The sequence below is a fragment of the Citricoccus sp. genome, from assembly GCF_032154715.1.
GTDB lineage: Bacteria > Actinomycetota > Actinomycetes > Actinomycetales > Micrococcaceae > Citricoccus.
The window spans coordinates 1-52,880 of sequence record NZ_JALDXU010000010.1 but is presented as its reverse complement, the minus strand read 5'-3'; the positions used below and the strand labels follow the sequence as shown (position 1 = coordinate 52,880).

Below are 52,880 nucleotides of genomic sequence, written 5' to 3'. Positions count from 1 at the left end.
GACATCTGCAGCGTCTCGAGCGCGTCCTCGAGCAACCGGGACCACCCGCCGTCGGGCAGCGCCGGTGGCAGCAGGTCATCCACCAGGCCGGCGAACAGGCCGGCGGTCCGTGCGGAGAACATCCGGGACAGGTCCGGCCCGAGGTGCACGAGCGCGGCGATGGCCAGGACTGCCGTGACCAGCACCGTCCCGCCGGTGCGCCAGCGTCCGCCAGCACGCCGGAGGCCCGCACCCCACCGGTCCACCACGGCTCCGAGCAGGACCAGGGTGAAGATCAGCGTCCAGACCTCGCTGTGACGGGATCCCGAGAAGCTCATGACCAGTTCGAAGCCGAGGCCACCGGCACCCACCATGCCGAGGATCACGGCGGACCGGACGGCGCACTCGAACCGGTAGAAGGCATAGGAGGCCAGGTCCGGCAGGACGACCGGCGCCACGGCATAGAGCAGCGCGGTCCCGCGCCGGGCACCGGATGCCCGCAGCGCCTCGAAGGGGCCGCGGTCGGACTCGTCGATGATCTCGGCGTAGACCTTGGCCGTGATGGCCCCGAACGGTATCGCGATCGCCAGTACTCCCACCAGCGGATCCCGGCCCAGCACGCTGAGCAGCAGCAAGGCCCAGACGGCCTCGTGGATGCCCCGCGGCAGTGCCAGGCCGAGCCGGGTGACCAGCCATCCGGCTCGGCGGGTTGCGCCTCGGGCCCGTGACCGGCCGCGGGAAGGCGAGCCGGCCGCCCACCAGGTCTCCGAGATGAGGACGCCAGCCACCAGGCCCCCGGCCACGGCCAGCAGCGTCCCCAGGATCGCGAAGGAGAGGGTGGTCAGGGTCGCCTCGCCGATCCGGACCAGGAAGTCCGCCGAGAGGTCCGGGGCGAGCGCCGCGGCGAAGAACTCGGCGAACATCGGCCAGCCCCGGGTGTTGACCAGGGGGCCGTCCTCGGCCAACCAACTGCCCACAGACCAGATCAGGACGAGCACCCAGGCGGCGGCCCACCTCCGCCCTCCGCCGCGCCGTCGCCACCGGGCAGGCCGATGGGAGCGCTGGCCGGGTCGCCCGCCGGGATGCCGACCGGACTGACGGCCGGGGCGCCGACCGGGGGCCTCCAGCCGGATCAAGGCCGTCAGTCCGCTGGGGCTCACCGGTCGGGTTCCAGTGCGTAGAGGCTCTCCCGGGCTTGCGCATCCACCTCGGCTGCCGGGAGATCGAGGACCACGCGGCCCTGGCGCAATCCCACCACCCGGTCGCAGTGCCGCACGGCGAGGTCGAAGTCGTGCAGGCTCACCAGCAGGGTCCGGTGCGGCCGGTCGCGGCTGAGCACCCCGCAGAGCAGTCCCATCACCTCGTCGGCGCGGGCCGGGTCCAGGCTGGAGACCGGTTCGTCGGCGAGGACGAGGTCCGGGTCCTGCACCAGAACCCGGGCCAGCGCCACCCGTTGCTGCTGGCCGCCGGAGAGCCGGTCGGTGCGCTCGTGCAGGTGGCCGGCGATGCCGACCCGGTCCAGGGCCTCGCGGGCCTGGTCCACCTGCAGTGGGCGGACCAGGGAGCGCAGGGCCCGCCACCGGCCCCAGCTGCCCAGGCGGCCGGCGTTGACGTTGTGCACCACCCGCAGCGGTCCCACGAGGTTGAGCTGCTGGTGCACGGAGCCGATCCTGCTCCGCAACGCCCTCAACCCACGGGCGGAGGCCCGGCCGGGGTCCGTGCCCAGGACCTGGACCTGACCGGAGGTGGGGGTGACGGTGCCATTGCACAGTCCCAGCAGGGTGGACTTTCCCGCTCCGCTGGGCCCCACCAGGGCCACCCGTTCGCCGGGCTGGATCCGGAGGGTGATCTTGTCCAGGGCAGAACGGCCCCCGTAGGACACGGTGAGGTTCTGCAGAGTCACGGCGGCGGCGGGTTCCGTGCTCGGGTCAGGCATGCGTCATCGGATCAAACCGAGCGTGCGGCCGATCTCCTCGATCCGGTCATGGTCAGACGTGTCCGCCGGGATGATCGCCTCCGCGCCGTAGGCCTCGAGAAGTGCCACCTCTTCCGGGTCGGAGCCGTCGAGGTCCATGAGGGCCTGCCGCAGGTCCTCGGTGAAGCCGTCTCCGAGTCGATCGTCCACGCCCGGGGAGCCGATCCAGTGGTAGTCGGCGTATTCCGGGGTGGTGAAGATCTCCTGGACGGCCTCGGTGTCCACCGTTCCGGCCTCGATCCGGGAGCGCCACACCTGTTCGTTGAGGGCGCCGGCCTCGTAGCTGCCGGACTCCACCAGGTCGATCGTCAGGTCGTGGGAGCCGGAGAATCCGGGTTCGCTGTCGAGATCGGCTGCCGGGTCCACGCCGGCCTGGTCCAGGAAGTAGGACGGCATGAGGCGCCCGGACGTGGAGGACTCGCTGCCGAAGGTGAACCGCGTGTCCGCCAGCTCCGCCAAGCCGGCCACGTCCTCGACCGGTGCGAGGCCGGCGTCGCGATGGGCGATGAAGACGCTGCGGAAGCGCTCGTCGATGTCCCGCTGGGCCAGCACTTCTGCCCCCTCGGTGCGCAACCGTGCCTGGACGCCGGTCAGGCCCCCGTAGAAGACCAGGTCGAGGTCCCCGGTGCCGAAGAGGCTGACGGAGGCGGCGTAGTCATTGACGGGGACGTACTCCACCTCCACGCCCAGCTCCTCGGCGAGATAGGCGGCCATGGCCTCCTCACGCTCGGCGAGGTCGGAGGGGTCCATGTCCGGGATGGCGCTGATGCGCAACGGGCCCGCCTGCTGTTCTTCGGCGGCCCCGGGCCCGTCGGTGCCGGAGGATTCGGTTGGCCCGCCGCAACCGGAGGTGGTCAGTGCCACGGCGAGGCCGAGGCCCGCGACTGACCAGGGGAGACGGCGGTGAGGGGTGCGCATGGTGGCATCCTAGCCAATGGGCCTCGCCGGAATCGGCGCTGGTCGCGGTGACCCGACCCACGGCCCCGGCTGGGTTCCACGGGTAGGGTCGGAGGTGTCCCGTCCTCCTCCGGTGCGGGCCGCCGCGCCAGTGCCGGTGCCGCCCGCCCCCGGAGCCAGCCGAACCAAGGAGCACCATGTCCTCTGACGCGTCGATCGTCGGCAAGAACCTCATGCAGCCCGCCCCCACGCAGCTTCCGGAGGAACCGGAGGTCCTGGCGCGGATCGAGGCGGGCGACCTGCCGGAGGACATCGCCACCCGGTTCCCCAAGTCCTCCCTCGCCTGGGCCCTGATGGCCGAGGACGCCTGGGCCGAGGGGCGCACCATCGACGCCTATGCGTTCGCGAGGGTGGGCTACCACCGTGGCCTGGATTCGCTGCGGGGCGCGGGCTGGCGGGGTGCCGGTCCGGTGCCCTACGCCCACGAGCCGAACCGCGGTTTCCTCCGCTCGCTCTACCTGCTCGGGCAGGCCGCGGCCGCCATCGGGGAGGGCGAAGAGGTCCACCGCATCGAGGCCTTCCTGGTGGACGCCGATCCCACGGCCTCAGAGCAGATCTCCCGGGGCTGAGCCATGATGTCGACTCCCGCCGTCGGTGCCGGCGGCAGCAACGGCCCCGCAGGGGCTGACGCCGTTCTCGTGGGCACCTTCAACACCCCGGGCGCAGATACTCCCGTGCTCGCCAACGCCGGCGGACTCGTGCACACCGCCGGCTGGCCGGACGCCCCGGACGCGGTGGCCGGCGCTGGTCCGGACGCTCCGTCCTGGCTGGTCCGCGGCCGCCCGGGAACGCCGTCTGCGGGCAGGCTGTATGCCGCACTGCACCTGCCCGAGGGGGAGATCGCCGTCCTGTCCCCGTCCGCTGCGCGCGCGGAGGCAACTGCGGAGGTGAACGCCCTAGGCGCCGCCGGTTCCGGCAACGACGTCGGGTGGGTGACCACCCAGCGTGTGCCCACCGGTGGCGCGAACACCTGCCACGCGGACCTCAACCCCGCCGGCACCTGGCTGGCCGCGGCCTCCTACGATTCGGGCACCCTGACGGTGGCCCCCGTCCTCGAGGACGGCCTGGTGGGCCAGCCCGTGGCGGTCCAGGCGCCGGACGGGTCCGGGCCGTTGGCCTCCCGCCAGGAGGCCCCGCACCTGCACTTCGTGCTCTTCCTGGACGACGACCGCCTGCTCGTCACGGACCTGGGCGCCGACCGCATTCTCGAGTACTCCCTCCAGGACATCGTCCGGAACGGGGCGGGGGCTGGCCCCGGTAACACTCCGGACGTGGTCGAGAGTGACTGCACACCGTCCTGGACCCATCTCCTGCCGGCCGGAACCGGTCCCCGTCATCTCGCACTGCTGCCCCCGTTGCCGGAGGCCGGGATCGAGGGGCGGCACCTGGCCGTGGTCGGCGAACTGGACTCACGGCTGCACGTGCTGGACCTGGACGCCACGGCCGAGGGATTCCGTGAGGTCGCCATCGTGCCCACCCACGCCCAGGACCTGGACCCGGGATCCGCCCAGGACAACCTGCCCTCGCACCTGGTGCTCTCCCCGGACGGTGCGCTCATCTACGTGGCCAACCGCGGGCGCGACACCATCGGTGTGATCCGCCGTGCTGGCACCCCCGAACTCGTCGCCGAAGTGGCGTGCGGCGGGAACTGGCCCCGCCACATCGCGCTCGGCCATCCCGGCGGGGCACCCACGCTGCTGGTCGCGCTGGAACGGGGCGACGCCGTCGTCGGGCTCCCACTCGATGCCGACGGCATTCCCGGAGAGGCACAAACCCGGGTCGCCGTGCAGCGACCCGGGTTCGTGCTGCCCGGTTCCTGACGTCCCGGGAGACGCTTTGCGGGCAGAAGTTGGTGGTACGACGCGTACCGCCAACTTCTGCCCGCAAAACTGTCTCTGGGCGTCCCCTCGTGGGGACTAGGACGGGCGGGGGAGGAAGCTCTGCCCGTCCAGATAGGCCTTGCGCCAGCGGCGCACCACGACCTCACGGAACAGGTTGCCCTGCGAGAACGGGTCGCGGGCGATGAAGGCCTCTGCGTCCTCCCGGGTCTCGAGGTCCACCAGGTAGACGCCGCCGTCGGCCTGAGCGCCGTCGTCCGAGAGCTTGGCGCCGCAGGCCAGGAGCAGTTCCGCATTCTCTGACAGGAACTCCAGGTGTTCGGCGTAGCGGTCCTGGCGGACGTGGGCCCGTTCGGGGGCATCGTAGGTTTCGATCAGGAATGGCATGGTGAGTCGAGTCCTTTCGTCCGGTTCTGCCGGTCAGACGGCCAGGAAGCCCCAGAGCAGCACGGCGGCACCGAAGATGACGCCCAGGAACACCAGGATCAGCACCATGTACCCCATCACGTCCCGCAGCTTGAGCCCGGAGATGGCCAGGACCGGCAGGATCCAGAACGGCTGGACCATGTTGGTCCACTGGTCGCCGATCTGCACAGCGACCGCGGTGGCGGCGTTGTTGGCGCCCATCGCCTGGGCGGCCTCCATCATCACCGGGCCCTGAACGGCCCACTGGCCACCGCCGGAGGGGGCGAGCAGGTTGATGATGCCGCCGGAGATGAAGGACCAGAACGGCAGGGTCTCGGCGGTGGAGAAGGTCCCGAACCAGTCGGCGAAGGACACCACGAGGCCGGAGCCCACCAGGATGCCCATGATGCCGGCATAGAACGGGTACTGGATGATGATGCCGGAGACGATCTTGACGCCGTCGTTCACGGCCGCCAGGAAGGCGGAGGGGCGGGCGAACAGAATGATGCCGAGGAACAGGAACATGAAGTTCACCGCATCCAGGTTCAGGGTGCCGCCCTGGAAGAAGTAGTTGAACGCGTAGACGAGGGCGATCAGACCGATGCCGATGCCGATGATCGGGCTGTTGTTCAACTTCGCCGCGAGAGTGGTGCGCTGGTCGAGTTCCTTGATGGGAGCGTCGACGGCGCGGGAGGTGCGGTCCATCTCCTTGATCTTGGCCGGATCCTTCGGGTGGAGTGCCATGTTGAACAGCGGCAGGAACAGGAGCACTGCGAGGTTGGTCAGCAGCAGGTAGGGCGAGAAGATCGTGTCCGCCAGCGGGATGATGCCGACCTGCTCCTGCAGGAAGTGGCCTTCCGTGGCGATCAGCAGCGGCACGGAACCGGACAGGCCGATGCCGTAGACGGCGAAGCCGGAGTAGCCGGCGGCGATCGCCAGCGGGTAGTGCAGGCCCTTCACGTTCATCGCCAGCTTCTGGGCGATGATGCCGCCCATGACGAGGCCGAAGCCCCAGTTCAGCCAGCTGCCGACGCCGCCGACGAGCGTGGCGACGATGATGGCCGTGCGCGGGGAGGAGATCCGGATGGTCAGGGCGTCCAGCAGGCGATCGACCAGCGGGGTCTTGGCCAGGATGTAGCCGGCCAGCAGCACCACGGTCATCTGCATGGTGAAGGCCAGCAGGTCCCAGAACCCGCCACCCCAGTACTCGACGACCTCCAGGGGGGAGGAGCCCTGGGCCAGGATGGCCAAGACCATGGTGAGTCCGGTCAGCATGATCGCGATGACCAGCGGGTCCGGCAGGTACTTGTCCATCAGGTTGGTGAAGAACCCGGCGGTCCGGTCCAGGACGTTGCCCTTCTGGGGCCGTTGCGGACGTTCAGTGGTTGCGGTCATGGTCACTCTTTCGGAGACGATGGGGGGATATTCGGTGCGGAAAGTGCGGAATGGTCAAGGGTTTGCAGCAGGTCGATGAGCCGCTCGTCGCGCCACGCCACCCGGTCCTCCCAGCGCTCCAGGGGGAGCAGGGCACGGCGCTGGCGTTCCACCTCGGCCACGAGCTCGGGGGTCCAGGGATCGTGCTGGCCGCGTTCGGCGCCCATGCGTGCATAGGCCGGGCCCATCTTCTCCGCGTGGGAGGCGACGCCGCCGCGGGTGTTGAGGTCCGAGGTCTCGAAAGGCCCCATGAAGCACCAGCGGCGGCCGAGGCCGTCCCGCATGACCGTGTCGATGTCCTCGACGGTGGCGATCCCGTCCCGCACCAGCGCGTAGGCCTCGCGCAGCACGGCTCCCTGCAGGCGGTTGAAAAGGAAGCCCTCCACCTCCTGGGCCACGGTCACGGGGGACATCCCGGCTCCGGCGTACAGCCGGTGGGCGGTGGCGACGACGGCCGGCCGGGTGAGCGGGGACGGCACCAGCTCGATGACGGGCAGCAGGAACGGCGGATTGCCGGGGTGGGCCACGAGGGTCCGGTCCGCGGAAGGGAGGCCTTCTGAGGTCTGTGACGCAGGGATCGCCGAGGAGGAGCTGGCCAGGACGGACTCCGGGCCGGTGGCGGCGCCGAGTTCGGCGAAGATCGAGCGCTTGACCTCGAGCCGTTCGGGCGCGCATTCCTGGACGAGGGCAGCCCCGGCGACGGCGGCGGGCATCTCAGACTCGACGGTGACGCGGGAGGCGATGGAGTCGACCGGCTCGGTCAACAGGCCGGCCTCGGCCAGGGCGGTGAGCTTCGCGGCCAGTTCCGCGGGCACGGCCTCCCGGCGGCCGGCCTCGGGATCACACACGGTGACCGGATGCCCGGCGCGGGCGAAGACCAGGGCGAAGGCGACGCCGATGGACCCGCCGCCGACGACGGCGATCTTCTCTGGCTGTCCGCTCAGCTCAGACATCGGCACGTCCCACGGTCAGGCCGCCGCAGACGTAGAGGGTCTGACCGGTGACGAAGCCGCTGCGGGTGTCCAGCAGGTAGGACGCGGCGTGGGCCACGTCCTCGGCGGTGCCCATGCGGCGCACGGGCACCGACTCGATGATGGCCCTGGTCTTCGGGGACTCGGCCGGGTTGGCCCGGGTGAACAGGTCCGTCGCGATGGGGCCGGGACCGATTGCGTTGGCGGTGACGCCATGGCGACCCTCCTCCAGGGCCACGACGCGAGTCAGGCCCAGCAGGCCGGCCTTGGTGGCGGCGTAGGCGGCGCGCAGCTCCTTGCCCAGGGCGGCGCGGGAGGACATGTTCACGATCCGGCCGAACCCGGCCTCCCGCATCCCGGGCAGCAGGGCCTGGATGCACTGCAGGGCGCTGCGCAGGTTCAGGGCCACGGCCGCGTCGAACTGGTCCAGGGTCTGGTCCGTGACGGCATTGGGGAACACGGCCCCGACATTGTTCACCAGGCGCGTGATCGGCCCGTCGGCCAGCGCCCGCTCAAGTGCCTGGGCCGTGGAGTCCGGATCGGACAGGTCACCATGGATGGCGTCCTCGCCCTCTCGATCGAGGATGACCGGCTCGTAGCCGTCCTGGCGGCAGCGTTCGGCGATGGCGGCACCGATGCCGTGGGCGCCGCCGGTCACCAGGACGCGTTCACGGCTGACGCGGCCCTCGGGATCCAGGGCACCCATGGCGGAGGCGGGGCGGGAGCTGCTGGCGGTGCCGGCGTGGCCAGCGGTGGTGTTCTCGTTCATGCGGACCTCAAATGGTGGCGATCGGGTTGAGCGGAGAGCCGGAGGCGCCCGGCAGGTTCAGGGGTGGTGCCGTGAGCAGGAAGGCCGTGCGGCTGCAGGCCCGCAGGGCGGCGGCGAGGTCGGTGAGGTACCAGAGCTCCCCGAGCGGGACGCCCAGCTTGAACAGGCAATGCTCATGCAGGGGCAGGATGGAGGCCGGTGCCGGCGCGGGGGTGGCCGGGTAGAGCTCGACGGCATAGTTGTCCGCGGCGATGGCGGCGATGCCGGTGGTGGTGATCCACTCCAGCAGCGCCGGGTCGCGGCCATCGAGGACGGCGCCGTAGTGGTGCAGCACGTCCGGATCGGGATCACCGGCCATCTCGAGCACCCGGGCGGCGAAACCGGTGTGGAAGGTGACGATGTCCCCGGCACGGATCTCGATGCCATCGGCGTCCAGGATGGTGCGGATCTGCTCGAAGCCGATGACCTGGTGGTCCGTGCCGAAGTGATGGGCGAGGTCGATCAGCACGGCGCGGCCCTGGACCGGGTGTGAGGCCACGGTGCCGATGCCGACGGGCCCGAGATCCGCCGTCGTGGGCTGGTGGGGTCCCGGGATCCCACAGTCTGCCGGGTCCGTGGTTCCTCGGACCTCGATCCCGGCGCGGAAGCCGTTGTAGTAGACCGGCTCCGGAACGCCATCGCCGTCGGCATCGAACATCGAGCCCACGTGGGCGAAGGCGTCCCACTGGGTGGAGTACTGGTTGTGCAGGACCACGAGGTCATCACTGAGCACGTCCGAGGAGCCGGGCGAGAGGGGCTCCATGACGCAGTTTGCGCCGGAACGTCCCTGGCGCAGGGTCGGACGCACCACGGGCGGCAGGCGGTTGGCGTTCAGGGCGTGGCCACCGGGGAGGGTCAAAGGCAGCCCGAGGGTGAAGGCCCGTCCCTCGTGGACCTCGGCCAGGCCTTCGGCGACCTTGGCGGGCGTGAGCAGGTTGATGCGGCCCAGGGCGTCATCCGGCCCGAAATAACCCCACGTGGAGGGTTCGGGCCGGTGACGCCAGCGCGGGGACTGCGGCTCGTCCATGTGCGTCCCTTTCGATGAACGGTGCGAGGCGGGTGGTCGTTGGCCGGCGGCCGTGAATTGCCCCACGGTGACCCGTGATGTCACCCACAGGTGTCTATGGTCCCCGCGACTCTCACTTCTGTCCAAGATGGATTCGGGATGGTTTGATGCAGGAACATAATGAGTGAGCCTGACCAGGACAGCGAGGAGGTGACTGCATGGACGTCAAGATGCTCCAGGCGTTCGTGATGCTGGCCGAGGAGCTGCATTTCACCCGCGCGGCCGAGCGGCTCGGGGTGGCTCAGCCTCTCATCAGCCAGTGGATTCAAAAGCTGGAGAGGGAGCTGGGCGAGCCGGTGGTGGGTCGGACCACCCGGGCCGTCACCCTCACCGCCGCCGGGGAGGCTGCTCTGCCGCATGCCCGGCAGGTGGTGGAGTCGGCCCGGTTGATGACCCGCGCCGTCCACCAAGAGGGTGTCCCCCTGCTCGGATCGGTGACGCTGGGGTATGCGGGGGCCTCCTCACGGCCGTGGCTGCCAGGAATCGCCCGGGCCGTCCGGCGTGACGCACCCGGAGTGGACCTCCGCCTGCGCTCCATGGTCTACGCCGGTGCCGCACCCTCGTTGGTGGCAGCAGGAGACCTGGACATTGCCTTCGGGCGACGGCCCCTGACCTACTCCGGCCTCGAGGACCGGGTCTTCGAGTATGAGCGGGTGCTGGTGGGGGTGTCCTCGGATCATCGGCTGGCCGAACAGGAGCAGATCGACATCCGCGAGCTGGCCTCCGAGCCGTGGGTCATGTTCCCGGCACAGCAGGGTTCCAGTGTTCGGGACATGGGCTTGCGCCTGGCCAACCGCGCCGGTTTCACCCCGCGTCTGGTTCAGGAGGCCCCCGATTCCTACACGATCCTGGGATTGGTGGCCGCCGGCGTCGGGGTCACCCTCACGATCTCCTCCGTGGACCATGTGGAGACCCCCGGACTGGTGCTGCGGCCCTTGGCCGGACCAGCCCGGTACCTGACGGCCACACTGCTCCACCGGAAGAAGTCGAACCGGGCCACCGAGGCCGCCCTGGAGGTGCTCGCCGCGCTGCACCCCGAGCCCGAGCGTCCGGACGGCATCGTCCTGGACTGAACGGCCCGGCGTCGTACCCGAGGGTGGTGCCGCCGGACGTGTCCGGCGGGCCGTCTATAGTGACAACGGCCGAACGCCCGGCGATCTCAGCCCCAGCGCAACCACCGCATGATGCGCCGTACGAAGGAGTGACGATGCTGTTTCTGGCACGGATGGACGTGACCTTCCCCGAGTCGATGACCGAGGAGGCCAAGGCCGACTTCCAGGTCAAGGAGAAGGAGTACTCCGGCACTCTGCAGCGCCAGGGCAGGATGCGGGACATCTGGCGCGTGGTCGGCGAATACGCCAATTACTCCGTCTACGACGTGGCGGACAACGACGAACTGCACACCATCCTCAGCGGCTTCCCCATGTACCCCTACATGGACATCACGGTGACCCCGCTGGCGAAGCACCCGAACGCGATCACGTAAGGCACCGAACCGGCACTAGACTTCTCGATCGTGGCCAAGCTCTACTTCCGCTACGGGGCGATGAACTCCGGCAAGTCGACCGGACTCCTCCAGGCCGCGTTCAACTACGAGGAGCGCGGGCAGCGGGTGCTGCTGGCGAAGCCGCAGGTGGACTCGAAGGGTGAGGACCAGATCGTCTCCCGGCTGGGTGTCACCCGGGAGGCCGACTTCCTGATCCCGCCCGGAGCCGACCTGATGGCGCTGTTCAGCCAGGAGGCCCGGGGGGATGACCCTACCGCCCTGCTCACCCACGTAGACGCCGAGGTTAAGCCCGTCGCGTGCCTCCTCGTGGACGAGGCCCAGTTCCTCGAGCCCGCCCAGGTGGACGACCTGCTGCGGATCGCCGTGCTCGAGGGCGTGCCCGTGATGGCCTACGGCATCCGCACGGACTTCCGCACGGCCTCCTTCCCCGGTTCGGCCCGGCTCATGGAGGTGGCGCACTCCCTCGAGGAGCTCAAGACCATCTGCCGGTGCGGGCGCAAGGCCATCTTCAACACCCGCAAGGTGGTGGACACGGTGGCGGGGCCCGACGCCGGCCCGGCCACCGGTGCGCGTGAGTCCCGGCGCGAACGCTTCGTCTTCGAGGGCGATCAGGTGGCGATCGACGGCGTGGAGGTCACCTACGAGTCCCTCTGCGGGGTCTGCTACCTTCAGGAGTCCGGCGGACGGCTCGGCGCGGGGTGACGACGCTGCTCCGCGGCCCCGCGTGGCCCCGCGAGCGGAGGCCGCTGAGGCTGCTGATGGTCTACAGGGAGACGATCAGCAGGGTCCCGGCGAACACGAGCCCGGAGGCGATGAGCACCACGGTGGTGTAGCCGAGGATGTCCCGCATCTTCAGCCCGGCGATCGCCAGCAGGGGGATGGCCCAGAACGGCTGGATCATGTTTGTCCACTGGTCGCCGTAGGACACGGCCATGATGGTGATCGCGGGGTCCACACCGAGATCGGCGCCGGCGCCGAGCATGATGGGGCCCTGCACCGCGAACTGGCCCCCACCGGAGGGAACGAAGAAGTTCACCAGGCCGGCGGCCAGGAAGGCGAGCAGGCCGAAGGTCACCGGGTTGGAGATGGACACGACGGCGTCCGAGAACACTTCGATCAGACCAGATTCCGTCATCATGCCCAGGATGCCCGCGTAGAGCGGGAACTGCAGCAGGATCTCGCCCACGTTGGAGGCGGCGTTCTTGGTCAGGTGGATCAGCTCGAAGGGATTGCGCACCAGCAGCAGGATCAGGGCGAGGAAGGACCAGTTCACGGTGTCCAGGGTCAGTGTGCCGCCCTGGGCGAAGTGCAGCACCAGGTAGGCCACCAGCATCAGGCCCAGCAGCAGGGTCGGCAGCCGGCTGGCGTCCACGCGGTCGGCCGGGGTCACGACCTCCTCCTGGCCGTCGCGGGACTGCTCGCGGGCGTCCTGGGTCAGCTCCACGACCCGGTCACCGCGGCGCGGGGCGACCAGGAACAGGGCCAGGGCCACCACGAGGATCGTCACCACGGCGGCGATCATGTTCCAGGAGGAGAACACGGTCTCGCTGATCGGCACCGGCTGCCCGCCCAGGGATTCCATGAGGAAGGACCCCTCGGTGGCGGCGGTCAGGGGACCGGAGGCCGAGTAGCCCATGTGCCAGACCACGAATCCGGCGAACCCGGCGGCCACCAGCATGGGGAAGTGCAGCTTCAGGCCACGCTCGCGCCCCTGGTAGGCGACCTCCCGGGCCAGTAGGCCGCCGACCACCAGGCCCAGCCCCCAGGTGATGAGGCTGGCCACGGCGGCCACGACGAAGACGAACACGTAGGCCGCGAGTTCCGTGCGGGGGACCGAGCCCAGGAAGGCCAGCGCGCGGCGGACCGGTCCGGTGTTGGCCAGGATGTGCCCGAGCAGCAGGATCAGCGCCATCTGGGTGATGAAGTCGAGCAGTCCGGCCAGGCCGTCGCCCCAGTAGACCACGAGGTCGCCGGGGCCGGTGCCGGTCAGGATCAGCGCCAGGATCGCGACGATGAAGGTCAGGACGATCGAGAAGACCAGGGCGGACGGGATGAACCGTTCCACCACGTGGTTGACGGGTCGCATGGCGCGGGAGAGCGGGGTGCCCTCCTTGCGGGGTGGCGTTTCAGTGGTTCCCGGGGTGCTGGGCATGCCGATGGCTCCTGAAGGTGCGGGGCCCGCGCGATCCGGTGCGATGGTGGCGCTGGGAGGCCCCTGGGCGAAGGTGACGTGCACCACCATAGACAGGCGTGACAGGGGTGTGGCGGAACCCGGCGGCGTTTCACCCTTAACACCGGGGGCGTGCAGGGGTGAGGATCGGACCATGTTGACCATCGCGGCCCTCGAAGACGACATCGTGGTCCACCTGCCTGCCCCGAGGGTGTGGGAACTGCTCACGGATTGGGCCGCCGCGCCGGCGTGGCTCCCCGAGGTCGATCAGATGCACGTCAACGGGCCGACGGGCCCAGGCCAGGAGCTCTCCTATGCGACCGGCGGCCACCGGCGCCAGTACACGCTGGCCACCTATGAACCCGGGCACGGGCTGACCATGGTCTCCGGTGCCGACGATGCGGACGTGCGCGTGGAATACGGTTACCTCCTGCTGCCCGACGCCGGCTTCTCCCGGGTGCATCTGCGCATCGCCGAGCGCGCCGCGGAGGAGTTGCGCGAGGAGGCGCTCGGCCTGGCCGCCGCGCTCGCCGACGCGGATGCCGGACAGCTCGAGTCGCTGCGTGACTACGCGGAGAAGGCGCCTTGAGTGCTCGGCCCCACCGAGCCGTCAGCTCAGCTGGGGCGCTCGACCGAAGTGGGCGGCCTGGATGAGGTCTTCCACCAAGGCCAGCAAGAACGAGCTCTCGACCGGCCAGAGCAGTACCCGGTCCTGCCCCGTGACCGGATCGGGGACCAGGCCCACCCGGTACGTGCCGCGCTGAGGGGTGGTGAGCACCGTCGTCTCGGGGAAGCCGTCGGCGCCGTCCGCGTCAGCCTCGATCCGCCACACCCACCACGGCTGGTCCCACAGGGCCGTCAGGGCGGGGTCCGCTCCGGCGGGCGGTGACGTCGGCCCCGCCAGCCGCGCGTCGTAGGCCGCGGGTTCGATCAGAGCCGGGGTCGGCAGGAGGTTCCAGGCGGGGGAGGGTCCCGCCCACGCGAGCAGCCGAGCGGAGAGTTCGGAGAGTGGGACCATGCCCACGTGCAGGTGCTCGGGTCCGGGGGCCTCCCAGGGCCCGCCGAGGACCCGTTCGCCGAAGCCCGGCTGCGAGACCATGAGGGCCACATCGGAGAGGCCGAACACCTGGACGAGGTGGTCGCCGCTCCCGGCGGTACCCGTCAGGCGTAGGCGGAACGCCGACTCCAGCAAGGTGGCGGAGAGGAGGTCTCCGACCTCGGTCAGGCGGCCGTCCTCCACCAGCCCAGTGTCCTCGAGTTCCGCCACCGAACGGTCGCGTTCCAGCCTCCCGAGGCGTCCGTGGCCGGCGGCCCCGAGTTCCTGGAGCCGCTCGACCGCCGCCGGGGTCAGCCAGTCGCCTCCACGGTCCATGCCGTCAGGGCGTTGCCACGGCGTGAGGTCCTCGACGGGGAGGTCGAAGGCGGCCGAGGCGGTGGCGTCATACCCGGGTTCAGCCGTGACCGGTGCCGAGGGCGGGGCCATACCGGCCGGCGCGGGCTCCACGCTGCGGGCCATCGTCTCGAGGTCCGCGGTGAGGAAGAGCCGGTCCTGGACCGCGCAGGTGGTCGATATCTGGACCGCCCAGCCGTCCATCAGCACCAGGTGGTCCACGCCGGAGACCAGCCGTCCGTTGTCCGCGCGGTGGAGGTACTCGATGCGGCGGGACTGCAGGGAGGTGTCCGTCTCGATGCCCAGGTGATCCTGCGGCCGGTCCTCGGGACGGCGCTCCCAGCCGCCGACGTCGACGATCCGGCAGTCCCGGAGGGTGGAGGTCAGCCCCGTCAGTGCCTTGACGCTGAACTCACGGACGCTGCCCTCGAAGGGGTTGACCGTGACCACGATCGAGGGACGAAACGTGTCCTCGTCCACCGGCAGGGTGGCGATCAGCTCGATCTCCGGGCGCACCGATTCCGGGACCCAGTGCGGCGCCGGGCGGAACTGCAGGATGCCGAGGTAGCCGAGGGTCGGCGTCGGTGCGGAGGGGGTCATGGGTGCTCTTTCCGATTCGAGATTCGAGGGCAGATCCGTGGTCAACGGCCGTCGGGGACGCGCAACGGGGTGTCGTACTGGCCGCCTCGGTCCACCCAGTCTCGATGCCAGGCCGGGGTGAGGAAGCGAGGCCACCAGAAGTTCAGCACGACCGTGATGACGAGGAACGGGAAGAGCAGCGAGAAGCCGGGTACGCTGCTGGTCCAGCCCGGTCGGAAGTAGTCGATCCAGAGGCTGACCCACAGCATGATCCAGGTGATCCCGATCCACCCGATGTGCAGGGGGAACATGTTGTACCGCGTGGTGGACCAGGTGGACTTCGGCTGCCGGGCCCAGTTGCGGTATCTGCCGGTCCACGCCAGCCAACCCGGGATGAGGCCGGCTAATCCGGGGATCACCGTGATGGCGAGGAAGAACAGGTGTTCCTGCAAGGGGGTCATCCGGCTCCTCGGTTCGGTTCCGTCCACCGTATCCGCTGTGGGACCACGGGACCGAACTCAGTCGAAGGGGTTGAGGGAGGACAGGAACGCCTTGCCGGCGGCGGCACCCTTCTCCAGCACATTGCCGTCCGTGTGCCGGAACTCGTTGATGGCCTGACCCACGCTGTTGCCCACCTTCCCGCCGACGAAGCCACCGATGAAGTTTCCGGCCACGCCGCCGATCGCGGCACCCACGCCGGGGATGGGGATGAGGGCCTGCCCCACGGCGGCCCCGGCAACCTGCCCCACGCGGGCCCCGACGAGGGCGCCAGCCGTCTCGGCACCCGCCACGACCCCCGCATCCACGGCGGCCGTCCGCTGGTGTTCGGCCTCGCTGGCGTCCGGATTGCGCATCAGGGACTCGTTGTAGGAGCTGCCGTACTCGCCGGTGAACGTCAGGGCCGCGCCGCCGACCAGCAGGACCCTCCCGAGCGCGGGGTTCCCGGCGATCCTCTCGACAGTGCGCAGGCGGCTCGTCAGGGCGGTGACCGAGGTCGGAGTCCCGCTGGGAGGCCGCCCGTTCCCGGTGGTGAGCTGCACGCGGAAGGTGCCCCGGCCGCCGTCGACGGTCAGCTTGGTGTTCGTCAGGAAGGGATAGCGGGCCACCAAGGCACCGAGCGGGGTCTTCGGGTCGAGGTCGCGCAGCATGGCACCGGAGGTGTTGTTGCTCAAGCGGTTCCCGCCCGTGGCGGCGTCGTTGAGCCGGTTGAGGTAGCTCTGGGGGACACCGAGCTGTCCCAGGGTGGCCGAGGAGAGCCGGGAGGTCTGCCAGTTCCCGGGCTTGCCCGTCAGGGTCTGGTAGTGCTGGGCGTCGAACTGGAAGTAGAGCTTGCCGTCCCGGGTGCGCAGGCTCAGTGCGCCGGCGCCGCCGGACGCCGCGGTGTTCTGGGAGGCGCCGATGGCCAGCATGGCGTCGGAGAGGTTGGCGTTGACGGTCACACCGGAGGTGGGGTTGAGGCCCTTGAGGGCGTTGGCGCAGGTCTGGACCGCGGTGTCATAGTCCTCGGCCACGGCATTCACGCGGGTCTGGATGCCGGCGCCGGCATCGGCGTAGTCGTCCGGGCGGTCGGCCTCCGGCATCGAGTTGTGCGTGGCGGCGTCGGCTTTGGCGTCCGTGTAGCGGTTCCGAAGCCCCTCGATGTCCTCGGAGAAGTCCTCCAGGGCCGTGGCGGCCTCGTCCGTGAGCGTCTCATAGGCATCCGCGTACGGCTTCATCACGTCCACGAACGCCGTGTACACCCGGTCGCTGTGGGGTGTGATCAAGCGCCCGTCGCTGAGCTGGGTCCAGATCTCGGCCGCATCCGCGTAGTGACCGCTGACCGTGGTCCCCAGGGAGCGGACGCTCCTCGCCGCGGGATCGATCGTCCCGGAAGAGGGCAATCGGGTGGGCAGTTGGCTGGTGTCGACGGCCATGGCTATCCCTCCGCCTGGGGGCCTGCGGCGGGGGCCTCGGGGATGGTGTAGATGTCCGCCTCGGCGTCCGCGGCCATGGTCAGATCGGCGTTCACGATCGCGTTGATGAGCTCGGACGTCGAGGAGCAGATGTTGCTCCCTGAGCCGGCCACGGCCTGGAGGAGGGGATCGGCCACCTGTTGCAGCAGGTCGTCGATCGCGGAGCCGATCTCCAGATGGTCGCACGCCGTGGCTGCGGTTTCGAAGCGGGTGGCCATGGTGGGGGCAAACTCGGCGATCTCATCGATCTCCGACGTGGCCGTGCGCACGGTGGACCGCGCCGGCTCCTCGTCAACGTGCCAGTTCGTCATGAGACCTCCCCGCTCCAGAGTCCTGGGAACCTTGGTGGCTCCGCCGACAGCCTAGGCGGATGGCGGAGGCGGGGCGATGGGGAGAAGTCCCCATGGGCACTGACTGGTAAACTCCGGTTGTAAGGCCCTCGTGTGATGCACCGCACGGCAGAGAACCGTGGGAGCGGTCACCGGGGGCGTTTTCCATGTCGAGGGCCGGACGGGACCGCCGCAAGTACGGTTGCCGCGGCCTGCTCAGGAGAGATGCATTCATGCCAGCAATCGCGATCGTCGGCGCCCAGTGGGGCGACGAGGGCAAGGGTAAGGCCACCGATCTGCTGGGCGGCCGCGTGGACTACGTGGTCAAGCCCAACGGCGGCAACAATGCCGGACACACCGTCGTCGTCGGCGGTGAGAAGTTCGAACTCAAGCTGCTGCCGGCCGGCATCCTGTCTCCGAACGCCGTCCCGGTGATCGGCAACGGCGTGGTGGTCAACCTCGAGGCCCTGTTCGAGGAGATCGATGGGCTCGAGGCCCGCGGTCAGCGCTGCGACCACCTGAAGATCTCGGCCAACGCGCACCTGGTGGCCCCGTATCACCAGACCATGGACAAGGTCACCGAGCGCTTCCTCGGCAAGCGCGCGATCGGCACCACGGGCCGCGGCATCGGCCCCGCCTACATGGACAAGGTTGGCCGCCTGGGCGTGCGCGTCCAGGACGTGTTCGACGAGTCGATCCTGCGCCAGAAGATCGAGGGCGCCCTGCGCCAGAAGAACGAGTTGCTGGTCAAGCTGTACAACCGCCGGGCGATCACCGTGGACGAGATCGCCGAGTACTTCCTGTCCTACGCCGAGCGGCTGCGGCCCATGGTCGTGGACTCCACCATCCTCCTCAACGACGCCCTCGACGACGGCAAGGTCGTCCTGATGGAGGGTGGCCAGGCCACCTACCTGGATGTGGACCACGGCACCTATCCGTTCGTGACGTCCTCCAACCCGACGGCCGGCGGCGCCTCGGTGGGCGCCGGGATCGGCCCGACCCGCTTCACCCGCACGATCGGCATCGTCAAGGCCTATACCACCCGGGTGGGCGCCGGCCCGTTCCCCACCGAACTCTTCGACGAGGACGGCCTGGGCACGCGCCTGCGCACCGTGGGCGGCGAGTTCGGCGTGAACACCGGCCGCCCGCGCCGCACCGGCTGGTACGACGCGGTCATGGCCCGCTACGCCACCCGTATCAACGGTTTCACCGACTACTTCCTCACCAAGCTGGACGTCCTCACCGGTATCGAGCAGATCCCGGTGTGCGTGGCCTATGACGTGGACGGCGTGCGGCATGACGAGATGCCCATGACGCAGACCGCGTTCCACCACGCCCAGCCGATCTTCGAGTACTTCGAGGGCTGGACCGAGGACATCTCCGGTGCCCGGGCCATGGAGGACCTGCCGGCCAACGCCCGCGACTACGTGCTGGCCCTCGAGAAGATGTCCGGCACGCGCATGTCCGCGATCGGCGTCGGTCCGGGCCGCGACCAGGTGGTCCAGGTCCGCGACCTCATCGAGGATTGACCAGCTCCGCCACGAAGCCGTCCGGGCGGACCAGCAGTGCCGTTCCGTCCGGCAGCCCGGCCTCCGGGGCCGCCCGGAACCCGTACACCGGCAGGCCCGACGCCGTCCCGTCCCGCCCCGCGGCCCGGTCCCGGTGGCGGTCGGCCAGGCCCCGCGCCAACGGAACGGCGGCCGGACCGTAGGCATGCACCTGCCACTCGGCCATGGTGAGCGCCTCATGGTTGTCCCCGTGCCCGTCTCCGCCGGGCACGGGACCGGTCTGGCCGGCGTCGGGAACCCAGGGAAGGCGGCGGCCCAGGACCGTGCCGCGGTGCCGCCGCCGTTGACCGGTGCCGTCCGGCTCCGCCCCGGGCATCCGGTAGTGGATCCGGATCTGGGCGAGATAGCCGAACATCCGCCCGCCCAGGGGAAGCCGCGGTACCACTCGCAGGAGGACCGGTGCGACGACGGGGAACACCCGCGTCCGTGCCAGGCGTGCCAGGGGTGACAGGGAGGTGACGGCGCCGAACACCACGTCGGTGGTCCGGACCAGGTTCAGGGCCACCGGGCGGCGCTCGGCCTCATAGCGGCCGAGAACGTCCTCCGGTTCCCGGCCGGCGAGGACGTCGGCGATGGTGCAGACGAGGTTCTGCGCGTCCTGCAGTCCCGTGTTCATCCCCTGCGCCCCCACGGGGGAGTGGATGTGGGCGGCATCCCCCGCCAGGAACACCCTGCCGGCCCGGAAGGTGGCTGCCACGCGGTGATGCACCCGGTAGGTGCTGGACCAGTCGGTGCCGGTGTACCGGACGCCGAATTCCGCGGCCAGCGACTCGCGCGCGCGCGCCTCATCGCGGGCATCGGCGGCGGGGGATCCGCCCAGAGGACCGTCATCGGGGCCGTTTGCCGGGTCGTCGTCCGGACGGGCATCCTGACCGGGGTCCGCCGGGGTCGAGTCCTCGGCGCGCAGGATCCCCAGGAGGCGTGCGCGCCGGCCGCCCCGGCCGTCGTCGCCCAGGGGGAAGGCCAGCATGAAGTGCTCGCGGGAGGCGCGCAGGGTGATGCCGGACTCGGTGCCGGTGACTCCGTGGGCGTCCAGCACGTAGAACTCGAACCGGTTGGTGGCTCCCTCGAAGGCGATGCCCAGGGCGCGCCGGACCGCTGACGAGGCGCCGTCGGCGCCCACCACGAACCGCGCCTGGACCCGGACAGGCCCCTCGGGAGAGTCCAGTCCGACGGTGACGGTTGCGCCGGGTCCTGCCGCCCGGGGGTCGGTGATGAAGGACCGGAACGAGGTGCCCCAGGCGACCGGCCGATGCCGATCCCGGAGGTGGCCGGCCAGCAATTCCTCGTTCGCGCTCTGCTCGAAGATGGTGATCCCCGGAAAGGGCGTCAGCCGCTGGCCCAACCGGTCCAGCCGCAAGGTGCCCAGTGTTCGGTGGCGGAAGCCCGGGCTGACGGAGGCCGCCGGGGTTGCGCCGTCCAGCACGGACTGCGCCAGGCCGAGCTGACGGTAGACCTCGAGGGAGCGGGCCTGCACGGCCAGCGCGCGGGACTCCCGGGTGGGGCCGGTCTTGCCGTCCACCACAAGGGACTGGAGGCCCAGCTTCGCACACCAGGCGCCGGCCATCAGCCCCGTCGGTCCTGCGCCGACCACCAGGACGTCGGTGGAGACCCGGCGTCCGGGACCGTGGTCAGGGGCGGCGGACATGGCCTCAGGTTAGGCTGGGCGGACTGTTTCACACCATGCGAGGAGGACGGTCACATGAGGATCAGCGTCGGACAATTCCGCCCCACGGGTGTGGTCGCCGAGAACGTGGCGACGCTGCGGCGCCTGGCGGAATCAGCGAAGGACGACGGCGCCGAACTGGTGCTGTTCCCCGAGGAGTCCATGTTCACCGTGCGGCACGTGGACGGTCCGCTGGCCGAGGCCGTCGACGCCGGCTGGTCCGCTTTCGTCTCCGAGGTCACCCGGATCGCCGCGGACCTGTCTGTCGCGGTGGTGGCCGGCGGGTACGAGCCTTCGGGCACCGAGCGTCCCTACAACACGGTGGTGGCCGTGGACGCCACGGGCAAGATCCTGGGGACCTACCGCAAGCTGCACCTCTACGACGCCTTCAAGTACAAGGAATCGGACCGCATCACCGCCGGAGACCGGGGCACCCTGATGGTGGAACTGGGCGGCCTGAGGTTCGGCATCATGACGTGCTACGACCTGCGCTTCCCGGAGGTGGCGCGGTCGCTGGCCGTGGCGGGGGCGGACGTCGTGCTGGTTCCGGCCGCCTGGTTCAAGGGCGACTACAAGATCGAGCACTGGCAGCTGCTGCTCAAGGCGCGCGCGGTGGAGAACACCGTGTGGATCGTGGCCGCGGGCACGCGCAGTGACAACACCGTGGGCCACTCGGCCATCATCGACCCGCTGGCCGTACCCGTGGCCTTCCTCGGTGAGGAGGGCGAGGCGGTCGAGACCGCCGACGTCACCCGTGAGCGCATCGATGAGGTGCGCTCGTTCCTGCCCGTGCTGGCCAACCGCCGCACCGACGTGGACCAGTTGGGGTCCGTCGGCTCCTAGGCCGAGCCGGCATTGACAGCAACCTCCCAGCTGATGCCCGGACGATTCTCACGTCAGGTTCCTATGGTGGAACCACCTCATCAAGGTGCGAGTGATGACAGAGGGCCCCGGGCCCGGCAGATGGCGTTCCCCTCACGCCGCCGGACAACCCGGGGCCCTGCCATGTCCGCCGGCCCCTCGGGGCCGGTCCCGTGACCAGCGAACGCACAGGCGCCGTGGGGTTCCTCCCCATCTGGGATGCCTACTCTGGAAGAGCCTCATCAAGGTGCGAGTGATGACAGGGACCCCGGGTCCGGTTCGCCTCACGGCGTCCGGTAGCCCGGGGTCTCGTCATGTGCGGGGTCTTGCGCCTTCTGTACTTAGTGTTACTATTTACCGGTAGATAGCAACACTACATACCGAGGCCCAGGAGGCTCTGTTGAGCAGCCAGATGACGGAGATGCTGAAGGGAACGCTGGAGGGCATCGTGCTGCAGATCCTGTCCGGACAGCCGGCCTATGGCTACGAGATCACGGCTCGGTTGCGGGCGAACGGCTTCACTGACATCGCTGAGGGCACCGTCTATGCCCTGCTCATCCGGATCGAGAAGCGCGGCCTCGTCGATGTGGAGCGGCGCCCGTCGGAAAAGGGCCCGCCGCGCAAGGTGTACTCCCTCAATGCCCTCGGGCAGGACTACCTCAAGGAGTTCTGGAGGACTTGGAGCTTCCTCTCGGAACATCTCGATCAGCTCCGCAACGGAGGTTCACGATGACTGGATGGGTAGAGAAGTTCGTCGGCCATGCCGGTGACAAGCGCCGGTGGAAGCAATACAAAGCGCGAGCCAAGGCCCTGCCGCGCGGATACCGCGAGGCGCAGCAGGCGCTTGAGCGGTACCTGACCACGTATGGGGCGATCACCCAGGGCGGGACCTTTGTGACGATGCTCGAGGACCTCGTGGAACTCCTCGAACAGGCCGCCGCCGAGGGGACGGCGCTCCGGGAGATCGTGGGGGAGGACCCCGTGGCCTTCGCCGAGGACTTCCTGACCAATTACGCCGAGGACCAGTGGATCAGCAAGGAGCGGTCGCGCCTCACCGAGGCCATCGATCGTGCGGCGGGTGCGTCATGACCGGTGCGACGGCGGTCCGCCGGTCGGTTCCGGCACCCGCGATCCACGTACGGGACCTGGAGAAGTCCTACGGGAAGAATCAGGTGCTGCGCGGCGTCGACTTCGACGTGGAGCGGGGGAGTGTCTTCGCCCTCCTGGGGTCTAATGGCGCGGGAAAGACCACAGCCATCCGGATCCTCTCCACGCTGATGCACCCCACGGTCGGGACCGCCACCGTCAACGGTTTCGAGGTCGGTCGGCAGCCGGGTCGGGTGCGCGAGTCGATCAGTCTGACCGGTCAGTTCTCCGCTGTGGACGAGATGCTCACCGGCCGCGAGAACCTGATCCTCGTGGCCCGGCTGCGGCACGTGTCCCACCCCGGAGCACGGGCCGATGACCTGCTGAAACGCTTCTCGTTGACCGACGCCGGAGGGCGACGGGCCGGAGAGTATTCCGGAGGCATGCGCCGGCGGCTCGACATCGCCATGAGCCTGATCGGGAACCCACCGGTGCTCTTCCTGGACGAACCCACCACGGGTCTGGACCCGGAGGCGCGACTCGAGGTGTGGCGGGCCATCCGGGAACTCACGGAGCACGGCACCACGGTCTTGCTCACCACCCAGTACCTCGATGAGGCCGAGCAGCTCGCCGACCGCATCGCCGTCCTCCATCACGGGCGCATCATCGCCAACGGGACCCTGGCCGAGCTCAAGCGGCTCCTTCCGCCAGCGACGGTCGAGTACGTGGAGAAGCAACCCACCCTGGAGCAGATCTTCCTGGCCCTGATCGGCAGTCCGGCCCCGGGCGCCGCCGAGAAACCCGGCGACCGCCGCCCCCGTTCGAGTGAGAATGCCGGTGACCTGTCATGAGCGGACACTTTGTCTCTGATACCGGAGTCCTCCTGGGCCGGTCCCTGCGCCACATCGCCCGCAGCCCGGACACCATCATCACCACGGCGGTCATGCCGATCGCCATGATGCTGCTGTTCGTCTATGTCTTCGGAGGGGCCATCAGCACCGGGGTCGAGTCCTACGTGGACTACCTGCTACCGGGGATTCTGACCATCACCATCGCCATGGGAATCTCCTACACGGCGTACCGGCTCTTCCTGGACCTGCAGGGTGGCATTGTCGAACGCTTTCAGTCGATGCCGATCGCGCGGTCCGCGGTGCTGTGGGCGCACGTCCTCACCTCGGTGGTGGCCACGATCCTGTCCCTGACGATCGTGGTGGGCGTGGCCCTGCTCATGGGTTTCCGATCGGAGGCAGGGGTGCTCGAGTGGCTTGCCGTCGCCGGGATCCTGGTGCTGCTGACGCTGGCCCTGACCTGGGTGGCCGTCATCGCGGGCCTGAGTGCCCGGACCGTGGACGGGGCGAGTGCGTTCTCCTATCCGCTCATCCTGCTGCCCTTCGTCAGCTCGGCCTTCGTGCCGACGGAGTCCATGCCCGGGCCGGTGCGGGCCTTTGCCGAGCACCAGCCCGTGACGTCCATCGTCAACACGGTCCGCCACCTGTTCAGCGGTCAACCCGTGGGGGTGGAGATCTGGATCGCCCTGGCCTGGTGTCTGGGCATCTTGGGACTCGGATACGCCTTCAGCGTGCTGGTCTACCGGCGCCGCGTCGGTTAGATACCCACGGCGGCAGCGCTCCGGGGTAGGTCCCAGGCTTCTCACAGGCTGCGTGGGGTGCGAACACAAGTTCGTTTCCTATGCTGAAAGCACCTCATCATGGTGCGAGTGATGAAGGTGCGAGTGATGACAGGGACCCCGGGTCCGGCAGATGCGATTCCCCTCCGCAGCCGGTAGCCCGGGGTCTCACTCGTACAAGGATGGGGTGCAGCAGACCATGCCACGGAGAAGAGATGATGAAGTTCAAGGACCTGGCTAGCAAGGCCCAATCATTCGCGAACAGCCCGCAGGGCCGGAAGATGATCCATCAGGCCACGAGCGCGCTCCATCGGCGTGGCGGTGGAAAGAGTCCCGGTGCGGGCCGGGCGTCCGGCATCGACCGAGTGATGGATGCCGCGCGCCGGTTCACCGGTGGTTCCGGCGGCCAGTCCGGCGATGGCGGTATGGGCGGGCCCAGCCAGCCACCACGGCCCTGAGCCGGTCCGGCGGGCATCCCTGCCCCTCGAAGAAAACGGTGGCCCAGTCGATGGAGGTCCGCAGTCAACCCCGTCATAGGCCAACGTCTGTTGAGGACCCGCACCGCCCTAGCGGTCCAGTTGCTGGCGCCTCGAGGAGATGACCCCCGTGTTGAAGCCGGCCAGGTTCAGGCCGCCGTGGAAGCGGGCGTGCTCGATCTTCACGCAGCGGTCCATGACCATGTTCATCCCGGCCGATTCTGCTGCGTGGGCGGCATCCTCGTTCCAGATGCCCAGCTGCAGCCAGACGGTCTTCGCGCCGATCGCGCGGGACTCCTCCACGATGCCGGGGGTGTCCTCGGCCTTGCGGAAGACCTCCACCAGGTCCGGCACCACGGGCAGGTCGGCCAGCGAGGCGTAGACCCGGTGGCCGAGGATCTCGGTGCCCTTCTCGGCGAGGATGGGGTTGATGAAGTACAGATCGAAGGTCGTCGAGCTGTTCAGGTAGGTTGCCACGAAGTAGGACGCGCGGGCCGGCTTGTCCGAGGCGCCGACGATGGCGATGGACTTCGCCTCGCGCAGCAGGCGCAGCCGCTCGGGGGCGGACGGGCCGGTCCAGTTGCGGTCAGGCAGTGCGGTGCTCATCTGTCGGTCTCCTTCACGGTTTCGGTCGAGTCGGCCATCGGGGCGTTGCCGGAGGGGTCGAGAGGCACGGCCGTGGCGGCCGGCTCGGAGGGCTCCGTCTCAGTTTCGCCGTCAGCTGGCCCGTTCATGGCGGCCTCGAGGGCCTGGTCCAGATCCCAGAGGATGTCCTCCACGTCCTCGATACCCACGGACAGACGGATCAGATCCTCCGGGACACCGGCGGAGACGAGCTGCTCGGCGCTCAGCTGCTGGTGCGTGGTGGAGGCGGGGTGCAGGACGAGGGTCTTGGCGTCGCCGATGTTGGCCAGGTGACTGGCCAACTGGAGGTGCGAGATGAAGGAGGCGCCGGCGTCGCGCCCGCCCTTGACCCCGAAGCTGAACACGGAGCCCACACCCAGGGGTAGCAACTCCTGGCCGCGCTCGTGATGCGGGTGCGAGGGCAGGCCGGCGAAGTTCACCCAGGAGATCCGGTCGTCCGCCTCGAGCCACTCGGCGACCCGCTGGGCGTTGGCCAGGTGGGCGTCCATGCGCTGGGCGAGGGTCTCCAGCCCGATCATCAGCTGCTGGGCGGAGGCCGGCGGCAGCGCGGGGCCGAAATCGCGCAACTGTTCGGAGCGCAGCTTGGTCAGGAAGCCGTACTCGCCGAAGTTGCCCCACCAGGAGACGCCGCCGTACGAGGGGACGGGCTCGGTCATGGCCGGGAACTTGCCGTTGTCCCACGGGAACAGCCCGGATTCGACGACGACGCCGCCCAGGGTGGTGCCGTGGCCGCCGAGGAACTTGGTGGCGGAGTGGATGACGATGTCCGCGCCGTGCTCGAAGGGACGGATCAGGTACGGCGGGGTCAGGGTGGCGTCCACGATCAGCGGCACCCCGGCGGCGTGGGCCACGCGGGCCAGGCCGGGCAGGTCCACGATGTCCCCGGAGGGATTGGCCACGATCTCCGTGTAGACGGCCTTCGTGTTCGGCTTGATGGCGGCCTCGAAATCCGCCGCCTCCATCGAGTCCACGAAGGTGGTCTCCACACCGAAGCGGCGCAGCGAGACGTCCAACTGGGTGATGGTGCCGCCGTAGAGCTTCGACGAGGCCACGATGTGGTCTCCCACGCCGGCCAGGGCGGCGAAGGTGACGAACTCCGCGGACATGCCGGACGCCGTCGCCACCGCACCGATGCCCCCCTCCAGCGCCGCCATCCGCTCCTCGAAGGCGGCGACCGTGGGGTTGCCGATGCGGGAGTAGATGTTGCCGTACTTCTGCAGGGCGAAGAGGTTCGCGGCGTCCTGGGCGGACTCGAAGACGTAGGAGGTGGTCTGGTGGATCGGCACGGCGCGGGAGCCGTGCACGGCATCAGGGACGGCGCCGGCATGCAGCGCGCGGGTACGGAAGCCGAACTGGTGTTCTGCCACGAAGATCCTTCCAGCGGGTACGGGGGCGGGGTGCGGTGCGCCAGGGCGGTGACTGGCGCAACGGTCCCGTTGCGTTCATTGTTCCCGACGCCGGCCCTTTCCCCTTAACTGGGGGTCGAAAGATGACCTGGGGCCGACCTTGACATTGACAGTGGTGTGAACGTTGCAGACTGGACCCTACGGAGGCGGCAGGCGTCGACGCGGACCAAGGAGAATCGCATGACTCGCATGGGCATCATCGGCAGTGGCTCGATCGGAGCAGGGCTCGCCCGGCTGGCCATCGCGGCCGGTCACGACATCATGATCGCGAACTCCCGTGGACCGGAGACGCTCACGGCACTCGTGACCGATCTCGGCTCGGGAGCGCAGGCCGGGACCGTGGAGGAGGCTGCCCGGTACGGCGACCTCACTATCCTCGCAATTCCGTTGTCGGCCTATGGGTCCCTTCCCGCCGAGGCGCTGACCGGCCGCACCGTGCTCTCGACGGGCAACTACTACCCCGGCCGCGACGGTCGGATCACCGTGCTCGACTCGCTGGATCTCGCGACGGCCGAGTACGAGGCGACGCTTCTCCCTGGCGCGGAGATCGTGAAGGCGTTCAACAACATCGTCGCTCACCACATCCCCTCGCTCGCTCGCCCGGCAGGGGCGCGGGACCGTTCGGGTATGGCCGTCTTCGGCGACTCCGACGAAGCCAAGGTGCTCGTCTCGGAGGTCGTCGGCAGCCTCGGGTTCGATCCGATCGATGCCGGTTCGCTGGCGGACTCCTGGCGGGCCGAGCCGGAGTCGGGCGCATATACGTTGATCTACGCCGCCGATCCGGAGTCGTTCTTCTCGAACTTCTCCGCGGACACCGGCGCCCCGGTCCCCGCGGCCCGCCTCCGCGAGCTGATCGATTCCTCCACCCGCCCGGCGGTGGCCGAGCGGCAGTTCTGAAGGAGTGTCCATGAAGATCGGTGAGCTGGCGAAGAGGACCGGGGTGCCCACGCGCATGCTGAGGTTCTACGAGGAGCAAGGCCTCATCACGCCGCGACGCCTCGAGAACGGCTACCGGGAGTACGAGGACTACCTTGTCCACCGGGTTCGCAAGATCCGCGGACTGCTCGACTCGGGGATCCCGACTCGGATCATCGGCGACATGCTCCCCTGCTTGAACAACACCGAGGCCACCGTGGTGGCGGACCCCGATCCAAAGCTGCGGGAGATGCTCGTCGAGCAACGGGACAAGATGGCGGAGCGTATCTCGTTCCTGGAGCAGAACCGGGACGCTCTGACCCGCTACATCGAAGCCATGGACCGCGCCGTCCTGGCGTCCACGGCGTCCTGAAGGCCGCCACCGTCGAGAGTGCCCGAGTCATGCAGCACCACACTGTGTTCCAGCGGGACGCGCCCGATGTCGAGGCTGCGCAACGGAGAATCCCGGTCAGCCGTTCCGAACGCGATGCCAAAGAGCAGCTTCTGCTCGCGAGGCACCCCGAGCGTCCTGCGAACGGCGTCGGCGTACATGCCATGGACCGCCTGGGGGATTCCCTGGTATCCGTGTCCGTGCAGTGACAGCAGGAAGTTCTGCGCGTACATACCCACATCGCTGGCCGCCCGCACTCCATCGCCCAGCTGCGGTACGAACAGCATCGCTACGTGCGGGGCGCCGTAGAAGCGCAGGTTGTCACGCACGACTTCGTTGCGACCTTCGTGATCGTCCCGTGCGATGCCCCGGACCCCATACGTTGCGGCGGCGAGGTGTTGTGAGCGCTGCAGATGCACGCCGTCGCCATAGGTATCGGTGAAATCGGGAGACCGCCTGCCGGCATCGTGTGCCTCCAGCAATGCCGAACTCAACGCGTCCCGCGCTGCTCCCGAGACGACGTGCGTGGTCCACGGCTGCGTGTTGCTGTGTGAGGGCGCCCAGCGAGCGTCCTCCAGGACCTCGCGGATCACCTCGCCCGGCACGGGGTCAGGCAGGAAAGTGCGCGGCGAGCGACGTGAACGGATGGCCTCGGTGATGGTGGACATGCAGGTGGACCTCTCGGACAGCGCGACAGTGGGCGCTCCGGGGAGGAGCAAGACCATCGTTCAACATTCACACTGATGTAAAGGTCAAATCGGCAGGAGGAGATCTTCGGCATGCGGGTCAGGTCGCCTGGTGACCATCTGTCGAGTGTCGACCCCTCATCTCCATGCAGGTGGCACGAAGGGCGAGAGGAATGTTGCCGATTCTCAGTGCAGTGATGTCAACGCTTGTTGTCCGGCCCGCCGACCACTGTCGTAGGACTCGTGGATGGTCTCCGTCACCAATCCCGCCCAGAACACGCGGCCCTCGAGCGGATCGTCGATCCCTTCCGGAAGTGGCAACGGACCGGGGTAAGCGCCGCGGGCAAAGGGATCGGCGGCCCAATTGTGGGTTTCCATGGCGATCGGGCTGAGCACGGTCTCGCCGAGCATGGAGCCGAGAGCCTCTAGTGCTGTGGCTTGCTGGTGCTGACGGTCCAGCGCGAGCAGGTGACGCGCGTGGTCGCCTGTCGCCCAGGCGACAACCACTTCACCACGGTATCCAGAGGTACCGGCGGATGCATTCCAGAAGCAGGGAACGGCTAACGAGGGATCCTCGGCGACGTCCCACCCGACAGGGAGAACCGGTCGTGAAAACTCGAAGAGGCCCTTGTAGACCGGCAGGTATTCCACGGATTGGATATCGTCCCGCTGGCCCGACGGCAGCGATGGGCTGAACTCGATCATCCCGGTCTGCAACACCCCGGCCGGAACGGCGACGACGACCGCCTGTGCGAAAAAGACCCGCTCGGAGGTCACGACCTCCACGCCACCGGAACGGCAACGAACGGCGCGAACGACCGCACCGGTGCGAATGTCGAGCCCTGCCGCCACAGCAGTTGCAACCCGGTCGTATCCACCGGGAACTCTGAAGTCCGCAGCTTCCTCGACGACTGAAGACCCATCACTTTCGCGACCATCGAAGGTGACGTTCAACAACTCAGCAATCTCAGAGGCCGCCAACGCGTGCAGTTGTTCGGTGTCGGTCTCCACCAGGCGCAGGGCGAGAGGAATGTTGCCCGGTTCAACGCCCAGCCGCATCAGGTATGCCAGAGCTGTCTCCTGTGTCAACGGCCGGGGGAGGGGATCGGGCAGGAGGGGGCGGCTATGGGGGAAACTCCGAATCTCCGGATCTTCGATCCGCAGCCATGTGTGCCGTGGTCCATGGCGGACCATATGCGTGGCGAGCCGGTGCGTCGGTAAGCCCCCGCCAGTGATCAACTGCCATGTGGAAGCTTCGGATCCGTGGACCAGTTCGGCACCTCTCTCCACCGGTATCCCCATGCAGCTGTGATCAGTCCATAACCGTCCACCGATCCGGTTCCTGGCTTCGAGCACGACGACGTTGCGTCCCGCATCGGACATCTCGCGGGCCGCGCCCAGCCCTGCCATGCCGGCTCCGATGACGATGACGTCGCCCGAATGCGCCTTCGCCGTGTGTGCATGCCTCATGCTTCCCGCTCTCATGCTTTCGCTGTGGCCGATCGAAGGCGTGTGAATCCGGGCGCTAGTCGGCGACGGTGATGCCCAGGTGTTGGGCGAACGCACTGGTGAGGTCAACGGCCTGGGTGAAGGAGATGATGGCGCCGCTCATCGAATCGACACCACTGACGCTGCTGAGGTCCAGACCGCGGAGGTCGACGTGACGCAACTGAGCGTGATCTAGCTGGATCGCAGCAACTTTGCAGTTGTTGAATGCTATGCGTTGAGCTCGGGCCTCGACGAGGTCAAGCTCGTCGATGACGCAGTGATCGAACGCAATATCCCGCAATCTGGCCGCCCGCAGGTTCACAAAGGAGAGCTTGCTGCCGGTGATGCGGACCGACTCCAGGTCCGCATCGAACATCTCGACGGCGCCGAACCGGGAGTTGTCGATGTGGACGCTGCGCCACGTCGTGCGGGCCGCTTGGAACACTGCCGCATGGGCTCGGTCGAGGCGGGTCTCGACGAAGCGGGCACCTCGGAACTGGGCTTCGTGAGCCTCGAGTCCGGTGAACTCGCATTCACTGAAGGCAATGCCGGCGAGATCGCGACCCGTGAGGTCCGAGTCCACGAAACGGCACGCTTCGTAGGATCCCCTCGCGGCGATGTCGGAAGGGTCTGTGTCCGCCAGGCCGACCAAGCTCAGCTCGTCGATGATCGGGGCGGCAATCTTCGGTCGTTTCGTCGGCATCTGGGGTGAACCTCCTGCAGTCATCGTCGCAGCCCACCATAGCAATGCATGGCACTCAGTGCCACATTTGACACGCGCTGGCACTAGGGATGATGACTTGGTGGGCCCGACTTCCAGTGGAGCCTGTGGTTCGGGAAAAATCTCGTTGTGGCATAGAGCTTTCCGTTCCCTGTCCTCATGCTCCTCAGGCGGTCGGGCTTTGCGGGGACTCCTGGCGCAGGCCTTGTGATCCGATTGATGCGTTGGGCTCTGGGGTTGGCCGAGGGGCGCGGTTTGGGCCGCCGAATCGGATATCGCCGGGTCGGGCGAGTTCGAACGCCTGCGCGATGTCACCTCGGTGATCGGCCAGGAAACCCTCGTCGGTGGTGAGCACGACATCGTCCAGTATCGCGAAGAACGCTCCAGCCAGCGCACGCAATGCCACCCGAACGGACTTGGCTGACACGGCCCCATGGAGAGCGACCCACCGAGCCCAGAGCAGTTCCTGCAACTCGACCTGAAAGGTGGCGAGCCGGGCAAGGTACCTGGAGTGGACCTCGGGGGATTCGGCCGCGAGCGTTGCGAAAAGCCGTGCTCTGCCCTCCGCGCCGAGGTGATCATCCTGGTCAAGCTCACCCACCATGGCGTCTTCCAGCGAAATCCACGGGGCATCCGCCGCGGGTCGCGAATCGACGGCACGGAGGAGTGCTTGCAGGTCCAGTTCGGTGTTGCCGAACAGTACTTCGTCCTTCGTGGAGAAGTATCGGAAGAAAGTCCTCCGTGAGATGCCCGCTTCCTGAGCGATCTGATCGACGGTGGTTGCCTCGTACCCGTGCTCGAGGAACAAGGCCTCCGCGATGTAGCCGATCCTGGCCCGTGCCGCCTGCCGAGAGGTCTCACGGTGGCTTCGCTGCTGGGCATGCTCACGTGCTGGGGACATGGTCACATCATAGATGAAGTATGTCCTACACTGTCATTCCCGACACTCAGTGCCATGCATGTCACTAGGAGGCAGGTTGAGGCCAAAACAAGAGGCAACAGTGGAAGCAACCCTTGATCGCGATCACGGTCCTCCGGCATCGGATGGATCGCGCGGGCTCATCGCGGTTCTGCTCGCGGGTGCGTTCGTCATGGTGCTCGCGGAGACGGTGATGGGGGTAGCGCTTCCCCCGATCATGGACGAGTTCGGCATCACCGCTGCCAGGGGGCAATGGCTGACGACGGCTTACATGCTCGTGATGGCCATCCTCATCCCGATGACCGGTTTCATTCTCCAGCGGTTCTCGGCTCGTCGGGTGTTCATCGCCGCGCTGGCCCTGTTCAGTGTGGGTACGGCGGCCGCGGCGCTTGCCCCGTGGTTCTCGCTTCTCTTGGTGGCGCGAGTGGTGCAGGCGGCGGGAACCGCAGTCATCATGCCGCTGCTCACGACCACCATCCTCACGGCGGTCGCGCCGCAGCGGCGGGGACGGATGATGAGCCTCGTCGCGATCGTGACGGCGGTCGCCCCGGCGCTCGGGCCGACCTTCTCCGGGGCGCTCATCGCAGCCTCCGGGTGGCGGGCGGTGTTCTGGGCGGTGTTGCCAGTGGCGGTCGTGGTATTACTCGTCGGTGCGTGGTTCGTGAAACCAAGGACACCGTCCGCGGCTGCTCGGTTCGATCCCATGTCGGCAGTCTTGGCGGTATTCGCCTTCGGAGGCATCGTCTACGGCTTGGGAAGCATGGGCGAGGCGGCCAGCGGTGCACAGGCGATCTCGCCGGTCATCACCCTCGTCGTCGGGATCGCCGCAATGGCGGCGTTCATCGGGAGACAGCTCACCCTGCGTCGGCAAGAGCGGGCGTTCCTCGACTTGCACGCTTTTACATTCCGCCCCTTCTGGGTCGGAGCGTCACTGTTGACCGTGGCCATGTGTGCGATGTTCGGGGCGTTCATCCTCTTGCCCCTGTACATGCAGAACGTGATGCACCACTCCGCGCTCACCACGGGGCTCCTGATGCTGCCCGGCGGACTACTCATGGGCCTCGGGGCTCCCGTCATCGGGATGATGTTCGACCGCCTCGGTGTGAGACCGCTCGCGATCCCGGGCGTGCTCTTGCTGACCGGCGGGCTGACCCTCTTCGCGTTCATGCACCCCAGCAGCTCGGTCAACTACCTGCTCATCGCCTCAATCACCCTCGATGTCGGCGTCGCGCTCGTCATGACCCCGGTCATGTCGAGCGCCCTTGGTTCGCTTCCCTCGGCTCTCTACCCGCATGGCAGTGCCATCATCGGCACACTGCAGCAACTCGCGGGCGCCGCCGGCACCGCAGTGTTCGTCACGATCATGTCGTTCGTCAGCGGCCAAGCGCGTGCCCAGGGGATCTATGAGGTGGAGGCCCAGGCCCAGGGCCTTCATGCCGCCTTCATCACGGCAACCGTGGTGTCACTCCTCGCGGTGGCACTGGCGTTCCTCATGCCACGAAAGCGAGCTTAGCGATTCCCATCGCCCGAGAAGCGTTCGAGGCAGCGTGAAGCGCTCGGCGAGAACCTCTCAGGTCAAGGACGTTTCCAGGGACTGTCGATGGCGTCGGTCGCTGCGCGCGAGACTGATCACGAGGGCCATGGACAGGCCGATCAGTGCGAATTCGACCGCGGCAGTGGCGGCATCATCGCCGAAGCTCGGCGACTCCGTCCGCGCGTCAGTCCCCTGTTGCATGAAGCGGGCGAAGTCACCGAGAGCGTGGAGGAGGATCGGAACCCAGAGTGTTCCGGTTGCTCGGAGTGCGCCGTAGAAGAGCGCCCCATTCATGGCGAGGAAAGCCACGCTGAGGGCTGTGGCTCCGATAGGCACGCCGTTGAAAATATACGAGACAGTGTGGGCGAGCCCGAAGGCTATGGACGTGATCAGCAACGTTGCCAGTTCGCCGTGGTGGCCCCGCACGGCTACCCGGAAGATACCGCGGAAGTAAAGCTCCTCGCCGATACCGATCAGCAATGATCCGATGAGGTAGATCAGCACCACTGACCAGGCGCGCTCGGACCAGGGCACCTCGGCAAGGATGAGGACGGTCTGGATGGTCAGGAGTGCGGGGATCGCGAGAAGCCACCAGCGTCGCCGCTCGGTGAAAGGTGACGGCGCCGTCCATGCTTCGCGAAGCCAGCCGGCTTTCCGTGCGAACAACAGACCCACCGCGATGAGGATCGCGACCGGGATGTATTCGGTGATGACGAAGTCCAGGGTTTCGTCACCGCCGGCGAGCGGGTCCAACAGGTTGCCCACGACGGCGGCGAGGAGCACGTAGAGAGCCGCCGCTGCCAGCCCCACCCAGAGGGTTCGAGGAATCGACCAGGAATCGGGTTGGGTGGTCACGAGATCTCTCTCGTCGTACGTGCGCGGTCGCGGATGAAAATGATGCTCAGCAGCGCCGCAACGATGAAGATCAGACTGAATGCCCCGGCAATCGGGATGAGCGGGCTTTCCGCCCCAGAGTGGACGGTGTCGATCCCGCCTGTGGCGAGCATCGTGGTGGGGTCGGTGAGTCCATGGATGAGCATCGGCCAGATCAGGCTGCCGGTCGCCCGGAGCACCAGGTACATCATCATCCCGAACCCGAACGCGTAGACCATGGTCAGCAACACGGTGAGCAGCGGCTGGCCGGTCAAGATGTTCGACGAGTGCAGCAGCGCGAACAGCAGTGAGGAGAGTACCGCCACAACCCGCTCGGAGTGACCGCCGCTGCGCAGCAGCTTGACGGCTATCCCGCGGGTCAGGAGCTCTTCGGTGAACCCGATCAGCAGACCGGAGAGGAAAGTCAGTGCGATCACCCCGCCGCTGTAGGCGCCGTAGTCAATCCCGAAGAGCCGAAGAACGATGGGTGCCACTGTCAGCGCGACCGCAATCCACATCCACCACCGCCCCGGTGTCGGTTGAGCGGCGAACAGTGGGCGGGACCAACCGACCGACATGATGAAACTGACCAGCACGATCGCACCGATGATCAGCGGCACCAGGAGGTAGACCATGACGTTTTTCGCCGAGGCAAGTGGGTCCGTACCCTCGACGAGGTTGCCCAGCACTCGTCCGTCGGCCAGCCCCGCCAGTTCGTAGAGGACGAGATAGCCAACAGCCGCGATGACTGCTTTCCACCATGTCCCCCGATTCCAGAACCTCGCCCAGCGGGAACCAATCGATACCTCGGTCATGAGCGTCCCCATCAAGCCGTTGCCCGACGCGCGGTTGCGCACTATAAGGCCCAGTGAGATCAACGTATAAGAGCATCTCCCCAAGCGCTAGACGGCCCCCCACGCGATGCAGCCGCTCGTTCGGCTGTGTCTGGCGTTGTGAGAAGCGCCAGTTTCGCGATGACCGCCTCTCGTGTGGCGTCCGCTGGAGGGGAACGGGTGGGTTTGATCCGAAGGTCTGAGGTGCGTAGGGTGTAACCTTTATACCCCCTGGGGGTATAAAGGCCTTTCGACCTCTCGGTCGAGTACGCGGAGCCGTATGGCAGAAGGAGTAGGACCGCATGACACTGCCATCCCACACATCCGAGCACCCGACTCGCGCCCCAGCCGTGCTCGTACCCCTGTTCGTGATCGCCACGGCCCAGCTGATGGTCGTGCTCGATGACTCGATCGTGAACATCGCCCTGCCGAGCATCCAGTCAGAGTTCGACGTTGCTCCGACACTGCTGCCCTGGGTGGTCAACGCCTATATCCTCGCTTTCGGCGCGTTGCTGCTGCTCGGCGGGCGGATCGGTGACCTGTGGGGCCGCAAGCGCACTCTCCAGGCCGGCATTGCGGTCTTCGTCATCGCCTCGCTCGTCGGCGGTCTTGGCTTGAACGTGGAGACGCTCATCGCTGCTCGCGCGGTGCAGGGTTTCGGTGCGGCGATGGCTGCTCCTAACGCACTGGCATTGATCGCGACGACGTTCTCCGAGCGAAAGCTGCGCGATCAGGCGCTCTCGCTCTACGGGGCGATGTCCGGAATCGGCATCGTCATCGGTCTCCTCCTCGGCGGCGTGCTCACGGACCTGCTGGACTGGCGGTGGGTGTTCTTCATCAACGTCCCCATTGGCCTGGTCGTGCTCCTGGGCACCCGCACTCTCGTCCCGGCAGCGCGCCACACCGGACGCCTCAATTTCCCCGGAGCTGTCCTCGGCACCGCCGGCATGGTCGCCCTCGTCTACGCGATCACCCGGTTTGGTGAGAACGGATTCGCCGACCCCGTCGCCTACACGCTCGTCGGCATGGCTGCTGTATTACTGATCGTGTTCGTCCGCACCCAGCGCAGTAGCCGTAACCCCCTGGTGCCACTGAGTCTGTTTCACGACCGGAACCGCGCGGGTGCCTATCTGACCATGCTGGCCTTAGCGATCGGGCCGATGGGCACCTTCTACGTCATCACCCTCTACATGCAGCAGCTCGCGGGTTTCAGCCCGTTGCGCACCGGGCTCTCCTGGTTGCCTTTCGCCGTCGGCATCATCCTCGGAGCCGGGATCGCACCAAGGGTGTTGCTGAAGACCGGCCCCCGCTACGTCGCCGCTGTCGGCGCGCTTCTGGGCGCCGTTGGTGCGTTCTGGTTCTCAACCATGACCGTCGAACCCAGCTACTGGACGGTGATGGCTCCCGCGATGCTCCTGATCGCGCTCGGATTCGGGCTGGGAGTCATCGCCCTGACCCAGGCCGCCGTCTACGGGGTCGCATCTGACCGGGCCGGCATCGCTTCCGCCCTGTTGAACTCTGCCCAGCAGATCGGCGTCGCTCTCGGCCTGGCCATTCTCGCCGGTGTGGCCGCGAGCATCACCGCGGGAACCAGCGAGACGGGGCCGCAAGCGCTCGTGGACGGCTACAGTACCGCGCTGGTCGTCGGAGCGGGGATCCTCTTCGCCGCGGCTGTGCTTGCGCTGCTCACCCTCAGCGGGCGCGTGAGCGTCGAGGAGCATGCGGCTCAGGAGTCGGAACCAACCCATGTCAGGCACGCGGGTCAGTGAGACCGAAGCCCGCCAGCCTCAGATCTTGAACAGGCACAACCACCGAACAAGAGGAGTAATAATGCACTCTCACCACGATGAAGCGAAGTTCATGGCCGACATCAAGGAAGGCGCACCCGAGATGGTCTCGGCCTTCTTTGGGTTCGACAAAGCCGTGTTCAGCAAAAACACGGGCAACCTCGACTTGGCCACGCGCGAGCTGATCGCGGTCGGGGTTGCGGTGACCACGCAGTGCCCCTTTTGCATCGAGGACCACGCCCAGCGCGCCGTCAAAGCCGGCGCTTCCAAGGCCGACGTCGCCGAAGCCGTCATGGTCGCCGCCGCCCTGCGCGCCGGTGGTGGCGTCACCCACGGCTGGAAGGCGATGAAGAGCATCACAGAGGACGAGTAACTCCGACGGAAGAGTTCGACGCCCGATCGTCGGCGACGGGCCGGACATCGGCCGCTAGCCTGTGGGTATGTGCTCCGCCCCGGTCCGCCTGCTGTTATTGGCCGACACGCACGTCCCGCGCCGGGCGCGCGCCCTGCCCGCGCAGGTGTGGCAGGCCGTGGAGGCGGCCGACGTCGTCTTCCATGCCGGAGACTGGCAGGTTCCGGAGGTGCTGGACGAGCTCCAGGCCCGGGCACGTCGCCTGGTGGGCGTATGGGGCAACAACGACGGCGAGGAATTGCGCCGGCGACTGCCGGAGACGGCTCAGGTGGAGATCGGCGGCGTCCGGTTCGTCATGACGCACGAGACCGGGGCGGCCCGTGGCCGGGAGCAGCGGATGGCCACCACGTTCCCGGAGGCCGATGTCCTGATCTTCGGCCACAGTCACATTCCTTGGGACTCCACGGCCGGCGAGGAGACGGCGAACCCCGGATTGCGGTTGCTGAATCCGGGGTCGCCCACGGACCGGCGGCGTCAACCCGAGTGCACCCTGATGACCGCTGCGGTGCAGGGCGGGCGGCTGGTCGACGTCCGGCTGGTCGCCGTGGATCGGACGCCGTGAGCCGCTGACATCTGGCGGTCGATTGCGCACCGGAAAACCCCCGATTCAGCCGATGGGGCGTGCGCTTGCGACCGCCAGATCAACGGGTTCTGCGAGAGGCGGTTCAGGTCCCGCAGTAGGTGCGGTACCGGCCGAAGTCCTCCGGCGGGGCCTCGGCGTAGCGCTCGAGGCCGGGGCGCTCGCGGAAGGGATCGCTGACGGCCTCCAGGAGGCGGTGCAGAGGCGCCATATCGTCGGCCGATGCGGCTTCCAGGGCCTCCTCGACCAGGTGGTTGCGGGGGATGTAGACCGGGTTCGCGCGGTCCATCGCCTCGGGATCCGGGCTGAAGGACTGCCAGCGCTCGAGCCACGAGTCGAGGGAGGGCCGGTCAGTGAACACGTCCCGGACCGGGCCCAGGTCTCCGCGGGCGGCCTGACCCAGGCGGCGGAACAACTGGGTGTAGTCCACGTGATCCTGATGCAGCAAGGCGAGCAGGTCATCGATCAGCCGGCCCACGGTCTCGTCCGGGGAATCTGCCGGCAAGCCCAACTTGGCCCGCATACCGGTGGAGAAGGCGGTCCCGAACGCGCGGGGGAACTCTCCCAGGGCCTCCGTGGCGAGGGCCACCGCCCGGTCCTCGTCCTCGTCCAGCAGCGGCAGCAGGGCCTCGGCGAAGCGGGCCAGGTTCCATTGGGCGACCGCCGGCTGGTTCCCGTAGGCGTAGCGCCCGCCGGTGTCGATGGAGCTGTAGACGGCGTTGCGGTCGAAGGCGTCCATGAAGGCGCAGGGGCCGTAGTCGATGGTCTCGCCGGAGATCGTCATGTTGTCCGTGTTCATCACCCCGTGCACGAACCCGACCAGCAACCACTGGGCCACCAGGCCGGCCTGCGCCCTGATGACGCCGCGCAGCAGGGAAAGGGAGGGGTTCTCGTCCTGGGCCGCCGCCGGGTGGTGCAGGGCCACGGCCTGGTCCGCCAGGCGGCGCAGGACGGCGGGGTCCTCATGGTTGCGGGCGTACTGGAAGCTGCCCACGCGCAGGTGGCTGGACGCCACCCGGGTGAGCACGGCCCCCCGCATCGCCCCCTCCTCGCGCAGGACGGTCCGGCCGGTGGCGGCCACCGCCAGCGAGCGGGTGGTGGGGATGCCCAGCCCGTGCATGGCCTCACTGACGAGGTACTCCCGGAGCATGGGCCCGACGACGGCCCGCCCGTCCCCGCCGCGGGCGAAGGGAGTGCGCCCGGAGCCTTTGAGGTGGATGTCCCGCCGCTGGCCGGCAGGGTCCGTGATCTCGCCCAGCAGCAGGGCCCGGCCGTCGCCCAGCCGGGGGACATAGGAGCCGAACTGGTGTCCCGCGTAGGCCTGGGCCACGGGCGCGGCACCCTCGGGCACGCGGTTGCCGGTCAGGAAGCCGACGCCGTCCTGACAGCGAAGCCACTCCGGGTCCAGGCCGAGATCGGCGGCCAGTGGTTCGTTGATCACCAGCAGTCGCGGCTCCGGCGTCTCCTCGGCCTGCCACGGGATGGACAGTTCCGGCAGATCGGCGGCGAAGTTCGCCTGCAGGGACAGGGTGGATTGGGGAATGCGGCTCACGCTCACCACGGTAACCCGGTCAGGCGCGCCCGTGGCGGCGGGCCTCGGCCACGGCGTCCTCGATGCCACCGGTCCAGGGCCGGCCATGGCCGGTCAGGACCGTGCCGGCCCCCGTCTGGGCGAGGGCGTCCAGGCTCCGCAGGGCCAGGTCGCTGTCCGCGGTGGCGGCCCCGGCGACGATCCGGGGCCCGGTCTCCCCGGTGTACGGGTCCAGCGTCACCAGGGCGTCACCGGTCAACAGGACATCCCGATCGGGCAGGTGTAGCGCGCAGTGGCCGGCGGTGTGCCCCGGGCAGGCGATCACGCGGGGGCGCCCGGGAACGGGGACCGTGGCGGCGGCGCCCAGGTCGTCGGTGACGTGCACGCCCTTCACGCCCAGGGCCCCGGCGAACAGCATGGAGGTCAGGATCGGCACGGCCCGGGGATGCTTCAACGGATAGGTGGCGCGGGGATTCTCATGGGCGTACCGGTACGGATGGGCCGCCAGCACGCGCTCATTCCGGTGGCCGTACACCGGCACCCCCAGCCGCTGGACCAGGCGCCGCGCGACGCCGACATGATCGAAGTGCGCGTGGGTGAGGACCAGGGCCTTCAGGTCTCCCGGCTGCCGACCGAGGGCGCGAATCGCCTGGCCCAGTTCAGTCCAGACACCCGGCAGACCGGCATCGACGAGGGTCAGGCCCTCCTCGTCCTCCAGCAGGTAGCAGTTGACGTTGGCATGCTCGATCAGGTGCACGCCGGGGGCGATATCGGGGGTGAACATGGTTCCTCCTGGCTCTGGCGTCCGGGTCCGCGGTCCACGGTAGGCCCACGACCCGGCGCGGGGGGAAGATCTGCGCATCGCCGTTCCACATCGCCGTTCCATGCCGCCGTTCCGTGCCTCCGTTCCGCAACTCCGGTTACCGTCGGCCGACGGCGAGGCCCGGCTGGGAGCGGCGGCGACTCAGCCGACCGCGAAGACCAGAGACAGCGGCCCGCCCACGAACACCACGAGGAACACGATCACGGTGATCCGGCCGGCCCGGTTGCCCACGTTGATGGTGGTCCCGGTGCCGTAACCCTCTCGCTTGAGGACCATGATCCGCGGCTCGTCGGGGTTGTTATGGATTCCCCCGGGGAGCCAGAGCTTCTCCTCGGCCTCTTCCTCGATGGTGGGCGTGAAGCCGTGCTCGCTGGACTGGGCGTCCGCCCAGCGGCTCCAGCGCCGGTAGGGCAGAACGATCATCAGGAAGACCAGAAGGACGTAGAGGGCCATCGGCCACGCGAAGGACACCTCGTGGGGGCCGGTCCAGCCTTGGACGCCGAGGTAGCCGACCAGCAACACGGTCAGCAGCGAGATCCAGCCCAGCACGGAGATGGTGGCGCGCTCGGCCCCCTCCAGCCGGTACCGCTTCCACGCCGAGGGGTCCTTCGGCGGGTTCATGAGCGCGGGGATGACCAGCGCCAGGACCGCCATCAGTGCGGTGGTGCCGGCGGCGATCATCTGCGGCATGAACACGCTGCCGAAGGACTTCTCCTCCCAGGCATCGGGTGCCCCGCCGGGTCCCCAATGCGTGGGAATGGTCTCCGGCAGGCCGGGGTAGAGCCGGAGACCCCAGACGACGATGACGGCCAGCGCGATCAAGGACAGGAGGAACGGGAGCCACGCGGCCGACCTGCCCTGGCGCAGTCCCGGCAGGTCAGGGCTGGTGTCATCGCTCACTCCCCGATCCTAACCGGGCGCGACGTGGCATCTTCCGACTCACTGACCAGCCCGCCGCTGGTCAGACGCCGATGGAGGCGCCGTGACCGGCGGCGGGCCGGTGGGTGGGGCGGAAGCAGCCCGGATCAGGTGGTGGCGAAGCGGCCCGTCGTCGGGAACCGCTCCCAGACCCGGTGCGCGGGCATCAGGCGCAGCAGCTGCTGCACCGCTTCCTCGCCGCCGGCACCGGTGACGACGCCGGCTCCCTCCAGGTACCCGGCCGTGCGCAGCACGTCCTCGCCGGCCCCGTAGGCGCCGATGGCCTTGGCCTGGCGCCACACCTCGCCCAGCAGCAGGGAGACCCGGGGATCGATGCCCTCGGGGGAGGTGGCCCCGACCTTGCTGTCGAGGCCATTGGCGGCGTCCGGGGCCGGGGGCGTCGCGGAAGCGATCAGCACGGCGTCGAACTCGATGGACCGGGCGGTGAGGTAGGTGCGCTGGGCCACCAGGTCCTTGCCCAGCAGCCGCGTGGCGGCCTCCCCGCCGCTCGGCGCGATGACCAGCGGCACCAACCCGGCCTGGTGCACCGCGGTGACCGCGCCGGACAGTTCGCCGGCATCGACCTCCGGCCCGACCACGATGCCCACCTGCCGTCCGTCGAGCGGCCATTCCCCGCCCACCTGGGACAGTGCCGGGGACGGCACGACGTCGGCCGGGGACTCCGCCGGCTTCGGCACCGGCAGGCCCAACCCGTCCGCGACGACCTGGGCCAGGGTCGGATCGATCGCGGCCAGAGCCTTCAGCTGGCGCTCGCGGACGACCTGTTCGTAGCACTTGCCGAGCTCGAAGGTGTAGGCCTGCGCCACGTGCTCCTTCTCCACCTCGGAGAGGGACCGGAAGAACAGCCGGACCTGGCTGAAATGGTCGTCGAAGGAGGCCGGAAGGGCCCGTTCCTTCACCGAGGCGGACACCGGGGCGGGGTGATCGATGAACGGCCGGTCGCCGTCGGGCGTCTCGAAGGGATTGCCGCCGTCCAGCGAGTTCGGCCGATAGGGGGCCACCCCGGCGTGCACCGCGGTCTGGTGCATGCCGTCCCGCAGCATGTCATTGACCTCCGCGTGCGGACGGTTGATGGGCAGCTGATTCCAGTTCGGCCCGCCGAGGCGGGTGATCTGGGTGTCCAGGTAGGAGAACAGGCGTCCCTGCAGCAGCGGGTCGTTGGTGACGTCGATGCCGGGGATGAGGTTGTTCGGGTTGAACGCCACCTGCTCCGTCTCGGCGAAGTAATTGGACGGATTGTGGTGCAGGGTCATCAGGCCGATCGGCTCCACCGGCACCAGTTCCTCCGGCACGATCTTGGTGGGATCGAGCAGGTCGATCCCGGCGAACATCTGGTCCTCGGTGTCCTCGAAGACCTGCACGCCCAGTTCCCACTCGGGGAAGGCCCCGGCCTCGATGGCGTCGGCGAGATCCCGGCGGTGGAAGTCCGGATCCGCGCCGCTGATGATCTGGGCCTCCTCCCAGGTCACGGAGTGCACGCCGAGCTTGGGCTTCCAGTGGAACTTCACCAGCACGGTAGAGCCGTCCTGCGCGATGAGGCGGAAGGTGTGGACGCCGAAGCCCTCCATCATCCGGAAGGAGCGGGGAATGCCGCGGTCTGCCATGTTCCACATGGTGTGGTGCTGGGCCTCGGTGTGCAGGGAGACGAAGTCCCAGAAGGTGTCATGGGCGGACTGGGCCTGGGGGATCTCCCGGTCCGGGTGCGGCTTCACGGCGTGCACCACATCCGGGAACTTGAGCGCGTCCTGGATGAAGAACACCGGGATGTTGTTGCCGACCAGATCCCAGGTGCCCTCATCCGTGTAGAACTTGGTGGCGAAACCCCGGGTGTCCCGGGCGAGATCCGACGACCCGCGAGAGCCGACCACGGTGGAGAAACGGACGAAGACCTCCGTCTCCTTGTCCTGGGCGAACACGCCGGCCTGGCTGATCTTCGAGGCCGTGCCGTAGCCGCGGAACGTGCCGTGGGCACCCGCGCCGCGAGCATGCACCACGCGCTCGGGGATCCGCTCGTGGTCGAAGTGGCTGATCTTCTCCCGGAAATGGTGATCCTGGAGCAGGATCGGCCCACGGTTGCCGGCCTTCAGCGAATGGTCTGAGTCTTTGAGGCGGGCCCCGTGGGCGGTGGTCAGGAACTTCCCGCCCTGGGCCACCTTCTCCTGCGGGGTGCCCGTCTCCTGTCCGGTGGGGGACACCGTGGCGGGCCCGGACTGGTCCGGCGACGGCGGCAACGGGCCGGCCGGGGTGGTGGGCTCCTCGACCGTGGGTTCGGTGCTGCCGGGGGAGCCGGGGATCGGAGGCTGCTTCTCGGGCATGGAACTGGCCTTTCGTCGGGTCCTGCAGGCCGGGGCCCGTGGCGCGCAAGGCGCCGGCGTCATGCGGGACAAGGTCCCGGACTGCAGCACGTGGGTGGGTCCGAGGCCACCCTAGGCACGGTCCCCGGTGACCTGGCTAGCCCGTGGCGACGGGCGATTCGAGGGCCGTGGCCCACGGCTGCCCGCCGCGCGCGGCGAGGAGGGCGAAAGGGCCACTGCCGGCCAGGAGCGCAGCCGGACTGCCCTGCTCCACGATCCGGCCGGCGTCGAGCACCACGACCTGGTCCGCCTCGGTGACCGTGGACAGGCGATGGGCGATCATCAGCGTGGTGCGGCCCATGGAGAGGCGGTCCAGGGCGGCCTGCACGCGGGCCTCGGTGGTGTTGTCCAGCGCGGAGGTCGCCTCGTCCAGGACCAGCACGGGAGGATCGCGCAGGAGGGTCCGGGCGATGGCCAGCCGCTGCTGCTCGCCGCCGGAGAAGCGGTGGCCGCGGGCGCCGACCAGGGTGTCCAGCCCCTCGGGCAGGGTAGCGATGGTGTCTGCCAGCGAGGCGGCTCCGAGGACCTCCCAGAGGCGGGCATCGGTGGCCTCCGGGTCCGCCAGGAGCAGGTTCTCCCGTACGGAGGCATGGACCAGATAGGTCTCCTGGGAGACCACTCCGACGATCCTCGCCAAGTCCTGCGGGGCGATGTCCCTGACATCGGTGCCGTCGATCGTGACACGGCCGGTGGTGGTGTCGTAGAGCCGGGGGAGCAGCCCGGCCAGCGTGGACTTGCCTGATCCCGTGGGCCCGACGACGGCCGTGGACGTCCCCGCCGGGACCACCAGGTCGATGCCCTGGAGCACCGGGCGGGCGCCGCCGTCGTCGGATTCATCAGAGGAGTCGTAGGAGAACGAGACCTGCTCGAAGCGCACCTCGCCGCGGACCCGGTCCGGGTCGATCACGGCGGGAGTGGCCGGCGGCTTCACCTCGGGATCGAGGTCCAGGTATTCGAAGATGCGGGAGAAGAAGGCCAGCGCGGTGACCCACTGGACGCCGATGTTCAGCAGGCCCATGACGGGGCGGAACACGGTGCCCTGCAGGGCCGTGAACGCCACCAGGGTGCCGATGGTCATGCCGCCGGAGGTCGCCGGGAAGCCGGCGGCCAGGTAGATGACGGCGGGGATGGCGGCGAAGATGATCTGCATGGTGGCCATCCGCCAGCGGCCGGCCAACTGGGAGCGCATCTCCAAACCCACAAGGGCCTCGGAGCGGTCGGTGAAGCGGCCGGCGTCCCGCTCGGTGGTGCCGAGGGTCTTGGCCAGGCGCACGCCGGAGACGGAGAGGCCCTCCTCCACCTGGGTGTGCAGCGCGGCCAGGGTCTGCTGACGCTCGTCGGTGACCTTGCGGCGGATCAGGGCCACCCGGCGGGAGAGCCAGATGGCCGGCGGCAGCACCACGAGCGAGATCAACGAGAGTTGCGGGGACAGCGCCGCCATGGCGACGGCGGTGGCCACCGTGGTGGTCAGGTTGGTGGCGACTCCCGTGGCGGTGGAGGTGACCACGGACTGCATGCCCGCGATGTCATGCGTCAGGCGGGACTGGACCTCGCCGCCGCGCGTTCTGGTGAAGAAGCCGAGCGACTGCTGCTGCAGGTGGGTGAAGAGCCGAACGCGCAGCGTGTGCATGACCCGTTGGCCCATCTGTGTGGCCATCCACGTCTGGATCACGCCGATCACGGCGGTCACGGCGGCCACCAGGACCATGGCGCCGGCCAGGAGGGCCAGCAGCGGGAGGTTTCGGTGCGGCAGGGCGTCATCGATCACCCCGCGGACCAGGAACGGCTGGGCGAGGTTGACGACCGAGGAGACGGAGATCAACAGGACGACGACGGCGATGGTCACCTTGTGCGGGGCGAAGAGCGCCGCGATGCGGCGCAGGGACACGGGGTGGCGCTGCAGTTGCGTCTGGTCGGCCGGGTCGATCCGTGCTGGGCTGCGGCCGCCCGGGGATTCCGGCTGGGGGGTCCCGGTGGGGCTGTGGCCGGGGGAGGGGGTGCTCATGAGTGGGCGCTCCTTGCAGTAGAGGCCTCGGGTGGAGGGAAGTGTGGTGTCGCCGGGTTCGCCGACGCGGGCGAGCGGTGCGCTCGAGCCCAATATGGAGAGGTTACCTCACTAAGAGGTTAGATGGCAATATGCTCGTAGACTGGTGTCATGGACGTTCCTGCCGACCTCGGCGACCCAGCGCCCGACCTGGGCGACCTCATGCACGTGGCCTTCCGGCGGCTGCGCCACCGGTGGAGTCATCAGCTGGCCCCCTTCGAGTTGACGCCGTATCAGTTCCGGGCCCTGCAGGCGGTGAGCGGTGGCGGCCATGGGCACGGGCATGGAGATCACGGGGCGTGCGCCGGTCATCCTCGGTGCGAGGAGGCGGGGCGGCATGTCGAGGAGGGCCTGCGCCTGAAGGACATCGCCGACCGGCTGCGGATCGCCCCGCGTTCTGCCACCGAGGTCATCGACCAGCTCGAGGCCAAGGGACTGGTGGAGCGCCGTGCCGATCCTTCGGACCGTCGGGCCACGCGCATCAGCCTGACGGAGGCCGGCGTCCGGCTGCGGGGCGAGGTCCGTGACGCCCGGCGCCGGGAGGCCGGCGACTACTTCTCGGCGCTCTCCCGGTCCGACCAGGCCGAGTTGGCCCGGCTGCTGACCGAGCTGGTCCGGGCGCAGGAATAGCGGGCGGGGTCAGTCGGGTTGGGGAAGTAGATTCTGACCCCTCCCGTGACAGGAGCCCCCATGGCCACCGTTGACCTCACCGTAGACACCTTCGGCACCACCGTTGCCGAGAATGACACCGTCCTCGTGGACTTCTGGGCCGCGTGGTGCGGCCCCTGCCGCCAGTTCGCCCCCGTGTTCGACGCCGCCTCCGAACAGCACCCGGATGTCGTGTTCGCCAAGGTGGACACCGAGGCCGAGCAGCAGCTGGCCGCGATGGCCGGCATCACGTCCATCCCCACGTTGATGGCCTTCCGTGGCGGCGTGCTGGTCTTCTCCCAGGCCGGTGCCCTGCCGGGCACAGCGCTGGACCAGTTGCTGGACCAGGTCACGGGACTGGACGTCGCCGAGGTCCGGCGGATGGCCGAGGAGCAGGCGGCTTCAAGCCACTGAGGGCCCGGGGCGCCCCCTTCTGCGTAATCGCGGTGAGCTGCATCACTGCAATTTTGCAGTTGCGCAATAAGTGCAGTTGTGCAAAAATAGAGGCATGCCCCCCACGGATTCCCCTGCTTCGACGTCCCTTCGCGAGCGCAAGAAGACTGAGACCTGGCACGCCATTCATGACGCTGCCGCGGAGCTCGCCCTCGATGATGACACCAAGCACGTCACCGTCGAGGCCATTGCCAGCGAGGCTGGAATCTCCCAGCGGACGTTCTTCAACTACTTCCCCACCAAGGAGGACGCCATCCTCGGCGTGATGCCTCCCAGTGCGCCGGAGCTTCCCGAGGACTTCCTCGATGAGGAGGGGCTCATTCACCGCACCACGGAACTCCTGCTGACCGTCGGCCGGAGCACGTATGCGGAAGGGGATGCCGAGCGGCGGAGCAGGCTCTTCGAGAAGTTCCCGCATCTGCTGTTGCGGCGCCGGGAAATGATGATGCAGGGCGAGGACCTCGTCTATCAGATGATCGCGACGGCCATGGCCGATCATCCGGCGTGGTCCGCCGGACTCAACGGTCACAGCGTGGAGCAGGCGGCCCGCATGCTCACCATGGCGGCCGGCGTCCCGCTGCGCTATCTCATCGTGACCCGTGGTGCCGCCGGCGGATATCTCGAACAGTCCTCCGTGGACGACGCCCTCGACCTCTACCAGGACCTCTACAGGAAGCTTTCATGACCCACCACCCGCAGGATGCTCTCAAGGGGTCCGCATCCGCCCCCGCCGCACCGGTCCAGAAGACCGTGTCCGACGCCGGCCCGGCCACACCCTCGGCCGCGTCCGGCTCCACCATCCCCAAGGGCACCATCGTGCCCCTCTTTATCGGCCTGATGCTGGCCATGCTGCTGGCCTCGCTCAATCAAACCGTCTTCTCCACGGCACTGCCCACCATCGTCGGTGAGCTCAACGGCGTATCCAGCATGGTCTGGGTCATCACCGCCTTCATCCTGGCCACCACCATCGCGATGCCCATCTACGGCAAACTCGGTGACCAGATCGGCCGCAAGCCGCTGCTGATCTTCGCCATCTCCGTGTTCATGGCCGGTTCCGTGGTCGGTGGCGTGGCCCCGGACATGGGCACCCTGATCGTGGCCCGCGTGATCCAGGGCCTCGGCGGCGGTGGTCTGATGATCCTGTCCCAGGCCTCCATCGCGGACGTGGTCCCGGCGCGTGAGCGCGGCAAGTACATGGGCATCATGGGCGGCGTCTTCGCCCTCTCCTCGGTCATCGGTCCGCTGCTGGGCGGCTGGTTCACGGACGGCCCCGGCTGGCGCTGGGCCTTCTGGATCAACCTGCCGATCGGCGTGCTGGCCCTGCTGGCGGCCGTCTTCTTCCTCAAACTGCCCCACAAGGACCATGGCCGCCTGACACTGGACTGGGCCGGCATGGCTCTGATTGCCGTCGCCACCACCTCGATGGTCCTGGTGACCACGTGGGGCGGCGGCACCTACGCCTGGACCGACCCGCTCATCCTGGGCCTCATCGCCGTGTTCCTGGTGACCGCCGTCGTCTTCGTGCTGGTGGAGCGCCGCACCCCCGAGCCGCTGATCCCGATGACGCTGTTCCGGGAGCGCAACTTCGTGCTGACCACCATCTCGGGTCTGTTCGTCGGCGTCGCCATGTTCGGCGCGTTGGGCTACATGCCGACCTACCTGCAGATGTCCTTCGGCCTGGAGGCCTCCGTGGCGGGGTTGGCGATGATTCCCATGATGGCCACCATGCTCGTCACCTCCACGGTGTCCGGGCAGCTGGTGTCCAAGTACGGCAGGTACAAGTGGTATCCGGTGGTGGGTGCTTTCGTGATCACCGGCGCCATGGGTCTGTTGTCCCTGATGGATCCGCATCAGCCGATCTGGATCGTTTGCACCTACATGGCGGTTCTCGGCCTCGGCCTGGGTCTGTCGATGCAGATCCTCGTGCTGATCGTCCAGAACACCTTCCCGATCACCATGGTGGGCACGGCCACGGCCTCCAACAACTACTTCCGTCAGATCGGCGCCACCCTGGGTTCCTCGCTGGTCGGCAGCCTGTTCGCCTCCCGTCTGGCGAACCTCATGACCGAGCGCATCCCCGCCGGGGCGTCCGGTCAGATGGGCAACGCCGACTCGCTGACCCCCGCCGCCGTGCAGGGTCTGCCGGAGCCGCTGCATGACACGGTGATCACCGCCTACAGTGACGCCCTGACGCCGATCTTCCTGTGGATCGCACCGCTGGCCCTGATCGCCGCCGTGTTGCTGTGCTTCGTGAAGGAGAAGCCGCTGGCCACCCGGATCGAGCGTGCGGTCGAGAGCGAGCCGCTGGCCACGGGGAGCATGTCGATCGTCTCGCCGGAGGCCGCCCGGGCCACCCTCCCCGCCGGTGCCCGGGAGGAGCGCACGGTCGACGAGTCTCAGCCGGCGCAGCCGACGGCGGACCGGAGCGAGGTGCTCAGCCGCTGACGGGCGCGGCGTCCCCGGTGGAGGGGCTGCCCGTCCAGGTGGTGCCGTCCATTCGGTACAGCACGCAGTGGATGCTCCTCTCGCCGCTCTCCCAGGAGTACTCGGTGGGCAGGAGGGGGTAGAAGTCCCAGTGAGGTGAGTCCTCCCAGACCTCGTTCACATAGTCCTCGAAGACCTGGCCGGCACAAACCTGTTCGTGCTCCCACCACAACTCGGGATCCTCGCCTGGGTACTCCACCGTCTCGGGGATCGCGACCACGTGCAGCACCTCGTTGTCATGCTCTTCGCCGCAGTCCACGGTGCTGACACCGATGAGCTCGTCGGCCTCCGGCTCGATGAAGCAGTCACCCGCCACCAGGTCGTTGGCGTCCTTCCGTTCGGGGTTGAGCTCGACCCCGAAGGCCCGGGCGGCCTCGTCCACCTCCTCTGGCACAGCGGAGCAGGCGGAGACGGTCAGGAGGCCGGCGGTCAACAGGGCGGCCGGAATCAGGGCGCGGAGACGGCGAGGCAGAGGCATGTGCGGGACTTTCGGTGCGAGGCCCGGACGCTGGCGGGGGAGCATTCCGGCGTGGGGCAAAGAGCGGTGACAACCACAGGATCATAGCTGGTCAGGCGGAAGTTCAAGCCCCCGGTCCGTGCTGGCTGCTCCGGAGTCAGGACGGTGGGACGGAACGCAGGTAGCGCCGTTGCGCCACCACCACGAGCCCCACCAGCACCGCGGCCACCGCGGCCGTGGTCCCGAACAGCCAAGCCCACTGGCCGGCGTCGGCGAAGGGGCCCGCCACCAGGGTGCCCACCGAGCTGCCGGCGAACAGGGAGGCGGCGAACAAAGCGACGGCGGTCCCGCGCAGCCCCGGCAGCACGTCCGTGGCCCAGACCTGCAGAGACGTGTGCAGCAGGGCCCACGTCCAGCCCAGCGCGGCGGCCGCGAATGCGACGGTCGGCACCGAGATGTGGACGGCGACGGCGGCGTAGCCGGCCACCATGCCGGCCCCGCCGAGGGCCATGGTCGCCGGGACGGACAACCGGCGGAGGATGGGCCGGACCAGCCGGCTGCACGCCAGCGTGGACACCCCGTACGCGGCCACGGCCAGACCCGCCACGGACGCGTCCAGTCCCTGGTCCTGCAGGGCCGGAGCCAGCAGGGTCAGCAACCCCAGCACCACGGCACCCTCCACGAACACCAGACCGATCACCACCAGCATCCACCGGTGCCGCAGCGCCTCGGCGAAGGCCCCCAGCAGGGGCCGCCGGGCCGGCAGCGGAGGTTCAGCGGTCCTCCGCAGTGCCAGGATGCAGCCCACCGCCAGCACCGGCGGAAGGGCGAACATCAGCCGCCAGCCCACCGTCTCGCCCACGACGCCGGCCGCGGCCGTCGCGATCGCCGTCCCCACCGCGATGGCCGCCATATTGTCCGCCAACGCGGCCTGGCGGCGCAGTGGGGGCACGGTATCCCCGATGAAGGTGATGGCGGTGGGGATGATCCCCCCGAAGCAGGCGCCGGTCAGGCAGCGGAAGAGCATGAGCAGCGGCAGGGTGGGCGCGATCGCGGAGAGCAGGCCGAACACCACGGACCCGGCCAGGGCGATCCGCATCAGCCGCATCCGCCCGAACCGGTCCGAGAGGGCGCCCCAGAGCGGCTGCGTGAAGCCGTAGGCCAGGAAGTACACGCCGGCCACCACCACCGCCTCGTCCAGGGAGGCGCCCAGGTCCACGGCCAGGAACACCAGCAGCGGGCTGACCGCGAAACGGTCCACGCTGGAGGTGAAGGAGGCCAGCGCGATCGAGACGGGCACGCGCGCGGGTGCGCCGCCGTCGGGCAACTGGGGGTTCTTCGGTGGCCTCACCAGGACAAGCTACGCCATGGAAGAGGCCAAGGGCCGCCGATGTCCGAAGACACCGGCGGCCCTTGATGCCGTCATATCACCGGGTCAGTCCAGCATGAACACGTCCAGGACCTCCGGCTGCGCGTCCGGGTTCTTGGTGTCCAGGATGAACGAGGTCACGGAGCCGGCCTGGGCGTCCAGGTTGGTGAAGATGCTGTAGTCGTTGGACGCGACATACGGGGCGTCCTGGTCCGGGTCCACCAGGGAGGCGAACGGCCGCTCGGACGGGACGATCGGCTCCAGGCCACCCGGACTGCCCTGCTCCACGTAGTTGTCCGCGTTCCACGGGGCACCCGGCACCGGACGGGAGTCACCGGAGAGCTCGTGGTAGGCGCCGTAGGAGTTGCCCACGTTGGAGGTCTCCAGGTAGTTCACGCCGTGCTCGGACTCGAAGCGGTTCCACAGGTGGGAGTGGCCGTTGAACACCAGGTCCACGGAGGTGCCCTCGGCGTCGATCAGTGGGGTGAGGTCGGTGAGGAGCTTGTTGTTCTCCGCCTCGTACTCGTAGCGGATGCCGGTGACGTTGCCCTCGGCGTCCTTCTCCTCGATCTTCGTCGGCTCCGCGAAGGCGGGGGTCACGTTGTCACCCAGGCCCTGCGGGCCCTCGTGCATCATGACGACCACGTTCTCGGCCTCGCTGGTGGCGTCCGAGGCCAGCTCGTCCTGCAGCCAGCGGTACTGGTCCGAGTCCACGGCCAGGGTCTCGAAGATGAACGAGCCGTGGCCCTGGGACATCGGGTCATCCAACGTGTCCGCGGCCTCCTGGAAACGCGAGGCGGCCTGACGCGCCGCCGGGTCGGACTCGGCGGTGCCGGAGCGCCAGATACGCGTGGAGTAGAGCGAGATCAGGCGGGTGTTGCCCACGGTGGTCGCGTAGTAGGTCTCGCCGCCGGACTCGGACTCGGGCAGGGTGAAGAGCTCCTCGTAGGTGGTGGTGGAGAAGGAGTTGTCCTCGATCCACTGCTCCTTGACCTCGGCGTGGCCGTCCGGATTGACCTCGGCGGCGACCTTCTCGTATTCGGCCTCGGCCACCTCGCGCGGCACCGGGGAGTTGAAGGACTCGTCCAGGGAGGTCATGCCGTCGACCCGGCCCTGAACCTCGTGGTTGCCGATGGCCGTGTACAGCGGGGCGTGCTGGATGATCTCGCCGCCGTCGTAGGTCTCGCCGTTCGGCGCCTCGAAGCCGGCGTTGCCCTGAAGGCCCGGGAAGAAGGCCAGGCCGTTCTCCGAGTCGAACCACTCGGAGGCGCGGTCCGGGACGTTGGCCAGGTCGCCGGCCATGAAGACGGCGTCGATGCCGCCGGCGCCGAAGACGGTCTCGGCCCACTCGAGGTTGGCCGGGGTGTTGTTCTTGGCCTGGTGGTCCGAGGTCAGCAGGATGTTGGCGTCTTCCTCGGCGGTCTTCGCATCCTCGAGGGAGAACGTGTCCGAGAGGACCGGCTGGCCGTCCAGGAGGGAGACCACGCGGTATTCGACCTCGCCGGCCTCCTCCAGCCCCGTCACGGTGGCCTCGTGGCGGAAGATGTCCCGGGAGACGATGCCGTCCTCCTTCGCCGGGGCGTCCGAGAGCACGGATTTCGCGTCCTCGGCGGTGCGGGACATCTGCGTGGTCTCGGCCTTGGTGACGGTGAACTGTGTGTTGTTCGCCTCGGACTGGAAGACACCGGAGCGGGCTTTGCTGGCCTTGTCCACGGTGGGCACCAGGTCCTCAGCGGTCAGGCCGTAGACGTCACCGGTGATGACCCAGTGCTGGCTTCCCTCGAGTTCGGTGAACCAGGCGACGTTGGTCTGCCCGGCGCCGGGGGCCTGCAGGAACGGATCGGTCAGCAGGACCGGCTCGCCGGCAGGCATCTCCGGTTCCGGGGCCTCCGGTTCCTCGGGGTTGATGACGGTGTCGAGGCGGCTCATCAGGGCGGCGACCTC

At 68.6% G+C, this 52,880-nt stretch carries 52 protein-coding genes; 22 read left to right on the top strand and 30 right to left on the bottom strand.

Translation table 11 applies throughout. The features are described from left to right. The 3 genes from RUH65_RS03490 to RUH65_RS03480 all read right to left on the bottom strand — a co-directional run. Window positions 1-977 (bottom strand): ABC transporter permease subunit (locus RUH65_RS03490; RefSeq protein ID WP_313815812.1); only part of this gene is annotated, 977 nt, incomplete at its 3' end. 158 nt (window positions 978-1,135) lie between these two features. After that, a complete protein-coding gene (locus RUH65_RS03485) occupies window positions 1,136-1,915 on the bottom strand; it encodes a phosphonate ABC transporter ATP-binding protein (RefSeq protein WP_313815811.1) in 780 nt (259 codons plus the stop codon). 3 nt (window positions 1,916-1,918) lie between these two features. Further along, window positions 1,919-2,872 carry a putative selenate ABC transporter substrate-binding protein gene (locus RUH65_RS03480; RefSeq protein WP_313815810.1) on the bottom strand — a complete coding sequence of 318 codons (954 nt, stop codon included), beginning with the start codon at window positions 2,870-2,872 and terminating at the stop codon, window positions 1,919-1,921. A gap of 176 nt (window positions 2,873-3,048) precedes the next feature. On the opposite strand from RUH65_RS03480, the gene RUH65_RS03475 reads away from it, so the two are divergent. After that, window positions 3,049-3,480 (top strand): DUF3151 domain-containing protein, encoded by a 432-nt coding sequence (locus RUH65_RS03475; protein ID WP_313815809.1) that lies wholly within the window; start codon window positions 3,049-3,051, stop codon window positions 3,478-3,480. A gap of 3 nt (window positions 3,481-3,483) precedes the next feature. Then, window positions 3,484-4,731 carry a beta-propeller fold lactonase family protein gene (locus RUH65_RS03470; RefSeq protein WP_313815808.1) on the top strand — a complete coding sequence of 416 codons (1,248 nt, stop codon included), beginning with the start codon at window positions 3,484-3,486 and terminating at the stop codon, window positions 4,729-4,731. Window positions 4,732-4,827: 96 nt separating this feature from the next. On the opposite strand, the gene RUH65_RS03465 is transcribed toward RUH65_RS03470, so the two are convergent. Genes RUH65_RS03465 through RUH65_RS03445 form a run of 5 tightly spaced genes read right to left on the bottom strand, consistent with a single transcriptional unit; the run spans window position 4,828 to window position 9,394 of the window. Next, entirely contained in the window at window positions 4,828-5,136 is a 309-nt protein-coding gene (locus RUH65_RS03465) for a YciI family protein (protein ID WP_313815807.1), read from the bottom strand. Between the two features lie 33 nt (window positions 5,137-5,169). Next, window positions 5,170-6,549 carry a TIGR00366 family protein gene (locus tag RUH65_RS03460; RefSeq protein ID WP_313815806.1) on the bottom strand — a complete coding sequence of 460 codons (1,380 nt, stop codon included), beginning with the start codon at window positions 6,547-6,549 and terminating at the stop codon, window positions 5,170-5,172. Between the two features lie 2 nt (window positions 6,550-6,551). Beyond that, a complete protein-coding gene (locus RUH65_RS03455) occupies window positions 6,552-7,541 on the bottom strand; it encodes a 3-hydroxyacyl-CoA dehydrogenase (protein ID WP_313815805.1) in 990 nt (329 codons plus the stop codon). Then, on the bottom strand, window positions 7,534-8,328 hold the full coding sequence (locus RUH65_RS03450) for an SDR family oxidoreductase (RefSeq protein ID WP_313815804.1): 795 nt from the start codon (window positions 8,326-8,328) through the stop codon (window positions 7,534-7,536). Before RUH65_RS03450 ends, RUH65_RS03455 begins: the two co-directional genes overlap by 8 nt. 7 nt (window positions 8,329-8,335) lie before the next feature. Continuing rightward, the gene (locus tag RUH65_RS03445) at window positions 8,336-9,394 is read right to left on the bottom strand and encodes a cyclase family protein (protein ID WP_313815803.1); all 1,059 of its coding nucleotides are present in this window, start codon (window positions 9,392-9,394) and stop codon (window positions 8,336-8,338) included. Between the two features lie 197 nt (window positions 9,395-9,591). Here RUH65_RS03445 and RUH65_RS03440 point away from each other — a divergent pair, with 197 nt between their 5' ends. The 3 genes from RUH65_RS03440 to RUH65_RS03430 all read left to right on the top strand — a co-directional run bounded on the left by RUH65_RS03440 (window position 9,592) and on the right by RUH65_RS03430 (window position 11,642). Continuing rightward, window positions 9,592-10,506, top strand: a complete 915-nt coding sequence (locus tag RUH65_RS03440) for a LysR family transcriptional regulator (protein ID WP_313815802.1) — start codon at window positions 9,592-9,594, stop codon at window positions 10,504-10,506. 134 nt (window positions 10,507-10,640) lie between these two features. Beyond that, window positions 10,641-10,919, top strand: a complete 279-nt coding sequence (gene catC, locus RUH65_RS03435; RefSeq protein ID WP_313815801.1) for a muconolactone Delta-isomerase — start codon at window positions 10,641-10,643, stop codon at window positions 10,917-10,919. A 30-nt stretch (window positions 10,920-10,949) separates the two neighbouring features. Next, complete coding sequence (locus tag RUH65_RS03430; RefSeq protein ID WP_313815800.1) at window positions 10,950-11,642, top strand: thymidine kinase; 693 nt, start codon at window positions 10,950-10,952, stop codon at window positions 11,640-11,642. A gap of 61 nt (window positions 11,643-11,703) precedes the next feature. Here RUH65_RS03430 and RUH65_RS03425 read toward each other — a convergent pair whose 3' ends face one another. Beyond that, window positions 11,704-13,092, bottom strand: a complete 1,389-nt coding sequence (locus RUH65_RS03425) for a short-chain fatty acid transporter (RefSeq protein ID WP_396179523.1) — start codon at window positions 13,090-13,092, stop codon at window positions 11,704-11,706. A 172-nt stretch (window positions 13,093-13,264) separates the two neighbouring features. Here RUH65_RS03425 and RUH65_RS03420 point away from each other — a divergent pair, with 172 nt between their 5' ends. After that, window positions 13,265-13,699 carry an SRPBCC family protein gene (locus RUH65_RS03420; RefSeq protein WP_313815799.1) on the top strand — a complete coding sequence of 145 codons (435 nt, stop codon included), beginning with the start codon at window positions 13,265-13,267 and terminating at the stop codon, window positions 13,697-13,699. A gap of 21 nt (window positions 13,700-13,720) precedes the next feature. Here RUH65_RS03420 and RUH65_RS03415 read toward each other — a convergent pair whose 3' ends face one another. The 4 genes from RUH65_RS03415 to RUH65_RS03400 are packed head-to-tail and all read right to left on the bottom strand — an operon-like array spanning window position 13,721 to window position 17,342. Beyond that, entirely contained in the window at window positions 13,721-15,100 is a 1,380-nt protein-coding gene (locus RUH65_RS03415; RefSeq protein WP_313815798.1) for a hypothetical protein, read from the bottom strand. Window positions 15,101-15,141: 41 nt separating this feature from the next. Further along, window positions 15,142-15,540 carry a hypothetical protein gene (locus tag RUH65_RS03410; protein ID WP_313815797.1) on the bottom strand — a complete coding sequence of 133 codons (399 nt, stop codon included), beginning with the start codon at window positions 15,538-15,540 and terminating at the stop codon, window positions 15,142-15,144. Between the two features lie 57 nt (window positions 15,541-15,597). Continuing rightward, window positions 15,598-16,992 (bottom strand): hypothetical protein, encoded by a 1,395-nt coding sequence (locus RUH65_RS03405; RefSeq protein ID WP_313815796.1) that lies wholly within the window; start codon window positions 16,990-16,992, stop codon window positions 15,598-15,600. A gap of 2 nt (window positions 16,993-16,994) precedes the next feature. Continuing rightward, complete coding sequence (locus RUH65_RS03400; RefSeq protein ID WP_313815795.1) at window positions 16,995-17,342, bottom strand: DUF6507 family protein; 348 nt, start codon at window positions 17,340-17,342, stop codon at window positions 16,995-16,997. 251 nt (window positions 17,343-17,593) lie between these two features. On the opposite strand from RUH65_RS03400, the gene RUH65_RS03395 reads away from it, so the two are divergent. Next, window positions 17,594-18,889 carry an adenylosuccinate synthase gene (locus RUH65_RS03395; RefSeq protein ID WP_313815794.1) on the top strand — a complete coding sequence of 432 codons (1,296 nt, stop codon included), beginning with the start codon at window positions 17,594-17,596 and terminating at the stop codon, window positions 18,887-18,889. On the opposite strand, the gene RUH65_RS03390 is transcribed toward RUH65_RS03395, so the two are convergent. Beyond that, window positions 18,876-20,576, bottom strand: coding sequence for an FAD-dependent monooxygenase (locus tag RUH65_RS03390; RefSeq protein ID WP_313815793.1), 1,701 nt, complete (start codon window positions 20,574-20,576; stop codon window positions 18,876-18,878). The two genes, RUH65_RS03395 and RUH65_RS03390, sit on opposite strands and share 14 nt — an antisense overlap. A gap of 54 nt (window positions 20,577-20,630) precedes the next feature. On the opposite strand from RUH65_RS03390, the gene RUH65_RS03385 reads away from it, so the two are divergent. The 5 genes from RUH65_RS03385 to RUH65_RS03365 all read left to right on the top strand — a co-directional run bounded on the left by RUH65_RS03385 (window position 20,631) and on the right by RUH65_RS03365 (window position 24,150). After that, a complete protein-coding gene (locus RUH65_RS03385; protein ID WP_313815792.1) occupies window positions 20,631-21,437 on the top strand; it encodes a carbon-nitrogen hydrolase family protein in 807 nt (268 codons plus the stop codon). A gap of 418 nt (window positions 21,438-21,855) precedes the next feature. Then, window positions 21,856-22,188: a PadR family transcriptional regulator gene (locus RUH65_RS03380; RefSeq protein ID WP_313815791.1), complete on the top strand. Its 333-nt coding sequence runs from the start codon at window positions 21,856-21,858 to the stop codon at window positions 22,186-22,188. Next, the gene (locus RUH65_RS03375; RefSeq protein WP_313815790.1) at window positions 22,185-22,544 is read left to right on the top strand and encodes a DUF1048 domain-containing protein; all 360 of its coding nucleotides are present in this window, start codon (window positions 22,185-22,187) and stop codon (window positions 22,542-22,544) included. Before RUH65_RS03380 ends, RUH65_RS03375 begins: the two co-directional genes overlap by 4 nt. Continuing rightward, window positions 22,541-23,392 (top strand): ATP-binding cassette domain-containing protein, encoded by an 852-nt coding sequence (locus RUH65_RS03370; protein WP_313815789.1) that lies wholly within the window; start codon window positions 22,541-22,543, stop codon window positions 23,390-23,392. The genes RUH65_RS03375 and RUH65_RS03370 overlap by 4 nt, the downstream gene beginning before the upstream one ends. Then, window positions 23,389-24,150: an ABC transporter permease gene (locus RUH65_RS03365; protein WP_313815788.1), complete on the top strand. Its 762-nt coding sequence runs from the start codon at window positions 23,389-23,391 to the stop codon at window positions 24,148-24,150. The genes RUH65_RS03370 and RUH65_RS03365 overlap by 4 nt, the downstream gene beginning before the upstream one ends. A gap of 584 nt (window positions 24,151-24,734) precedes the next feature. Here the strand turns inward: RUH65_RS03365 and RUH65_RS03360 are convergent. Both RUH65_RS03360 and RUH65_RS03355 read right to left on the bottom strand, forming a co-directional pair. Further along, window positions 24,735-25,250 carry a CoA-binding protein gene (locus RUH65_RS03360; RefSeq protein WP_313815787.1) on the bottom strand — a complete coding sequence of 172 codons (516 nt, stop codon included), beginning with the start codon at window positions 25,248-25,250 and terminating at the stop codon, window positions 24,735-24,737. Next, window positions 25,247-26,656, bottom strand: a complete 1,410-nt coding sequence (locus tag RUH65_RS03355; RefSeq protein WP_313815786.1) for an O-acetylhomoserine aminocarboxypropyltransferase/cysteine synthase family protein — start codon at window positions 26,654-26,656, stop codon at window positions 25,247-25,249. The genes RUH65_RS03360 and RUH65_RS03355 overlap by 4 nt, the downstream gene beginning before the upstream one ends. A 219-nt stretch (window positions 26,657-26,875) precedes the next feature. Here RUH65_RS03355 and RUH65_RS03350 point away from each other — a divergent pair, with 219 nt between their 5' ends. Both RUH65_RS03350 and RUH65_RS03345 read left to right on the top strand, forming a co-directional pair. Beyond that, window positions 26,876-27,592: an NAD(P)-binding domain-containing protein gene (locus tag RUH65_RS03350; protein ID WP_313815785.1), complete on the top strand. Its 717-nt coding sequence runs from the start codon at window positions 26,876-26,878 to the stop codon at window positions 27,590-27,592. Between the two features lie 10 nt (window positions 27,593-27,602). Then, entirely contained in the window at window positions 27,603-27,983 is a 381-nt protein-coding gene (locus tag RUH65_RS03345; RefSeq protein ID WP_313815784.1) for a MerR family transcriptional regulator, read from the top strand. Here RUH65_RS03345 and RUH65_RS03340 read toward each other — a convergent pair. The 4 genes from RUH65_RS03340 to RUH65_RS03325 all read right to left on the bottom strand — a co-directional run bounded on the left by RUH65_RS03340 (window position 27,935) and on the right by RUH65_RS03325 (window position 31,797). Further along, a complete protein-coding gene (locus RUH65_RS03340; protein WP_313815783.1) occupies window positions 27,935-28,669 on the bottom strand; it encodes a nitroreductase in 735 nt (244 codons plus the stop codon). The two genes, RUH65_RS03345 and RUH65_RS03340, sit on opposite strands and share 49 nt — an antisense overlap. A 204-nt stretch (window positions 28,670-28,873) precedes the next feature. Further along, the gene (locus tag RUH65_RS03335) at window positions 28,874-30,157 is read right to left on the bottom strand and encodes an NAD(P)/FAD-dependent oxidoreductase (RefSeq protein ID WP_313815782.1); all 1,284 of its coding nucleotides are present in this window, start codon (window positions 30,155-30,157) and stop codon (window positions 28,874-28,876) included. Between the two features lie 55 nt (window positions 30,158-30,212). Further along, entirely contained in the window at window positions 30,213-30,878 is a 666-nt protein-coding gene (locus RUH65_RS03330) for a pentapeptide repeat-containing protein (protein WP_313815781.1), read from the bottom strand. Window positions 30,879-31,062: 184 nt separating this feature from the next. Further along, complete coding sequence (locus RUH65_RS03325) at window positions 31,063-31,797, bottom strand: TetR family transcriptional regulator (RefSeq protein WP_313815780.1); 735 nt, start codon at window positions 31,795-31,797, stop codon at window positions 31,063-31,065. 100 nt (window positions 31,798-31,897) lie between these two features. On the opposite strand from RUH65_RS03325, the gene RUH65_RS03320 reads away from it, so the two are divergent. Beyond that, on the top strand, window positions 31,898-33,328 hold the full coding sequence (locus RUH65_RS03320; protein ID WP_313815779.1) for a DHA2 family efflux MFS transporter permease subunit: 1,431 nt from the start codon (window positions 31,898-31,900) through the stop codon (window positions 33,326-33,328). Between the two features lie 57 nt (window positions 33,329-33,385). Here RUH65_RS03320 and RUH65_RS03315 read toward each other — a convergent pair whose 3' ends face one another. Both RUH65_RS03315 and RUH65_RS03310 read right to left on the bottom strand, forming a co-directional pair. Then, window positions 33,386-34,204, bottom strand: a complete 819-nt coding sequence (locus tag RUH65_RS03315; RefSeq protein WP_313815778.1) for a CPBP family intramembrane glutamic endopeptidase — start codon at window positions 34,202-34,204, stop codon at window positions 33,386-33,388. Further along, window positions 34,201-35,037 (bottom strand): CPBP family intramembrane glutamic endopeptidase, encoded by an 837-nt coding sequence (locus tag RUH65_RS03310; RefSeq protein ID WP_313815777.1) that lies wholly within the window; start codon window positions 35,035-35,037, stop codon window positions 34,201-34,203. The genes RUH65_RS03315 and RUH65_RS03310 overlap by 4 nt, the downstream gene beginning before the upstream one ends. A gap of 368 nt (window positions 35,038-35,405) precedes the next feature. On the opposite strand from RUH65_RS03310, the gene RUH65_RS03305 reads away from it, so the two are divergent. The 3 genes from RUH65_RS03305 to RUH65_RS03295 all read left to right on the top strand — a co-directional run bounded on the left by RUH65_RS03305 (window position 35,406) and on the right by RUH65_RS03295 (window position 37,816). Next, on the top strand, window positions 35,406-36,824 hold the full coding sequence (locus RUH65_RS03305; RefSeq protein ID WP_313815776.1) for an MFS transporter: 1,419 nt from the start codon (window positions 35,406-35,408) through the stop codon (window positions 36,822-36,824). Window positions 36,825-36,915: 91 nt separating this feature from the next. Next, window positions 36,916-37,215 carry a carboxymuconolactone decarboxylase family protein gene (locus tag RUH65_RS03300; protein WP_313815775.1) on the top strand — a complete coding sequence of 100 codons (300 nt, stop codon included), beginning with the start codon at window positions 36,916-36,918 and terminating at the stop codon, window positions 37,213-37,215. Window positions 37,216-37,282: 67 nt separating this feature from the next. Then, a complete protein-coding gene (locus RUH65_RS03295; protein WP_313815774.1) occupies window positions 37,283-37,816 on the top strand; it encodes a metallophosphoesterase in 534 nt (177 codons plus the stop codon). Window positions 37,817-37,919: 103 nt separating this feature from the next. Here RUH65_RS03295 and RUH65_RS03290 read toward each other — a convergent pair whose 3' ends face one another. The 5 genes from RUH65_RS03290 to RUH65_RS03270 form a co-directional block, all read right to left on the bottom strand. Beyond that, on the bottom strand, window positions 37,920-39,386 hold the full coding sequence (locus RUH65_RS03290; RefSeq protein ID WP_313815773.1) for a protein adenylyltransferase SelO family protein: 1,467 nt from the start codon (window positions 39,384-39,386) through the stop codon (window positions 37,920-37,922). 19 nt (window positions 39,387-39,405) lie between these two features. After that, the gene (locus tag RUH65_RS03285; protein WP_313815772.1) at window positions 39,406-40,149 is read right to left on the bottom strand and encodes an MBL fold metallo-hydrolase; all 744 of its coding nucleotides are present in this window, start codon (window positions 40,147-40,149) and stop codon (window positions 39,406-39,408) included. A 180-nt stretch (window positions 40,150-40,329) separates the two neighbouring features. After that, entirely contained in the window at window positions 40,330-41,088 is a 759-nt protein-coding gene (locus RUH65_RS03280; RefSeq protein ID WP_313815771.1) for a DUF1648 domain-containing protein, read from the bottom strand. Window positions 41,089-41,213: 125 nt separating this feature from the next. After that, window positions 41,214-43,442, bottom strand: coding sequence for a catalase (locus tag RUH65_RS03275; RefSeq protein WP_313815770.1), 2,229 nt, complete (start codon window positions 43,440-43,442; stop codon window positions 41,214-41,216). A gap of 136 nt (window positions 43,443-43,578) precedes the next feature. Beyond that, a complete protein-coding gene (locus RUH65_RS03270; protein ID WP_313815769.1) occupies window positions 43,579-45,486 on the bottom strand; it encodes an ABC transporter ATP-binding protein in 1,908 nt (635 codons plus the stop codon). Between the two features lie 150 nt (window positions 45,487-45,636). Between RUH65_RS03270 and RUH65_RS03265 the strand changes: the two genes are divergently transcribed. The 4 genes from RUH65_RS03265 to RUH65_RS03250 all read left to right on the top strand — a co-directional run bounded on the left by RUH65_RS03265 (window position 45,637) and on the right by RUH65_RS03250 (window position 49,071). Then, a complete protein-coding gene (locus RUH65_RS03265) occupies window positions 45,637-46,155 on the top strand; it encodes a MarR family transcriptional regulator (RefSeq protein ID WP_313815768.1) in 519 nt (172 codons plus the stop codon). Window positions 46,156-46,215: 60 nt separating this feature from the next. After that, window positions 46,216-46,587: a thioredoxin gene (trxA, locus tag RUH65_RS03260; RefSeq protein ID WP_313815767.1), complete on the top strand. Its 372-nt coding sequence runs from the start codon at window positions 46,216-46,218 to the stop codon at window positions 46,585-46,587. A gap of 94 nt (window positions 46,588-46,681) precedes the next feature. Further along, window positions 46,682-47,311: a helix-turn-helix domain-containing protein gene (locus RUH65_RS03255; RefSeq protein WP_313815766.1), complete on the top strand. Its 630-nt coding sequence runs from the start codon at window positions 46,682-46,684 to the stop codon at window positions 47,309-47,311. Continuing rightward, window positions 47,308-49,071: an MDR family MFS transporter gene (locus tag RUH65_RS03250; protein WP_313815765.1), complete on the top strand. Its 1,764-nt coding sequence runs from the start codon at window positions 47,308-47,310 to the stop codon at window positions 49,069-49,071. Before RUH65_RS03255 ends, RUH65_RS03250 begins: the two co-directional genes overlap by 4 nt. Here the strand turns inward: RUH65_RS03250 and RUH65_RS03245 are convergent. The 3 genes from RUH65_RS03245 to RUH65_RS03235 form a co-directional block, all read right to left on the bottom strand. Beyond that, a complete protein-coding gene (locus tag RUH65_RS03245) occupies window positions 49,061-49,588 on the bottom strand; it encodes a septum formation family protein (RefSeq protein ID WP_313815764.1) in 528 nt (175 codons plus the stop codon). The genes RUH65_RS03250 and RUH65_RS03245 overlap by 11 nt on opposite strands. A gap of 136 nt (window positions 49,589-49,724) precedes the next feature. Further along, a complete protein-coding gene (locus tag RUH65_RS03240) occupies window positions 49,725-50,918 on the bottom strand; it encodes an MFS transporter (RefSeq protein WP_313815763.1) in 1,194 nt (397 codons plus the stop codon). 84 nt (window positions 50,919-51,002) lie between these two features. Further along, window positions 51,003-52,880: metallophosphoesterase (locus tag RUH65_RS03235; protein ID WP_313815762.1), on the bottom strand; the 1,878-nt coding region annotated here is incomplete at its 5' end.

Bases quoted from the DNA above. Each gene is read 5' to 3' on its own strand.
- RUH65_RS03365 (WP_313815788.1), top strand. From the start codon at position 23,389: ATGAGCGGACACTTTGTCTCTGATACCGGAGTCCTCCTGGGCCGGTCC.
- RUH65_RS03415 (WP_313815798.1), bottom strand. From the start codon at position 15,100: ATGACCCCCTCCGCACCGACGCCGACCCTCGGCTACCTCGGCATCCTG.
- RUH65_RS03335 (WP_313815782.1), bottom strand. From the start codon at position 30,157: ATGAGGCATGCACACACGGCGAAGGCGCATTCGGGCGACGTCATCGTC.
- RUH65_RS03390 (WP_313815793.1), bottom strand. From the start codon at position 20,576: ATGTCCGCCGCCCCTGACCACGGTCCCGGACGCCGGGTCTCCACCGAC.
- RUH65_RS03340 (WP_313815783.1), bottom strand. From the start codon at position 28,669: ATGTCCACCATCACCGAGGCCATCCGTTCACGTCGCTCGCCGCGCACT.
- RUH65_RS03360 (WP_313815787.1), bottom strand. From the start codon at position 25,250: ATGAGCACCGCACTGCCTGACCGCAACTGGACCGGCCCGTCCGCCCCC.
- RUH65_RS03255 (WP_313815766.1), top strand. From the start codon at position 46,682: ATGCCCCCCACGGATTCCCCTGCTTCGACGTCCCTTCGCGAGCGCAAG.
- RUH65_RS03330 (WP_313815781.1), bottom strand. From the start codon at position 30,878: ATGCCGACGAAACGACCGAAGATTGCCGCCCCGATCATCGACGAGCTG.
- RUH65_RS03400 (WP_313815795.1), bottom strand. From the start codon at position 17,342: ATGACGAACTGGCACGTTGACGAGGAGCCGGCGCGGTCCACCGTGCGC.
- RUH65_RS03420 (WP_313815799.1), top strand. From the start codon at position 13,265: ATGTTGACCATCGCGGCCCTCGAAGACGACATCGTGGTCCACCTGCCT.
- RUH65_RS03445 (WP_313815803.1), bottom strand. From the start codon at position 9,394: ATGGACGAGCCGCAGTCCCCGCGCTGGCGTCACCGGCCCGAACCCTCC.
- RUH65_RS03465 (WP_313815807.1), bottom strand. From the start codon at position 5,136: ATGCCATTCCTGATCGAAACCTACGATGCCCCCGAACGGGCCCACGTC.
- RUH65_RS03475 (WP_313815809.1), top strand. From the start codon at position 3,049: ATGTCCTCTGACGCGTCGATCGTCGGCAAGAACCTCATGCAGCCCGCC.
- RUH65_RS03410 (WP_313815797.1), bottom strand. From the start codon at position 15,540: ATGACCCCCTTGCAGGAACACCTGTTCTTCCTCGCCATCACGGTGATC.
- RUH65_RS03385 (WP_313815792.1), top strand. From the start codon at position 20,631: ATGAGGATCAGCGTCGGACAATTCCGCCCCACGGGTGTGGTCGCCGAG.
- RUH65_RS03480 (WP_313815810.1), bottom strand. From the start codon at position 2,872: ATGCGCACCCCTCACCGCCGTCTCCCCTGGTCAGTCGCGGGCCTCGGC.
- RUH65_RS03245 (WP_313815764.1), bottom strand. From the start codon at position 49,588: ATGCCTCTGCCTCGCCGTCTCCGCGCCCTGATTCCGGCCGCCCTGTTG.
- RUH65_RS03425 (WP_396179523.1), bottom strand. From the start codon at position 13,092: ATGCCCAGCACCCCGGGAACCACTGAAACGCCACCCCGCAAGGAGGGC.
- RUH65_RS03405 (WP_313815796.1), bottom strand. From the start codon at position 16,992: ATGGCCGTCGACACCAGCCAACTGCCCACCCGATTGCCCTCTTCCGGG.
- RUH65_RS03450 (WP_313815804.1), bottom strand. From the start codon at position 8,328: ATGAACGAGAACACCACCGCTGGCCACGCCGGCACCGCCAGCAGCTCC.
- RUH65_RS03375 (WP_313815790.1), top strand. From the start codon at position 22,185: ATGACTGGATGGGTAGAGAAGTTCGTCGGCCATGCCGGTGACAAGCGC.
- RUH65_RS03460 (WP_313815806.1), bottom strand. From the start codon at position 6,549: ATGACCGCAACCACTGAACGTCCGCAACGGCCCCAGAAGGGCAACGTC.
- RUH65_RS03300 (WP_313815775.1), top strand. From the start codon at position 36,916: ATGGCCGACATCAAGGAAGGCGCACCCGAGATGGTCTCGGCCTTCTTT.
- RUH65_RS03265 (WP_313815768.1), top strand. From the start codon at position 45,637: ATGGACGTTCCTGCCGACCTCGGCGACCCAGCGCCCGACCTGGGCGAC.
- RUH65_RS03325 (WP_313815780.1), bottom strand. From the start codon at position 31,797: ATGTCCCCAGCACGTGAGCATGCCCAGCAGCGAAGCCACCGTGAGACC.
- RUH65_RS03350 (WP_313815785.1), top strand. From the start codon at position 26,876: ATGACTCGCATGGGCATCATCGGCAGTGGCTCGATCGGAGCAGGGCTC.
- RUH65_RS03455 (WP_313815805.1), bottom strand. From the start codon at position 7,541: ATGTCTGAGCTGAGCGGACAGCCAGAGAAGATCGCCGTCGTCGGCGGC.
- RUH65_RS03310 (WP_313815777.1), bottom strand. From the start codon at position 35,037: ATGACCGAGGTATCGATTGGTTCCCGCTGGGCGAGGTTCTGGAATCGG.
- RUH65_RS03440 (WP_313815802.1), top strand. From the start codon at position 9,592: ATGGACGTCAAGATGCTCCAGGCGTTCGTGATGCTGGCCGAGGAGCTG.
- RUH65_RS03485 (WP_313815811.1), bottom strand. From the start codon at position 1,915: ATGCCTGACCCGAGCACGGAACCCGCCGCCGCCGTGACTCTGCAGAAC.
- catC (WP_313815801.1), top strand. From the start codon at position 10,641: ATGCTGTTTCTGGCACGGATGGACGTGACCTTCCCCGAGTCGATGACC.
- RUH65_RS03295 (WP_313815774.1), top strand. From the start codon at position 37,283: ATGTGCTCCGCCCCGGTCCGCCTGCTGTTATTGGCCGACACGCACGTC.
- RUH65_RS03270 (WP_313815769.1), bottom strand. From the start codon at position 45,486: ATGAGCACCCCCTCCCCCGGCCACAGCCCCACCGGGACCCCCCAGCCG.
- RUH65_RS03395 (WP_313815794.1), top strand. From the start codon at position 17,594: ATGCCAGCAATCGCGATCGTCGGCGCCCAGTGGGGCGACGAGGGCAAG.
- RUH65_RS03275 (WP_313815770.1), bottom strand. From the start codon at position 43,442: ATGCCCGAGAAGCAGCCTCCGATCCCCGGCTCCCCCGGCAGCACCGAA.
- trxA (WP_313815767.1), top strand. From the start codon at position 46,216: ATGGCCACCGTTGACCTCACCGTAGACACCTTCGGCACCACCGTTGCC.
- RUH65_RS03370 (WP_313815789.1), top strand. From the start codon at position 22,541: ATGACCGGTGCGACGGCGGTCCGCCGGTCGGTTCCGGCACCCGCGATC.
- RUH65_RS03345 (WP_313815784.1), top strand. From the start codon at position 27,603: ATGAAGATCGGTGAGCTGGCGAAGAGGACCGGGGTGCCCACGCGCATG.
- RUH65_RS03285 (WP_313815772.1), bottom strand. From the start codon at position 40,149: ATGTTCACCCCCGATATCGCCCCCGGCGTGCACCTGATCGAGCATGCC.
- RUH65_RS03250 (WP_313815765.1), top strand. From the start codon at position 47,308: ATGACCCACCACCCGCAGGATGCTCTCAAGGGGTCCGCATCCGCCCCC.
- RUH65_RS03470 (WP_313815808.1), top strand. From the start codon at position 3,484: ATGATGTCGACTCCCGCCGTCGGTGCCGGCGGCAGCAACGGCCCCGCA.